This window comes from Oceanobacillus oncorhynchi (assembly GCF_000821065.1).
GTDB lineage: Bacteria > Bacillota > Bacilli > Bacillales > Amphibacillaceae > Oceanobacillus > Oceanobacillus oncorhynchi.
In genome coordinates this window covers 3,745,001-3,802,671 of the sequence record NZ_CDGG01000001.1, presented here as the reverse complement: position 1 = coordinate 3,802,671, position 57,671 = coordinate 3,745,001, and the positions used below count along the sequence as shown (strand labels likewise).

Genomic DNA, 57,671 nt, shown 5'->3' with positions numbered 1-57,671 from the left:
ACTATGTCATGTGTATTGGGTTTTTTGAATATCCTCTTTAAATAAAATGGATAAGAGCGATGAAAAAGAGAGCTTTCAACATGGTAATATGGTAATGTATTCGAATACGTCTGATCACGGACCTTGCCGGGTACAGTATCATTTGCAATATGGAAGCTCTCTTTTTTCATTAATATGCTTAAAATGATTCCTTATCGGGTAATAAACAGGTAGTAAATATTTTTTAATGGAGGAAGTTTTATGAATGCACAAGTTTATGTCATACTCGCAATTATATTTGTAATTATTATTGCCGTTTTTGCTGTAATCAATGTGGACCCTGTTGCAGTGAACTATTTATTTTGGACACAGGAGTCTCCTTTAATTCTGGTTATTCTTTTTTCTGTATTAATGGGAGGATTGATTACTGCAGCAGTAGGAGCTATCAGACTATACAGAGCACATCACGAAGTGAAAAAACTCCGCACAGAAAATGAGCGTCTTAAAAAGCGCATGGCAGCAAATGGAATGACGGATGAACTGGATAATGAAAATGGCAGAAACGATAAAAAAGATTACCAAGAATCCCGAAAAGAAATGCGTGTGGAAAGAAGAAATGCGAAAAGAACAGATAAAGAATAATCTGTTTAATCAATTTAATTCATAATCAGAGAAATCTATTTGATGCCCCTGGCTTACTTTAGTATAATAACTAGGTCAGGGGTGAATTTATGCTATCAAGTAAAGCGAATTGGAAATATATAGATAATCCTCCTGTAGAGGAGAGAGAGTCGCTCGACATTGCGATGTCACCTATTGTAAAAGATTTATTTTTACAAAGAGGAATTACGACAACAGAAGAAGCAAAACAATTTATGCAGCCCGATCTCAACCATTTGATTGATCCATTTTGTTTAAACGGTATGGAAAAAGCCGTAAAGCGAATCAAAGAAGCGGTAGATAATAACGAAAAAATAGTTGTATACGGAGATTATGATGCGGATGGAGTAAGTTCTACGGTTGTTTTGCTGCACGCATTGAATAAAATTGGTGCAGTTTATGAATATTATATCCCGAATCGGTTTACAGAAGGATATGGTCCCAATGAAGCTGCCTTCAGGCAGCTTCATCAAGCTGGATTTGGATTAATTATAACGGTCGATACCGGGATTGCTTCAATTCGTGAAGCCGAAGTAGCAAAGGAGCTCGGGTTGGATTTAATTATTACAGACCACCATGAGCCCCAAGCGGAGATACCGGATTGTTATACCATTATTCATCCGAAGCTGTCTGAAGCGTATCCGTTTAAAGAACTGGCAGGTGTTGGTGTTTCTTTAAAATTAGCACATGCTCTTCTCGGAGAACTGCCTGTGGAGGTGCTTCCTTATGCAGCGATAGGTACGATAGCTGATCTGGTCCCGCTGGTGTCTGAAAATCGAATTTTAGCTGCATTTGGTCTAAAAGAATTGCAACGCACAAATTATGTTGGCTTGAAAGCATTAAAACAAGTATGTCAGCTGGAAGAAACCATAACCGAAGAAGATGTAGGCTTTCGCATTGGACCGCGTATAAACGCTGTAGGAAGACTGGGTGATGCTGATCTGGCTGTTGATCTTCTGCTGGAAGAGGACGCGGAAATTGCTCTGGAAATGGCGAATGAATTGAATCACATAAATGAACAGCGTAAGAAAATAGTTCAGGATATTGTAGATGAAGCAATGGACATGGTTCAAACAGATAAGCGGATTATTATTGTAGCTAAAGAAGGCTGGAATGAGGGCGTATTAGGGATAGTTGCTTCAAAATTAGTTCAAAAATATGATCGGCCGGCGATTGTGCTTGCGAAAAAGCCGGAACAGGGAATTGTAAAAGGGTCAGCCAGAAGTATTCCTGCATTTGATTTATTCGAGGGCTGTATGACAGTCAGAGATTTGTTCACACACTTTGGCGGACATGCCCAAGCAGCGGGGATGACATTACCTGCTGAAAATCTAGAGCCGTTAGAAACTGCTTTAAATAAGCTGCTTTTTGAAAATTTATCAGAAGAAGATTTTAAGCAGGAATTATATATTAATGCTATATTAGATATGGAAGATATCAATGTTTCTCTTATCGAGGAGATAGGAAAGCTTTCTCCGTTTGGTATGGGCAACTCAAAGCCGTTATTTGAGATAAAGGAGATACCAAAGGAAGTCCGTCAAATCGGAAGCAGAAAGAATCACTTGAAAATGCAATTTGCTTCTTCCAATGCCCAAATAGATACAGTAGGTTTTGGATTTGGAGAGCTGAAAGAAGCTATTTCGCCATACACTAAAGTATCCGTTGCCGGCGAGCTTTCTGTTAATGAGTGGAATGGGAGAAGGAATGCGCAAATAATGCTGGAAGATTTAAAAATTACGGAACGGCAGCTCTTTGACTTTCGCGGAAAAAAAGCAGAGCAATTGCTTTCTGAAACGGTGAAAGAAGTTTTTGTTTGCGGAGAGCCTCTCCGGTTGAGAGAGCATCAGGAGACATTTACCTATAAAGAGGCGCTTTCTAAGAAACTTGATGCTTATCAGACCATTGGTTTTACTGAGTTGCCGGCTTCATTAGATGATATGAAGAAGATTATCCGGCAGGTGAATCCTGAAAATATTGTCATCGCGATACGTCAGGTGCCAAATCAATATCCATTTCAATTCCCTTCCCGGAAAGAATTTGTAGACTATTATAGCTTGATTAAACAGCATAAGAAGTTTCAGATTAAAGAGATGCAGAAAGCGATTGAACAGCACCGGGGCTGGAATGAAGCAAAAGTAATGTTTATGTCGGAAGTTTTTGCAGATTTAGGTTTTGCAGAGAAAAAGGATGGATGGCTCCGTTATGCGGAATCAGGGAATAAAAAGGATTTATCCGAATCCGAAATTTATCAATCCTGCATGAAACAAAAAGAAGCAGAAAATATACTTATCTATTCGAATTATCAAGATTTAAAAAAATGGTTTGAAGCTTGTATGGACACGCCCAACAACCTGAAGGAGGAAGCAGTATATGGATTATAAAGAATATATTGAGATTGTGGAGAACTGGCCGAAAGAAGGTGTCCGGTTTAAAGATATTACGCCTTTGATGGCTAATGGACCAGCTTACAAATCGTCTGTCGATGAAATTGTAGAATATGCAAAAGAAAAAGAAATTGATGTGGTTGTAGGTCCGGAAGCAAGAGGATTTATCGTAGGATGTCCGGTTTCCTATGCCTTAGAAATTGGGTTTGCTCCTGTTCGCAAAGAAGGCAAGCTGCCGCGGGAAGTAATTAAAGTTGATTACGGTCTGGAGTACGGAGAGAATGTATTAACTATTCATAAGGATGCAATTAAGCCTGGACAGCGTGTATTAATTACAGATGATCTTTTAGCTACAGGCGGTACCATCGAAGCAACGATTAATTTAGTTGAACAGCTTGGCGGAATTGTTGCGGGGTGCGCTTTCCTGGTGGAGTTAAGTTATCTGGACGGCAAGGATAAGCTGGAAGGCTACGATGTACTTACCATCATGACCTATTAAAAGCTATGGAAAAAAGAGTCAAAACAGATTCTGATACTGTGTTGACTCTTTTTGTATAGATTAATTTATCCGTATATATTAGGTTTTAGTTGGACAGACATATAAAAAAAGTCTTATAATAGTAATTATTATCGAATAATGTATTTAAATCGAAGAAATGTAAGAGATTTTAATTCAAAAGATGGCTTCAAGCTCTAAAATACTTGTTGCTATTTTTATTTTTATACAATTTATTGAATACTGAAGGTAAATAAAGGTGATTACATGGCAAAAGATGAAAATGTCAACATTACAGATATTGTAGAAAAAGTAAAAGAGTATTTATCTGATGACGATGTTGCTTTAATTGAACATGCATATGAATTTGCAAAAGAAGCTCATAAAGATCAATTTCGCAAATCTGGTGAGCCGTATATCATTCATCCGGTACAGGTCGCAGGGATACTGGCTGAATTATTAATGGATGCAGAAACAATTTCAGCAGGCTTTCTTCATGACGTAATCGAGGATACTGACGTCACATTTGAACAGATGGAAGAAGAATTCAATCATGAGATAGCTGCGCTTGTAGATGGGGTAACGAAGCTTGGGAAAATCCGCTATGAAACAAAAGAGGCCCAGCAAGCAGAAAACCACCGAAAAATGTTCGTGGCGATGGCGAGGGATATTCGTGTTATCATGATTAAGCTTGCCGACAGATTGCATAATATGAGAACGTTAAAGCATCTGCCGCCAGAAAAGCAAAGGCGTATTTCCAATGAAACGCTGGAAATTTTTGCTCCGCTTGCCCACCGCCTGGGAATATCAACAATAAAGTGGGAGCTGGAGGATACGGCATTACGTTATCTTAATCCACAGCAATATTATCGTATTGTTCAGTTAATGAAGCAAAAACGGGAGGAAAGAGAAACTTATATCCAGGAGGTTATTGCTGACCTCTCCCAGGAATTTGAAGCTGTAAATATTAAAGCAGAGATGTCCGGGCGTCCGAAGCATCTATACAGCATTTATCAAAAGATGGTCAATCAGAAAAAGCAATTTAACGAAATATATGATCTTCTTGCTGTCCGTATTTTAGTTGATAATATTAAAGATTGTTATGCTGTTTTAGGTATTATCCATACAAATTGGAAGCCGATGCCCGGAAGATTTAAGGATTATATCGCGATGCCGAAGCAAAATCTGTATCAATCCCTGCATACAACAGTTATTGGACCAAAGGGCGACCCGCTGGAGGTGCAGATTCGTACCAAGGAAATGCATGATATTGCCGAATACGGGATTGCTGCGCACTGGGCCTATAAGGAAGGAAAGCAAGCAAAAGGAAAAAGCTCTTTTGAGGAAAAATTGTCATGGTTCCGGGAGATTCTGGAGTGGCAAAGTGAAACACATGATGCAGAGGAATTTATGGAATCGCTGAAGATTGATTTGTTTTCAGATATGGTTTATGTTTTCACACCAAAAGGCGAGGTAATTGAGCTGCCGTCTGGATCCATCCCAATTGATTTTGCATACAAGATTCATACTGAAATCGGTAATAAAACCATTGGAGCGAAAATCAATGGGAAAATGGAACCTTTGGATTACGAGTTGCAAAATGGAGATATCGTGGATGTGATGACTTCGAAGCATTCCTATGGACCATCGCAGGATTGGCTGAAAATGGTTCAAACCTCACAGGCTAAAAGTAAGATAAAGCAGTTTTTCAAAAAACAGCAGCGTGATGAGAATATTGTCAAAGGAAAAGAAGCTGTGGAAAAAGAAATTCGCGCCTTTGATATTGAGCCTAAAGAAGTATTGACTCCAGATAATCTGCAGCGTGTATTCGATAAGTTTAATTTTACAAACGAAGAAGATATGTATGCTGCTGTCGGCTATCAAGGAATTACCGCAGCGCTGATAGCAACCCGTTTAACAGAACGAATTCGTCATTTGAGAGAAGCAGATCAGGATTTAGAGACAAAAATAGAAGAAGTAAAAACCAATAAAGCAAAACCATCCTCTAAGAAGGATTCGGGTATTGAAGTGGCAGGAGTAAATAATTTACTTGTCCGGATTGCAAAATGCTGTAATCCAGTTCCCGGTGATGATATTTTAGGGTATATTACAAAAGGCAGAGGAGTGTCTGTTCATCGTGCGGATTGTCCGAATGTACAAACCGAAGAAGCGAGGCAGCGCTATATCGATGTAAAATGGAAAACCCAATACGCGGAACGAAAGCAATATCATGTAGACCTGGAAATTACAGGATATGATCGCCGCGGTCTGCTTAATGAAGTATTGCAGGCGGTCAACGAAACAAAAACAAATATCACACATGTGAATGGCAGATCTGATCGTAATAAAATGGCAGTAATCCAATTAACTATTTTAATCCACAATACGAATCACTTGAAAAAAGTAGTTGATCGAATAAAGCAAATACAGGAAGTATATACCGTAACAAGAACAGTTCAATAAGGAGCGTTTGTTTTTTATGAAGGTAGTATTACAACGGGTGAAAGAAGCTTCTGTCACCGTCCGGGAAGAGAAAATAAGTGAAATACAAAAAGGATTTTTGCTGCTTGTTGGTATTACTCACGAAGACACAGAGGAAGACGTAAAATATCTCGTAAATAAGATTGTTCACCTGCGTGTCTTTGAAGATGAGAATGAAAAAATGAACCGTTCGATTAAAGATGTAGACGGGGGTATATTATCTGTATCGCAATTTACATTGTACGGAGACACTAAAAAAGGCAGACGACCAAGCTTTATCAAAGCAGCAAAGCCGGCCGAAGCAGAAGCATTGTATAATACATTTAATCAAGCATTACGTACAGAAGGCGTCATAACAGAAACAGGAGAATTTGGCGCAATGATGGATGTCCAGCTGGTAAATGACGGACCTGTTACATTGATTTTAGACAGCAAAGACAGATAAAAACGATTAAAGAATAAGATTCTTGTTTTGTGGAGATGCTATAAAAACTTAAAGAGGCCGAATCAAAAGGAGAAATGAAGTTATGCATCGACACACAAAACAACGCAATGCCAATAATTATTCTGAATTGATGATGACAGATTTCCATCATTTTATGAAAATGGAAAAATCATCAACCTATTTAGAAATAGCAATGGAGCTTGGAATTTCCATTCAGGAAGTAAAGCAATTGAAAAAAAGCTTAGGTCGTTCTTGACATTGTGAGCAACTAACCTTATTATTATAATCATTCCACTTCCACAAGTGTTTTCAGCGGGACGAGTAACCTCAGTCCCAGGATGTGGTGTGGCTTCTGCGTTGTCCACAGGGCGTGGGCGGTATTAGTAGAAGTTCCTTAAAATTAAATGATAAAAACCATTGAAGGAAAAAGTAATGTAAGTACAGATAGCAAGAGAGTAGTTGTCAACGGCTGGAAGCAACTATCTATACGACTTATATGAAAGACATTCTGGAGGAGTTATATCGAAATAGATGAGTAGATATAAACGTGTTGCAGGCGTTAACTGATAAAGGTGGATATCATTCAGATATCAACTAGGGTGGCAACGCGGGTAAAAACCCGTCCCTTATTTTTTATAAGGGACGGGTTTTTTGTATTGTCCAATAAAAATATGGGGCAGCCGTCAAACATTGCTTGTTATCATTTTCGCTAACCAGAAAATTACTTTCATCCGTGTTCTGTATATTCGCAAAGGAGGAAATAAAATGGCTATGAAGGCTCCAAGAGGAACAGTGGATATTTTGCCGGAAGATACGGCGAAATGGCAGTATGTTGAAAACAAAATTAAAGAAATTTGTGAAGCCTATTACTATCACGAAATACGCACGCCGATTTTCGAGCACACAGAAGTATTTCAGCGTGGGGTGGGAGATTCTACGGATATTGTACAAAAGGAAATGTATACTTTTGAAGATCGCGGAGGAAGAAGTCTGACCCTCCGTCCAGAAGGCACAGCTGCTGTAGCCCGTGCTTTTGTAGAAAATAAGTTATTTGGCAGTCCCAATTTACCGGAGAAGCTTTATTATTTCGGCTCGATGTTCCGTTATGAACGGCCGCAAAAAGGAAGAATGCGTCAACTAAATCAATTTGGCGTCGAAGCAATGGGAAGTGAAGATCCTGCAATTGACGCAGAAGTGATTGACCTGGCAATGCATATTTATCGCAGCTTAGGCTTGAAATCTTTGAAGCTGGTGATTAACTCATTAGGCGATAAAGAAAGTCGTCAAGCTCATCGTGACGCACTGGTGACTCATTTTGATCCATATCGTGAGGAACTTTGCTCCGACTGTCAATCACGATTAGATAACAATCCATTACGTGTATTGGATTGCAAGAAGGATCGTGATCATCCAGCAATGAAAACTGCGCCATCCATCTTGACCTATTTAAATGAAAAATCACAGGCTTATTTTGAGCAAGTGAAAGCTTATTTGGATGCAATGGATATTTCTTATACCGTAGACCCTAATTTGGTTCGCGGTCTAGATTACTATAATCACACTGCATTCGAAATCATGAGTGAAGCAGATGGATTTGGGGCAATCACAACACTGGCCGGCGGCGGCAGATATGATGGATTAATCAATGAATTTGGCGGACCTAACACTCCAGGTATCGGTTTTGGGATGGGATTAGAGCGCTTGTTAATGGCTCTTCAGGTAGAAAATATAGAAATCCCCGTAGATACAAAGTTAGACTGCTTTGTAGCAGGTTTTGGCTCTGAAAAGGTGCGTACAGAGGCTGTGAAAGCTGTTCATCAGCTACGTATGGCCGGTATCCAGGCAGACACAGATTACCAGCACCGCAAAATGAAAGGCCAGCTTAAAGCAGCAGACCGGTTAAAAGCTAGATTTGTGATTTTCTTAGGCGATGATGAACTTGAAAAACAAATCGTAACCATTAAAAATATGGAATCCGGGGACCAAAAGGAAGTTCCGATGAAGGATATTGTTAGCGAATTTAAAGTGTTATTGGAGGAGAGCTAAAAAATGACAGAACGTGTTTTATCTGGACACTTAACTGAAAAAGAAATTGAAAAGGAGGTCAGGCTGAAAGGCTGGGTCCAAAAACGCCGTGATCTTGGCGGACTTATATTCATTGATTTACGCGATAAATCCGGAATCATCCAAATCGTTTTTAACCCAGATTATTCCGGGGAAGCATTAGAAATAGCTGAAAGCATCCGCTCGGAATATGTAATCGATGTGGTCGGAAAACTGGTTTTACGTGACGAGGCAACCATAAATCCCGCTATTGCAACTGGTAAATTGGAAGTGCTGGCCAGTTCAATCACCGTATTGAATAAGGCAAAAAATCCGCCGTTTATGATTCAGGATGATGTAAATATTGCAGAAGATATCCGTTTGAAATACCGTTATTTAGATCTGCGCCGTCCAGGCTTGCAAGAAACGTTTAAATTACGGCATCAAACAACGCAAAGCATCCGCAACTATTTAAATAAAAATGAATTCTTAGAAATGGAAACTCCGATTTTAACGAAAAGCACGCCGGAAGGAGCCCGTGATTACTTGGTGCCAAGCCGTGTACATCCTGGTGAATTCTATGCGCTGCCGCAATCTCCACAGTTATTTAAACAATTGATTATGATGAGCGGTTTTGAACGTTATTACCAAATCGCACGCTGCTTCCGGGATGAAGATTTGAGGGCGGACCGTCAGCCGGAATTTACACAGGTTGATATTGAAACTTCCTTTTTAACAAGTGATGAAATTATGACAATGACGGAAGAAATGATGAAAGAGGTTGTTAAAGAAGTAAAGGGCGTCGATATTCAATTACCTTTACAGCGGATGCCTTATGATGAAGCAATGGATCGTTATGGCTCGGATAAGCCGGATACCCGCTTTGGGTTAGAGTTAATCCATGTATCTGATATTGTAGCTGATTCTGGGTTTAAAGTATTTAAACAGGCGGTAGAGAATGGCGGTAAAGTAGCCTTATTAAATGTGGAAGGTGCTGCTGCCGGCTACTCTAGAAAGGATATTGATAAATTAACAGAGTTTGTCAATATTTATGGTGCAAAAGGCTTAGCTTGGCTGAAAGTAGAGGAAGAAGAAGTGAAAGGCCCAATCAGCAAATTCTTGTCAGATGATGAAAAAGCAGCGATTGTGGATAAAGCCAATGCAAGCAGTGGAGATTTGCTGTTATTTGTAGCTGATAAATCAGCTGTTGTCTATGATAGTTTAGGCGCTTTACGCTTAAAGCTTGGAAAAGATTTAGGGTTAATTGATGAAGAAGCGTTTCATTTCTTATGGGTAACAGATTGGCCATTATTTGAATATGATGAGGAACTGGGCCGTTATTTTGCAGCACACCATCCATTTACATCGCCAATTGAAGCGGATAAGGAAAAATTATTGACTGATCCAATCAATGTTCGGGCAAATGCATATGACTTGGTATTAAATGGATATGAGCTTGGCGGCGGGTCCATTCGTATTCACCAAACGGAACTTCAAAACCAGATGTTTAAAGCGCTGGGATTCACAGAAGAAGAAGCAAGAGAACAGTTTGGTTTCTTGCTGGATGCACTGGAATATGGTGCGCCTCCTCATGGAGGAGTTGCGCTTGGTCTGGACCGTATCATTATGCTTCTGGCAGGACGCTCGAATCTGCGTGATACGATTCTATTCCCTAAAACAGCGTCTGCATCTGATTTGATGACAGAAGCTCCGAGTGAAGTGAGCAGAGATCAATTGCAGGAATTGTCAATTACATTGTCAAATCATGAAATGAAAGAATAGAAATAGTAGAATATGCACGGTATTTAAAATATCGTGCATATCATTTCAGGAATATTTGCTGAAAAATGTGAATTAAAAGCAACAAATCCTCAAGAATCTTGTGTTTATTTGGTTTTTCATATAAAATATAAAAACCTTCTAGTTGAGGAATCGGTTGAAATAAATAAAGGAGATGAATGATAGAGGCCATGGAAAATAAATTACAATATCAAAACAGAACAGCAAAAGAGTACGTGCAGGGAGTCTATGAGGAACTAAAGAATAGAAACAGCCACGAGACAGAATTTTTGCAAGCAGTAGAAGAAATTGTCGAATCTTTAGAAGGCGTTTTTGAGAAGCATCCTAAATATATGGAATTAGGCATTTTAGAGAGAATTGTAGAACCAGAGCGCTTGATTGCCTTCCGTGTACCCTGGGTGGATGATGAAGGCCGGGTTCAGGTAAACCGCGGATATCGTGTTCAATTCAGCAGTGCAATCGGACCTTATAAAGGCGGGCTTCGTTTTCATCCAACAGTAAACACAAGTATTATTAAATTTTTAGGCTTTGAACAAATCTTTAAAAATTCTTTGACCGGGCAGCCTATAGGCGGAGGAAAAGGTGGATCAGATTTTGATCCAAAAGGAAAATCAGACTTAGAAATTATGCGATTTTGTCAGAGTTTTATGTCAGAATTAGCTAGACATATCGGACAGGATACAGACGTGCCTGCAGGAGATATTGGTGTGGGCGCCAGAGAGATTGGCTACCTTTACGGGCAATATAAGAAAATCAAAGGCGCTGTAGAACCAGGCGTTCTAACAGGAAAAAGCTTAGGTTTTGGAGGCAGCTTGGCACGTAAGGAAGCAACTGGTTACGGTACAGTTTACTTTGTACAGGAAATGCTTAAAGATAATGGGCAGGACTTTTCTGGCAAAACAGTTATTGTATCCGGGTCAGGAAATGTATCGATTTATGCCATGGAGAAGGCAGCTGAATTTGGGGCAAAAGTTGTTGCCTGCAGTGACTCTAATGGATATGTCTATGATAAGAACGGCATCGATGTGGAACTTGTAAAGAAAATCAAAGAGGTAGACAGAGAGCGTATTAATGTATACTTAGAAACTTATCCAAATGCAGAATACGTTGCCGGCGGATCCGTTTGGGAGATTCCATGTGAGATTGCTTTACCTTGTGCGACACAAAATGAAATCGACGAAACTGCAGCAAAAACATTAATCAAAAATGGTGTTATTGCAGTAGGTGAAGGTGCTAACATGCCATCATCCTTAGATGCAATTAACCAATTCCAGGGAAATAATGTTTTATTCGCCCCAGCGAAAGCTGCAAACGCAGGCGGTGTAGCAGTATCAGCTCTGGAAATGGCGCAAAATAGCAGCCGCGTTTCCTGGAGCTTTGAAAAAGTCGATGAAAAGCTGCAAGGCATTATGCATGATATTTATCATAATAGCATCCAAGCCGCAAATGAATATGGTAAATCAGGAAATCTTGTTGCAGGGGCTAATATTGCAGGCTTCTTGAAAGTAGCAGATGCTATGGCAGAACAAGGAATTATTTAAATAAAAAATAGGCTTTCATATATTTGAACTTTGAATCAATGTATGCTAAGATTAATTCAAATAAAACGTTAATCATCCTGATGTGTACGTTAACAATTGGTATTTTGACCGAACACCTATAAGTTAGGGAGTCCGATTGGTCTTTAAAGTGCATGCATGCCTCAAGCAGGAAGCATAAAACCTTTAAAGCAGGACACCCACCTGCCAAAAGCGGGATCAAAACTTTATTGTTTGACGGCACTATCGGGATTACGCAAAAATACTGCACATTTTTTGTGCAGTATTTTTGTATATTGAAAAAAGGAATTCCGACTCCCTCCATCATTCCAATATATATGTCTGATTCAAACTAGTTAGAGCCTTGTGCAATCTGTTCAAGATTTCCGTTTTTATCCATACGGAAGGAAGGAGAATTCACAAGATTGGTATCCTCAAAAACTGTCATCTTGCGGGCACGATCCATAATCTGGATAAATGTCTGATAATCTTCTTTCATCGCTTGCAGCTGTTGTTCCGTATCTGCTAATTTCTTTTTTAATTCTTCGACTTTTGTCTGCAAGGATTGATTCTCACTCTCTAACGATTGCATCGACGATCTCGATTGATTGGAAGTATATAATTCTTTTTTTAGTGATTTTAAATACTTAATAACAGTATCTAAATTAAATGCTGCAACCGGTTCAGCACTTGTTTGTACGGCCGGCACCTCCACGGAAGTCTCCAGTGGCGGGATATTTTCTGTGCTTTCAACAGGCTCTGCTTTGGGAACAGCTTGAATGGTTTTGTTTAAAGCTCTTTTTCTTTCTTTTCTTTGTCTTTTTGCTAAATCAATTGCATTTTCGTATTTATTACGCACTTCTGCATTCCATCTGAATCCACAAGCTGCTGAAGTACGGTTTAAATGATCTCCCACTTCTTCAAAAGCGTTCAATTGGGTGCTGCCCTCACGAATATGCCGCAAGACAGTTTCTGCCAACAGCAAATCATCTTCATGAGACCAAGCGTCTTGTCTTACTTTTACCATGTTATTCACTCCTCATAATTATAAAAATACGTAGAAAATCTGTCATCCTTTATCGTTTAATGAATATACAGTTTTTCTTACACCTGCACGTTAAAAAGTGAGATTTCCTAACGTACTAGAAAGATTATAGTAATCTCTATTCTTTCCAGAGGAGTTTAAAATTATACATTGCTTTAAAATTATAGTGTGAGTTCAAAAGTTTGATAAAATGAAGCCTCCTGTTCTTTAAAGAGAGTGAAGAGTGCAAAAAAGCCCATACACATCAGGTCTAGAATGGATGTGTATGGGCGGAAAAAGGTCACTTTATCTAATTTTTGTTAATTCGTTCATATACTTGTTTTAATGCAGTCTCAAATTTTCCTGTGTCTTTGGGTGTATAGTAGTTTCGATTTTTAATGGTGTCAGGTAAATATTGCTGTTTGATCCATGCCCCTGGGTAATTATGCGGGTATTTATAATCTGCTCCTCTGCCAAGCTTAGTTGCCCCTGAATAATGTGCATCCTTTAAATGTGCTGGAATATCACCGCTGTTGCCTTTGCGAATATCCTCCAAGGCTGCGTCCAAAGCTTTATAGGCTGTATTTGATTTGGGAGAAAGGGCTAATTCCACAATAATATTAGCTAAAGGAATCCGCGCTTCCGGAAAGCCGATCCGTTCAGCTGCTTGAACAGCAGCAATGGCGCGCGGGCCAGCCTGCGGACTTGCCAGACCTACGTCTTCATATGCAATGACAATCAGCCTTCTGGCAATACTGTCTAAGTCGCCGGCTTCAATCAGACGTCCTAAATAATGAAGCGCTGCATCCACGTCGCTTCCGCGGATTGATTTTTGAAAAGCACTTAAAACATCGTAATGAGCATCTCCGTCTTTATCGTGAGAAAAGCTTTTTTTCTGCATACATTCTTCCGCAATTTCCAGTGTTATCTCGATTTGCCCCTCTGCGTCCGGCGGGGTAGAGCTGACCGCCAGTTCCAGGCCATTTAAAGCTGATCTCAAGTCCCCATTTGCTGAGATGGCAAAATGTTCTATAGCATCTTCATGGATATGAATCGCTTTATCTCCGTATCCGTTCGATGTATCCCGGACAGCGCGCTGCAGTGCCGTTTTAACATTGTCCAGCGTTAACCCGCGTAATTCAAATAAATGACAGCGGCTCCGGATTGCCGGGTTGATGGAATGGTACGGATTGCTGGTTGTACAGCCTATCAAGGTCAGTAAATTATTCTCTAAATGCGGCAATAAAAAATCCTGTTTTGCTTTATCCAGACGATGTACTTCATCTAAGATAAGAACTGTTTGACCTTGCATTTTAGCCTGCTCGACAACAATTTCCATATCCTTCTTTTTATCTGTAACGGCATTTAAGGTTTTGGAGGGAAGTCCGATTGTTTCTGCAAGGGCAAATGCCATGGATGTTTTTCCTGTTCCGGGAGGGCCGAATAAAATCATGGAAGAAAGCTGGTTAGCTTTTACCATCCGATCAATTATTTTCCCTTGACCTACCAGGTGTTCTTGTCCTATAATATCATCTATGTTTTTTGGTCGCATTCGAAATGCGAGTGGCTGTTTATACATGACATAACTTCCTTCATCTGTTTAGGTATCGTATTCTATTAGCTTAAAGCGAATATAGAAGAAATGCAAGAGGTTAGCAGTCATGCTATAATAGGTATTGATAATATAAATAATCAAATTTGTATAGGTGGAATTAAAAGTTGGTATAATGAAAGAATAGGTTTGAATAGAATCTTTCAGCTATTATTCGTCCGCTTGAAGACCTTTATACTTCAGGGATTAAAAAGGAAGTTTGAGTACGTTTCATAACTTGATGGAACTTTACTTGCTAAAGTTTTTCAGCGGGGCGGGCAGCTGCAGTCCCGTTTATTAGAAAAGGTAAAGTGAAGCCGGACTGTATGAGGTTTCCCTTTGTAACAACTTATTATAGTACATTATATAAATGACAGAAGATAGTTAAAAAAATTGAGGTGTAAATGATGAAAATTTCAACTAAAGGAAGATACGGACTGACAATAATGATAGATTTGGCAAAAAACGAAGGGAACGGGCCGATTTCCCTAAAGGTTATTGCAAAGGATAATGATCTGTCAGAACATTATTTAGAGCAGCTAGCTTCTCCATTAAGAAATGCTGGATTAATTAAAAGTATACGCGGTGCATATGGAGGATACCAGCTTGCTAAAAAACCGGAGGAAATTAAAGCCGGTGATGTGATTCGGGTGTTGGAAGGTCCGTTAACCATTGTGGAAGGCATGGAAAATGAGAAGCCGGCACAGGCATCCTTATGGCTGCAAATCAGAGATGCGGTAAAAGATGTATTAGAAAAAACGACTCTGGAAGATTTGGCAAATTATGATGAAAGTGATGAAGGACCTGCAGAGGCATATATGTTTTATATTTAAGGGCTGGAAAGGATTTTGACTCATGGAAGCAATATATTTAGACCATGCCGCTACTTCTCCTATGGCAAGAGGAGTTGCGGAGGCAATGATTCCTGTATATGAAGAAATCATTGGCAATGCATCAAGCGTTCATTCTTTTGGACGGAAGGCAAGGCAGCAGCTGGATGCTTCAAGGCAGGCTCTGGCAGCATCTATTGGTGCAAATGAAAAGGAACTTATATTTACAAGCGGCGGAACAGAGGCGGATAATATGGCGCTCACAGGCGTTGCAGAAGCAAACCGGAATAAAGGGAACCATATTATCACTTCCATTCAGGAACATCATGCTGCTTTGCATACAGCTGAAAAGTTAGAGAAACAAGGCTTCCGTGTAACCTATTTACCTGTTGATGAAAAAGGGCTGGTCTCGACGCAAGATGTTGAAGCAGCTTTAACGGATGATACGATTTTAGTTTCTATTATGTATGTAAACAATGAGACAGGTGTTATTCAGCCTATCAGTGAGATTGGAGAATTGCTAAAGGAGCATCAGGCTTATTTTCATACGGATGCTGTGCAGGCTTACGGTTTGCTGGATATTGATGTGCATGCACAAAACATTGATTTACTGACAGCAACTGCACATAAAATCGGCGGTCCTAAAGGGATTGGCTTTTTATATGCAAATGAAAAAGTAGCTATGAGTCCGATTCAATTTGGCGGGGAACAGGAGCGGAAACGCCGCCCCGGTACAGAAAACATTCCGGCGGCAGTCGGTTTTGAACTGGCATCGAATATTGTAATGGAAACGAAAGCTGCAAGAAATCAACAATATGAGAAATATAAACAAATTTTAATAGATACCTTTACAGAATCCGGCATTGATTTTGGTATCAATGGAGATCCGGAGAAGACTGTCTCCACGATAATCAATGTCCGTTTTCCAGGGGCGAATGTAGAAGCACTGCTTGCCAATTTTGATTTGAGCGGTGTTGCGGCTTCAAGTGGAAGCGCGTGTACAGCAGGAAGTGTTGAGCCTTCTCATGTATTGTCAGCCATGTTTGGTTCAGAAAGTCCGGTTACGACAAATTCAATTCGATTCAGTTTTGGACTGGCAAATACAGAAGAGAATGTAAAGGAAGCGGCAGAAAGAATTGCCGGAATCGTAAAACGATTAACAAGCTAAAGGAGGGGCGGAAATGAAAGAGAATAAAAATACACGTGTTGTTGTTGGTATGAGCGGCGGTGTCGACTCTTCCGTTGCAGCACTACTATTAAAAGAACAAGGATATGATGTTGTAGGGATCTTTATGAAAAACTGGGATGATACAGATGAATTTGGAGTCTGTACCGCGACAGAAGACTTTGATGATGTTGTCCGGGTCTGTAATCAATTAGATATACCCTATTACTCAGTCAATTTTGAAAAACAATACTGGGACAAGGTATTCACCTATTTTCTGGATGAATATAAAGCGGGAAGAACGCCAAATCCGGATGTGATGTGTAATAAAGAAATCAAGTTCAAAGCATTTCTTGACCATGCGCTTTCTTTAGGGGCAGATTATCTAGCTACCGGACATTATGCGCAGGTGGCAAGAGATGAAAATGGCAGTATTCAAATGCTGCGCGGGGCGGATGACAATAAGGATCAAACTTATTTCTTAAATCAACTCAGCTCAGATGTATTAGAAAAAGTCATGTTTCCGTTAGGGCATCTGCCAAAGCCGGAGGTCCGCAAAATTGCAGCTGATTATGGTTTGGTAACGGCAGCGAAGAAAGACTCTACCGGCATCTGCTTTATTGGAGAACGAAATTTTAAAACCTTTTTAAGTGAATATTTGCCGGCACAGCCAGGAAAAATGATGACGTTGGATGGGATTGAAAAAGGAAATCATGATGGGTTAATGTACTATACAATCGGTCAGCGTCAAGGGCTTGGCATCGGCGGTTCTGGTGACCCTTGGTTTGTTGTGGGCAAAAATTTAGAAGATAATTATTTATATGTTGCACAGGGCTATCATAATGATTATCTATATTCGGACTCGCTCGTAGCAACGGATATTAATTGGGTACAGCCGGATCAAATTGAAGAAACATTTACTTGCACAGCGAAATTCCGCTATCGTCAGAAAGATTCAGAAGTAACGGTGACAGTGAAAGACGATAAAGCCTATGTCGCATTTAAAGAAAGCCAGCGGGCAATTACGCCTGGCCAAGCCGTGGTATTTTATCAAGGCGATATTTGTCTCGGCGGCGGAACGATTGATGAAATTATTAAAGATAATAAAGCATTACAATATGTTGGTTAGTAGGATGGTTTGATAAATGGATAAAAATCAGCAGGCAATTGCATTATTAAATGAAAAAAAGTATGAAGAAGCAGCACAGCTGTTTAACGACGTTATTGAAGAGTCACCCAACGATCCGCTCGGTTATATTAATTTCGGCAACCTTTTAATGCAGCTGAATGAGACAGAAAGGGCAGAGCGCTTTTTTGAGCGTGCTGTTGAACTGGATGAAAAAGCAGCAACAGCTTATTATGGTTTAGGTAATTTATATTTTGAGAAGGAAGATTACCAGAAAGCTTCGCAAAAATTTCTAAAGGCAATTGAGCAGGGGCTGGAGGAAGCGGATGCTTACTTTATGCTCGGGATGTGCTTCCGGAATCAAGAACAGTGGAAGCTGTCTTTACCTTATTTACTGCGGGCAACCGAACTAGATTCTCAGGATGAGAGCTTTCTGTTTCAATATGGTTTGTCCTTGGCTCAGGTTGAATTGTTAGATGAAGCGCAAAAAACATTTGAAAAAGTGCTTGAATTGGATGAAGCGCATAGCGATGCTTATTATAATCTGGGTGTGATTTCTTTATTCCATGAGAAAATAGAGGAAGCTTTGCGTTATTTTGAAAAAGCACTGGAATTGCAGTCAGATCATGTCTTAGCTGCAAACGGAAAGAAAATTGCATTACAGTATATGGAGCAATTTGAGGATAAATAAGGGGTAATCATCATGGGAAACCAGATAGAAACAAAGGAAGCACTGCCTTTTGTAACAGGGAGCGTCATCAATACAATTTTTCGCAATGAGGCAGAACATTTCTCTATCGTCCGAATTAAAATAACAAAAACAAACCTTGATTATCAAGATAAAGAAATCATTGTAAAGGGGTATTTTGATCAGCTTCAGGATCAGACTGCCTATTGTTTTTATGGAGTGATGGAGAAGCATCCCCGCTATGGTTCACAATTAAAAGTACAATCCTATGAGACCATTCTGCCGACCACAAAGGATGGGCTTGTCCAATATTTATCCAGTGATTTATTTTACGGTGTCGGAAAAAAGAGTGCCTTAAAAATTGTAGAGAAGCTTGGAGAGAATGCTGTGTCTAAAATTATGGATGATCCCTCTGTTTTAGACGGCGTTTCCGGCGTATCCAAGGAAACAGGAAAAAAGCTGGCTGAGCGTCTCCGGGAAAATCAAGGATTTGAACGGGTTGCTGTTAAATTATCAGAGTACGGAATTGGTCTGAAAATGGCTCAGGTCATTTATCAGACTTATCGAGATGAAGCATTAGAGGTTCTGAAAAAAGATCCGTATCAATATGTTTTTGATATTGAAGGCTTCGGGTTCAAAATGGCAGATCAAATAGCTTCCGGACAAGGGATTTCACATACACATGAAAGCCGTATTGGTGCAGGTGTCATTTATATTCTACAGCAAAGCATTCAGGCAGGTCATGTGTATCTTCCGTTTGAAAAATGTATGCAGGAGGTTATTTATTTACTTCATCTGCCTAATCCAGACCAAGGCTCTGTTTCTGATGTAATTATGCAGTTAAATACAGAGAAAAAAGTTATTGTCATTGATGAACGTGTTTACCTGCCCTCGTTATATTATGCAGAGGATAACTTTACTGCCAGCTTGAAAAAAATTCTTACCAAACCGATAGAGGATGAAGTGCCTTTGGCGGAGCTTTTGAAGATAACGGGTGAGATTGAGGAAGAAGAGTCATTGAGCTATGGAAAAGAACAATTTGATGCCATTGTTCAGGCAATCCACTCAAAAATTATGATTTTAACAGGCGGACCGGGAACGGGGAAAACAACGGTAATCACCGGAATTATTCAAGCATTTGCCCAAATCCACGAGCTTTCTTTAAATCTATCGGATTATCAAAAGAAAGATAATTTTCCGTTTATATTAACAGCTCCTACCGGGCGGGCAGCAAAACGGATGTCTGAGTCAACTGGCTTGCCGGCTGTGACCATCCATCGATTACTTGGCTGGAACGGTATGGGCAGCTTTGAAAAAGATGAGCATGAACCATTATCCGGAAAGCTGCTGATTGTTGATGAATTTTCCATGGTTGATACCTGGTTAGCCAATCACTTATTTAAAGCTATTCCCGATACAATGCAGATTATTCTGGTTGGTGATGAAGACCAGCTTCCATCGGTGGGGCCGGGTCAGGTTTTAACTGATTTGATGAAAAGTGAGGTATTGCCGGTTATTTCATTAACGGATGTATATCGTCAAAAAGAGGGCTCTAAAATTATTCAGCTTGCCCACCAAATTAAAAACACCGATTGTGATAAAAATTCGTTGGAGAATGCGCGTGATTTCAGTTTTATTTCCTGTCATGATTATCAGATGACAGATGTGTTGACATCTATTATTGATAAAGCGCAAAAAAAAGGAATTGATTCTTCTTCTATTCAGGTGCTGTCTCCCATGTATCGTTCGCAAGCTGGCATTCATGCAATCAATGAAGCATTGCAGCAATTGATTAATCCTCCCGGCGAGAAAAAACGGGAGATTGCATTTCAGGATGTGGTTTATCGTGTCGGCGATCGTGTAATACAGTTAATCAATCAGCCTGAGGATGGCATATACAATGGGGACATTGGAGAGATTGTCGCCATGTTTAAACCGGAAGAAAATGCAGAGAATGAAGAACAGATTGTAATTGCATTTGAAGATAAAGAAGTTGTTTTCATTCGAAAAGATTATAATAACTTTACTCATGCGTTTTGTATTTCCATTCATAAATCACAGGGAAGTGAATTTCCAATTGTGATTCTTCCGGTGGTTTATTCACACCACCGCATGTTGCGAAAAAATCTTTTGTATACAGCAATTACAAGAGGAAAAGAGTCATTGATTATTTGCGGTGAAAAAGAGGCCTTTATTAAAGGTGTGCAAACGGAAGATACGAATCGCAGATATACTTCATTACAGGAAATGCTGCACATTCAATTAGCGAATCAAAAAGCGGAGAAGAAGGAATATGAAACGGTAGAGGACATCCCGGAGGAAGAACTGTCTCCCTACGATTTTATGGATTAAATGTATAAATATTTTTATTTGGGGCAATACTTGGACTGATAGAAGCAGAAAAAGGATGAAGATGTATGCTAGTATGTCCAAATTGCCGGGAAAAACAAATAGGAAAATTAAGCCCCACAAGTTATTATTGCTGGGTGTGTTCGATTGAATTAACAGTGTCTGGAAAGGAAGTACACATCCACCAGGTAGAAGCGGACGGGACACTCAGTTCATTAGACGATCTATTTTCAAAAGAAGAAAGAAGATTATTATAATATGGGTTTCTAAATCGGGCAATGGTTTTCGGCGGGGCGAGTAACCGCAGTCCTAGCCCCATCGGAAAAACCACGTCAGCTAAAAAGAAAAAGTTCGCCGATTATCATTTAGTAACTTTTTGAACATCCTATTATAAACTCCCAGTCTGTTGGTTACACTACCATGGACTGGGAGTGATTATTATGTGGAAAAAAATAAAGGCAAAGCAAGTCATCTATTTCCTTGTGATTGCTATCCTTTCTTTTATTCTTTTATATTTTTTAGCTATCACCAAACCATATTATGCGGCATTTTTTTCCTTTGTCTTTAAGCTGGTGCTTCCATTTTTGATTGCCGGAATTTTGGCTTTCTTGCTGCACCCATTGATTGAGTGGCTGCATCGATACCGGATTCATCGCGGGATCGCAATATTAGTGATATATCTGCTTTTTTTTGGAGGTGCCGGCTACGCAATATATCGCGCGTATCCATTAATTGTTGAACAGGTGAAGGAAATGAGCCGTAACTTTCCAGAATTTATCGCGCTGTACCAAGACGGGTTAAATAAGGTATATACCTCTACTGCTTTTTTACCGGAGACCGTACATGACAGGATGGATATGTTTATTCAATCCCTAGAGAATGCGATGAACAACTTTTCAGGGAAAATCATCGGCGGTTTTAATGGAATGATGGATGCGGTTATTCTCTTAACGATTATCCCGGTCCTTGTCTTTTATTTCTTAAAGGATTATCCATTTATCAAATCCTTTCTGTTTCGACTTATCCCGTATAAATATCGAAGCGACACAGGAAATGTATGCAAAGAAATAGGGAAAGGACTCGGCGGTTATATTCGTGGACAGTTTATTATCAGCGCAGCAGTCGGCGTTATTTCCACCTTGAGCTGGATGTGGTTAGATTTACCTTATGCTTTATTGCTGGGAATCATTTTGGCAATCGTCAACATCATTCCTTATTTTGGTCCGATCCTTGGTGCTATCCCGGTAGTAACCGTTGCTTATATGGTTGAACCGGAAAAAGCATTATTCGTTATCGTGATCATCTTTGTCATTCAATTGATTGAGAGTAATCTGTTATCGCCATATATAATGGGAAAAACAGTAAAGATTCATCCGATCGGCATTATTTTCGCCTTGTTATTAGGCGGACAACTGGCCGGCGTCATTGGTATGGTTATTTCAGTCCCTGTTTTTACCATGTTGAAAGTATTGATTCAGCAGTATCAGGTTTCAAAAGCCGGCTAAATTAGAAATAAGTATTTCATTATGTATTTTCTAAAGGCGAAAAATTGACATACAGCGGAAAAATCACTATAATAACGCTATAATCATACAAACAACAGGAAATGATAAAAAACTGTCATTTTTAATCATGTAGAACACGTTGAAGGTATTAAGTACATGACATGATATTTCAAGAGAGGGACTCCCCCGGCTGAAAGGAATCCTAATTATACTGTTATGGAAAGCTACACTGGAGTACGGCTAATCCCCGTCGGTATCATACCGTTATAATGATGAAAGTGATGAACATGGATTGTTCATAATAAGGGTGGTACCGCGAAATCTCGTCCCTGCAATGATGCAGAGAGGAGATTTTTTGTTTGATAAAAAAAGGAGGGAAAATGATAATGAAATTTTTAAGTTCCGCAGAAATTCGGCAAATGTTTATTGATTTTTTTAAAGAGAAAGGGCATCAGGTTGAACCAAGTGCTTCTTTAGTACCGCATGAAGACCCTACGCTTCTTTGGATTAATAGCGGGGTGGCAACATTAAAAAAATATTTTGACGGCCGGATTATCCCGGATAATCCTAGGATTGTGAATGCACAAAAAGCAATACGTACAAATGATATTGAAAACGTCGGTTTTACAGCGCGTCACCATACGTTTTTTGAGATGCTAGGAAACTTCTCCATTGGTGATTATTTTAAAGAAGAAGCGATTGAATGGGCATGGGAGTTTTTGACAGATGAGAAATGGATAGGTTTTGATCCGGAAAAATTATCTGTCACGGTTCACCCGGAAGATGATGAAGCGTATGATCTTTGGCTGCAAAAAATTGGTCTGCCAAAAGAGCGGATCATCCGATTGGAAGAAAACTTCTGGGATATTGGAGAAGGCCCAAGCGGACCGAATACCGAGATTTTTTATGATAGAGGCGAAAGCTATGGAAATGACCCGGCTGATCCAGAACTTTATCCGGGGGGAGAAAACAGCAGGTATTTAGAGGTTTGGAATCTCGTGTTTTCGCAATTTAACCATAATCCAGACGATACGTATACACCGCTGCCAAAGAAAAACATTGATACAGGAATGGGATTAGAACGGTTAACCTCCATTATTCAAGAGGTACCTACAAACTATGAAACAGATTTATTTATGCCGATTATCCAGGCAACGGAAATGATTGCAAACAGCAAATATGGGGAGGATGATGCAGCGGATACGGCATTTAAAGTAATTGCTGATCATATTCGAACAGTCAGCTTTGCCATTGGTGATGGGGCCATGCCGTCGAATGAAGGCAGAGGTTATGTCCTGCGCCGGCTGCTTCGCCGTGCTATCCGTTTTGCGAAGGACCTTAATATCCATGAAGCCTTTATGTACCGTCTTGTTCCGGTAGTAGCTGAAATTATGAAAGATTTCTATCCGGAGGTTGTAAAGGAAACAGACTACATTCAAAAAATAATTAAAGTGGAGGAGGATCGCTTCCATGAAACGTTAAATGATGGATTAGAAATCTTAACCAAACTTATGGAAGCAGAAAAAGAAAAAGGAAGCACGATATTTCCTGGGGAAGAAGTATTCCGCTTATATGATACGTACGGTTTTCCAAAGGAATTAACAGAAGAATATGTAGAAAAACTTGGTTTTACTGTGAATCAAGAAGGCTTTGAAAATGAAATGAAGCTGCAGCGTGAAAGAGCAAGAAATGCACGGCAAAAAGTGGATTCCATGCAGGTTCAAGACACTGTTTTTTCAACGATAGATGTAGAAAGTGAATTTGTAGGATATTCTTTATTAGAAAAAGAAACGGTCATTCAAGCAATCATTCAGGGCAAAGAAACAACAGAATCTGCAGAAGCAGGACAAGAAGCATATATTCTGCTGAAGGAAACGCCATTTTATGCGGAAAGCGGTGGGCAGGTTGCTGATATTGGTTTCATTCAAACAGATCATGCCTATGCGGTCGTTACGGATGTGCAAAAGTCTCCAAATGGCCAGCATATACACCGTGTAGAAGTAAAAGAGGGCGTATTACAGGTTGGGGAGCAAGCAGAAGCGGTTGTTGACCGTGCATTTCGGAATGATGTCATTAAAAACCATACGGCGACGCATTTACTTCATCAGGCATTAAAAGATGTACTGGGTTCTCATGTTAATCAGGCAGGTTCATTGAACGGGACCAATCGTCTCCGCTTTGATTTTTCTCATTTCAGCAGTGTAACGGATGAAGAACTGGATGAAATCGAAAAAATAGTAAATCAAAAAATATGGGAATCGATTCCGGTTGTGATTGAAACAAAAGGAATTGAAGAAGCAAAAGCGATGGGGGCAATGGCCTTATTCGGTGAAAAATATGGCGATGTTGTCCGGGTTGTTCAAATCAATGATTACAGTATTGAGCTGTGCGGCGGATGCCATGTGAGCAATACAGCTGAAATAGGCTTGTTTAAAATCGTATCAGAAAGCGGCATAGGTGCAGGTACAAGAAGGATTGAAGCTGTTACAAGCAAAGAAGCTTACAGCTATTTAAATAATAAAATCGAATTGTTGAAGCAGTCAGGTACATTATTAAAAGCTAAAGACGAGCAGATTCCGCAAAAAGTGACTGCTTTACAATCGGAATTAAAAGAAACACAAAAACAGGTAGATTCACTGCAGGCTAAACTATCTAATCTCGAAGCATCTTCTATTTTAGATGAAATAAAAGAGGTAAATAATGTAAAAGTTCTGGCTAAACAAGTCGATGTAAAAGATATGAATCAGTTACGTTCGATGGTAGATGAATTAAAACAAAAAATAGAATCAGGTGTAATTCTTCTCGCAGCTGTCAATAATAATAAAGTACAGCTTATTGCAGGAGTGACAAAAGACCTGATGAAACAAAATCTCCATGCCGGAAACTTGGTGAAGCAGGCAGCTGCAATTTGCGGCGGCGGTGGTGGTGGCCGTCCGGATATGGCACAGGCTGGGGGAAAAGACCCATCTAAAGTTACAGAAGCATTACAAAGTGCTTTAACTTATGTAACAGACGTGACAAATGCTTAATCCTTGGTTGTATGTTTTCTCGTTAATAAGTATAATGATAGAGATAAACATGTTAAAATAGAAGTAGAAGGTTAATGAAGGACGAGGTGTCATTATGAGTTCAATTGATAAAACAATGAAATTCAACTTTTCCGAAGAACCATTTGACCAGGATATTAAAAAGATTTTAATGACTGTTCATGAATCATTACAGGAAAAAGGATATAATCCGATCAATCAGATTGTCGGATACCTATTGTCAGGTGATCCTGCATACATTCCTAGATATAATGATGCGCGTAATTTGATACGTAAAGTTGAACGGGATGAAGTTATTGAAGAACTTGTAAAGTTTTATCTAGAACAGAATAAGGAGAATTCATGAAAGCGATAGGTTTAGACGTGGGTTCAAAAACAATAGGTGTTGCCGTAAGTGATGCCCTTGGCTGGACAGCGCAAGGGTTAACCACTATTTATTGGGATGAGAATGAATTTGAATCTGCAGATGAAGAACTAAAGGGTCTGATTGAGGAAAATGAAGCATCTCTGATTGTAATCGGACTCCCTAAAAATATGAACGGCACGATTGGTGAAAGAGGCGAGGCGTCCGAGCGCTATGCTGCGTATGTAAAGGAAAAGTATGAATTGCCTGTGGTATTATGGGACGAGCGTTTAACCACGATGGCAGCGGAACGTGTACTGCTGGAAGCGGACATGAGCCGTAAGAAAAGGAAAAAAGTAATTGATAAGATGGCAGCTACAATGATTTTGCAGGGTTATCTAGATTCAAAAGGAGGCATTATGTAATGACATTAGAAGAAAAAGAACGCATTATTATCCCCGACGAAAATGGGGACGAGCATTTGTTTGAAGTGCTATTCACCTTTGATGTGGATGAAACAGAACAATCTTATATTGCTGTCGTGCCTGCTGAACAAGCAGAGGATGAAGAGGTAGAGGTATACGCATTCCGTTACGAAGAACAGGAGAATGAAGATTTTACCCTGTACCCGATTGATTCCGATGAAGAGTGGAGCATGGTAGAGGAAATGTTAAACACATTAGCTGAAGAAGAAGAGTAAAGAGATAAAAGAAAGCTGACATTCACATTTTGTGACATCAGCTTTCTTTTCCCGTGTAATTGCTGCTTTCTATCCCTTTTCATACCTGCTAAAATATATATTTTTTTCAAAATTCCTGTTGAAAATGAATCTTTTTGTTTAAGATGTAGAAGGATGAAATAAAATAACAGGAATATTGGATAATTTTATATGAATTTAGTATAATGAAGCGGATGAAAGGGGGACACAGAGTGTCAAAAGATGACAAGCATAACGGATTCCAAAAGAATCTTATACAAAGAGCAAAAGATGCTTCTAAAGTAAGAAAGATTGTCGCAATTATTATTGTTTGTTTTACGCTCATCTTAATAATCGGCGGAATTTCAGGTTATTTATATATTCATTCTGCACTACAGCCTATTGATGAAGAAAATTCAACTCCTGTAGAAGTGGAAATCCCGATTGGGTCTTCCAGCTCAACGATAGCCGGGATACTTGAAGAAAACGGAATTATCAAGGATGCCCGTGTATTTCGTTTTTATACAAAATTTAATAATGTGAACGAATTTCAAGCTGGAAATTATACATTCAATACAGCCATGAGCATGGATGAAATTATTGAATCGCTGCAGCATGGAAGAATTATTGTCGATGCGGTCCATACTATTACAATCCCTGAAGGATTGACTGTAGACCAAATTGCTGAAATATATAGTGAGCAGCTTTCTTTTTCGGAGGAAGATTTCCTGGAGGTTGCCAATGATCCAGATTTTATTGAGGAATTAATGGAGGAATATCCTTCCTTACTGACGGAGGATATTCTGGATGAAGATATTCGTACCCCTTTAGAAGGTTATATGTTTGCTTCCACTTATGAGTTTTATGAAGAAGAACCATCCATTGAATCGATAATAGATCGTATGGTAGAACAAACAAATTCTATCTTCCAGCAATATGAAGGAGAGATTGCAGATCGAGGTTTTACTCCACACGAAGCGATAACCTTTGCATCCGTAGTGGAAAAAGAAACTGCTCATGAAGAGGAGCGCGCACAAATTGCCGGCGTATTCCAGAATCGTTTGGATGAGGATATCCAGCTGCAGACAGATCCAACGGTATTGTATGCAAAAGGAGAACATCAAGCAGTGGTCACCTTTGATGATTTAGAAACCGAGTCACCTTACAATACCTATTTGGTGGATGGACTGCCGGTAGGCCCGATATCGAATTTTGCGGAAAACTCCTTGAAAGCAGTAATCTCACCGGAAGATTCCGATTATCTGTATTTCTTACATGATGAAGATGGTAATATTCATTTTGCTGAAACATTTGATGAACATGTAGAAAACCGGGAAAAATATATCAATTAAAGTGTGTTCCAAAAGTGCTCACTCTTAAACGGACTAATGGAGAGCTTCTCCATTTTCCGTTTTCTTTTTTAGCCGTCAGGAAAGGGTCGTGTTTTTCTAAGAATTGGTTGCGATTGCTCAACCCGTCATGCCCTCACAGCGGTTGTTAATATTAAAAATAAAGCTGCATTGTCACCCATCGATTTTGGTGAAGAACCAATTATAATGGTTGAATGTAAAAGGAAATGATGAAATGGAAAAAGATATCGAGAGCTACTTGGAAAATCTGCTTCCTGCTTCTTCAGGAGCTGCAGACGTTCTTGAAAAATATGCCGAAATCAATCATGTGCCGATTATCAACCGGAGCAGCATGCATATGATTAATCTTATTTTAAAGATGAAGCAGCCGGAAAAGATTTTAGAAGTAGGCACAGCGATTGGTTATTCCGCATTGCGTATGCTGGAAGGAGCGTCAAAAGCAAATATCGTTACCATTGAAAAAGATGCCAATCGTTATCAGGAAGCAATCACAAATATCAAGGAACAGAAACGTGATAATCAAATCGAAGTTATTTTTGGAGACGCCGCAGAAGTCATGCAGGAATTAGCTGAAAAAAAATTACAGTATGATGTTATTTTTATTGATGCAGCAAAAGGGCAATATCAAGTTTATTTTGATTTAGCAGATAAAATGCTGATGCCCGGAGGTGTATTGATTACCGATAATGTATTATTTCGGGGCATGGTCTTCTCGAATGAAGAGGTGCCTAAAAAATATAAAACACTGGTACGGAAATTAAGATCGTACAATGAGATGCTAGTGAATCATCCGGATTATCATACATCGATTATACCGATGGATGATGGTGTCTCCATTAGCTATAAAAAGTAAGGTGTGTAAGGAGTTAGCAGCATGGAAAAAAATAAACCCGTTGTAATCGGTGTTGCCGGGGGAAGCGGCAGTGGAAAAACCTCCGTTACAAGAGCTATCTATGAGCGTTTTAAGGAAACGTCCATCCTGGTAATTGAGCAGGATGCATATTATAAGGATCAGTCGCATCTTCCTTTTGAGGAAAGATTAAAAACAAATTATGACCATCCCTTGGCATTTGATAACGATTTATTAGTAGAGCATCTTCAACAATTACTTGAATATAAATCAATTGAAAAGCCTATATATGATTATAAGGTGCATAACCGTTCAACAGAAACAATCCATGTTGAGCCCAAAGAAGTCATTATCGTTGAAGGAATTCTGATTTTAGAGGATGCTAACCTCGTTGATTTAATGGATATAAAAGTATTTGTCGATACCGATGCAGATTTGAGAATTATCCGCCGGCTATTAAGAGACATTAAAGATCGCGGGAGAACATTGGATTCAGTCATTGACCAGTACATTCAAGTGGTCCGGCCGGCACATATGCAATTTATTGAACCGTCAAAACGATATGCAGATTTGATTATTCCAGAGGGCGGAGAAAATCATGTTGCAGTGGATATTATGGCATCTAAAATTGAAAATATCTTAGTAAAGAATTCAAATTTATAATTATTTTTCTTGATATTTTAGGTAATATCTGCCATAGTATTGATTAGTATATTTTGAAGAGTTAGCACATAAGCTATATAGCCAATTTTATTAATTAAATTATATATACTAGGAATAGGCAGCTGTGTTCTTTTGGATAAACCAGGTTTGAGAATAAGCTGCGATTATTACCAGATAGAAAAGAAATTAGAAGGAGTGTTTAGAAGATGGCTGCAGAAAAAAGCTTTTACATGACACAAGAAGGGAAAGACAAGTTAGAGGAAGAATTGCATTATTTAAAAACGGACCGTCGCCAAGAGGTCGTTGAAAGAATAAAAGTAGCTCGTGATTTCGGAGATTTGTCCGAGAACTCGGAGTACGATGCGGCAAAAGATGAGCAGGCGTTTGTGGAACAGCGTATTACCCAAGTAGAAAACATGATTCGCAATGCCGTAATTATTGAGAATGATAATGAAGATCCTAATGTAGTCGGAATGGGAAAATCAGTTACATTTGTGGAATTACCTGATGGGGATGAAGAAACATATACTATCGTCGGCAGTGCAGAAGCTGATCCCTTTGAAGGGAAAATTTCCAATGATTCTCCAATGGCAAAAAGCCTGTTAGGACAAGAAATTGGACAGGAAGTTTCCGTAGCTACACCAGCTGGAGACATTGAAGTCCGCATAACCAATGTTGAATAAAAATTGGAAAGCGTTTGCGTAAACTTTTATCTCATTGAAGCTGCTGAGAAAAAGGTATTATCTTTGACCAGTAGAAAGGTTATCCAAACGTATATTTTTGAAGTACGAAAACTTACAGTTAAACACAACTGTAAGTTTTCGTACTTCTATATATTTCTATATTGTTTGAAAATATAAACCTGTTTGCTGTATTAATGCGGCGATGTTGTAAAACAGGAACCGCAATAGTTTTCTAATTAAAACGTTAAAAACCAAACAATATGTACGAATAGTATTACATACCCGAATTTTTAAGGATTTAAATAAGGTGTCTATCTTCATCACATTCTCTTAATCCTTTAAGTTTAAACAAGAAATAAACAGTAATTTTGTGCTAAAATAGAATAGACAAAAATCGCTGGATTCGATAGGATAGTATAAAGTAAATAGTGTAGCGAGGGGGAATCTCTGGTGAGTCAGACAAGATCAAACAAATTTGAAAAAAGAAGAAAAAATACAAACGCAATTACCATTCTATCTATTGCTGCAGGAATCGTCTTAGTTATTTTTCTTGCGATATGGGTGTTTGGCGGCGGAGATGATACAACGGAGGAAGGTACTGAATCGGATGCATCCGAAAATACGTCAGAGGAAGATAATGGGGAGGCCGGCGGAGAAGATGATAATGGCTTCTTAATAACCGATCCGGAATCTAATGAAGATGAAGAAAATAACAATGAATCTGACAATGAGGACGCAAATCGAGAAGAAGACAATGCAGATGAAGACGAGGATGCTGATGAAGATGCAGCCAATGAAGAAGATGAGAATGAGGAAGAAAATGAAGAAGATAATTCCTACGAAGACAGAGAGTCTGCAGAACCTTCCGGTGATGACGTTGCGGAGGCCTATACCGGTGACTGGGATCCGATCGGTACAGAACAGGAAGGCGACCATAATACAGATTTTAGTGATGGATCTTCAGACCGTGTTGAAATTAAGAGAGCAGTCTCTAAAGTTACTGGTTTAAGTGAAGATGGTATGATAGAGCACTGGGTTGGAAATAATGGACCTGACAAAGTAATTGCTACCGTTTCCGATTCAAGCAATTCAGAGAATTATCGTGTATTCCTAGACTGGGTTGACGGTGAAGGCTGGCAGCCGACTCAGGTAGAAGAATTGAATTAAATTGACGCGGGACAATAATGGAGGATTAGAATGACTATCGGAATTATTGGAGCAATGGATGAAGAAATTGAATTACTGAAACAAAGCATGACTGATGTACGAGAAATTGAAATAGCAAAGACTCATTTTTATCAAGGTTACCTGGAAGGGAAAAAAGTTGTCCTCATGCTATCCGGTATCGGGAAAGTAAATGCAGCCATGTCTGCAACCATCTTACATGAACGGTTTAATCCGGATAAAATTATTAATACTGGGTCTGCAGGAGGTTTTGCTGAAAACCTGGAGGTTGGAGATGTTGTTATTTCCACCGAGGTATTGCATCATGATGTGGATGCGACAGCATTTAATTATGTCTATGGACAAGTTCCGGGGATGCCTGCAGTCTATACAGCTTCGCCTGATTTGATAGATTTGGCAGGTAAGGTAGTATTAGAATCAGGTATTCAGGCAGAAACAGGTATTATTGCAACTGGTGATTCATTTATGCAGCGTGAGGATCAGACAGCTGTTGTCCGTGGACGTTTTCCTGAAATGCTTGCTTTAGAAATGGAAGCTGCTGCAATTGCGCAGGTATGCTATCAATATCAAACGCCATTTGTCATTATTCGAGCATTATCAGATATTGCCGGAAAGAAATCATCGGTTTCATTTGATGCATTTTTAGAAAAAGCAGCAAAAAATGCAGCGGATGTGATTATAAAAATGGTTCGTGAATTATAAGTTGTTTAGTTAGAAAAACTCGTATTTGCTAATGAGCGAATACGAGTTTTTTAATGCATTGGTATTTCTTTGTGAAATATCATCCTTGAAGACCTGGACGGGTATCCTTTTACTCCCCAACATCAAAATAATCCTGAATAAAATTATAAAAAACTCGTTCAGATGGAGCCAGGTTACGGTTTTTCGGAATGATAATACCGACTGCCCGCTTGAGAGGCGGATTATCAATAGCTACCTTGGCGCTATAAGCGGTATTTAAATCATTAAAGGCACTTTCAGGAAGTAACGTAATCCCCATCCCGGCCGCAACTAATCCTTTAATGGCATCTAAGTCCTCTCCTTGGGATTGAATATTCGGTGTAAACCCGGAACGGATACAAGCATCAATAACTAGCTGATGAAGCACATACCCCTCAGGAAACAATACAAAATTCTCCGCTTCTAACTCTGCGACAGAAATTTTTTCTTCGTTTGATTTAGCGTGAGAACTGGGAATAAGAGCATAAAAATTTTCCATAAATAGAACCTTGCCAATGATGTCCGGCTGATTATCGGGAACAGGGCCAAGGAATGCTAAATCAATTTCTCTATTCCGGACAGATTCAATTAGAAAATTATAAGATCCCTGTCTTAATTGAAAACGGATATTAGGATAGCTTTTCTTAAATGCGGATAAAACGGTCGGCAAGAGATTACTGGCTAAGCTTGTCGGAAAGCCTATTTTTATTGAACCGCCTTCCGGGTCTAAGTATTCATCGACCTGTTTCTTAGCATAATCCACTCCCCTTAAAGCGGATTTTATATGAGTTAAAAATATTTTTCCAATAGGTGTTAAATGTACATTTCTCCCAGCTCTTTCAAAAAGCTGAACCCCTAATTCACTTTCTAAATTTGAAATTTGCCGGCTGACTGCAGATTGGGCAACATGCAGTTCGAAGGCAGCCTCTGATACATGTTCTCTTTCTGCTACAGCAACAAAATATCTTAATTGGCGCAGTTCCATATTTCCACCTCATATCAAAATTAGATTATTCCTATGTTTATTATATATTGTTTCGATAAATAAAAAAACATAAAATATATTTTACCCACTTTTATTGCAGTGTGAGATGAAAAGAGCATCCCGCTGAATGAAACAGATATTAATGGATACGGAATGGAGGAACAAAGATGATATTTCAAGATTTGCCAAAAGCACAAGGTCTATATCAACCGGATTTTGAGCATGATGCTTGCGGCATTGGCTTATATGCACATATTAAAGGGAAGCAGACGCATGACACAGTTACAAAAGGGCTGGATATGCTTTGTAAGCTGGAGCACCGCGGCGGACAGGGAAGTGATCCGATGACGGGCGACGGTTCTGGTTTAATGGTGCAGATTCCCGATCAATATTTCAGAAGAGTCTGCCCGGAATTTCAACTGCCGTCTGCAGGAGAATATGCTGTTGGTATGATCTTTCTTTCTCAAGATAAACAAGAGCAAACAGCAGTCATAAACCAAGTCAATCAGCTGATTGCGGGGGAGAGACAGCAGTTGATTGGATGGAGAGATGTGCCTGTAGACACTGCTTGTATCGGTAAAGGTGCAGTAGAAACGCTCCCGGAAGTTAAGCAGGTATTTATTCGGTCGACTATGGCGGCAGACGAAATGGCTTTTGAAAGAAAGCTGTATGTGATTCGTAAGCAAGCAGAGCATTGGGCTGAGGAAAAGAATATTCGCTTCTATGTTCCGAGTCTTTCTGCCAGAACCATTGTATATAAAGGCTTGCTGACTCCAGAGCAGGTAAATGGATTTTATTTAGATTTACAGGAAACGGATTTTGTTTCAGCTTTTTCACTCGTTCATTCCCGATTCAGCACAAACACATTTCCATCCTGGGAACGGGCGCATCCGAACCGCTATTTAATCCATAATGGCGAAATTAATACATTACGTGGAAATGTCAATTGGATGCGGGCGAGAGAAAAACAATTTGTTTCTGATGCATTTGGCGATGATTTAGAAAAGCTGCTTCCCATTATCCGCAGTGACGGAAGTGATTCAGCAACATTAGATAATGCACTGGAATTTTTAACACTTGCAGGAAGAGAGCCTGCTCATGCGGCGATGATGCTGATACCAGAACCATGGGATAAGAATAGCCATATGAATCAGGAAAGACGTGCTTTTTATCAATATCACAGTCTGATGATGGAGCCTTGGGATGGGCCGACATCAATTACCTTTACGAATGGAAAGCAAATCGGAGCAATATTAGATCGAAATGGGCTGCGTCCGGCAAGGTATTATGTGACGAAGGATGATTACATTATCTATTCCTCTGAAGTAGGTGTCGTTGACGTAGAGGAAAGCAATGTTTTATTAAAGGAACGATTAAGTCCTGGGAAAATGCTGTTAATAGATATCGAGAAAGGAAGAATTATTTCCGATGAAGAGATAAAATCTGCTATTACAACAGAATACCCCTATCAAGATTGGGTAAAGGAGCAAACCGACGTCTTAGCTCCAGAAGTTGATGAAAGCACGGAAATGGATCCGCAATTGTATCATAAACAGAAAGCATTCGGTTATACGATGGAGGATATTGAAAAGTATTTGATTCCGCTTGTACAGGATGGAAAGGACCCGATCGGTGCAATGGGGAATGATGCTCCGTTAGCTGTTCTATCCGAACGTCCGCAAAGCCTGTTCAATTATTTTAAACAGCTCTTTGCTCAAGTGACAAATCCGCCGATTGATGCTTATCGGGAGCAGTTAGTGACATCCATGCTGACCTGGCTTGGAAGCGAGGGGGATATGCTTCACCCGGAAACTGAAAAGAAAAGACGAATCCGTCTGGATTCACCAATTTTATCGAATGTGCAGATGGAAAAAATTGAAAATAATGAAATAGACGGTTTAAAAGCGGAAGTCATTGAAGCATTATTTACAGATGATTTGGAAGCTGCGCTGAAACAAGTGTTTGAGCAGGCGAAAGCAGCAATCTATAAAGGGAAAAATATATTGGTGTTGCGGGATACAGAAATGAATCAAATGCAGAAAGCAATCCCGGCACTGCTTGCAGTCAGCGGGCTGCATCAATTTTTAATTCGTGAGGGTATCCGTACAAAAGCGAGTATTCTTATCCAGTCAGGGGAAGCGCGTGAGGTGCATCATTTTGCAGCCATGCTTGGTTATGGAGTCGATGCGATTTACCCATATCTCGTGTATCAAACCTACCATCAGGCATTTGATACGGGTAAATTAGCATTAAATCCAAAAGAAGCACAGGCAAAATATATTGCCGTGGCGACAGAAGGCATTATCAAAGTAATGTCTAAAATCGGAATTTCAACTGTACAGAGCTATCGCGGTGCTCAGATTTTTGAGGCGGTCGGCATCAGCAAGCAGGTCATTGAAGATTATTTTACCGGAACGGCTTCGCAAATAGACGGAATTGATTTGGGTGTGATTCAGCTTGAAACAGAAAAACGTCATCAGGAAGGGTACCAGGAAGCATTTGATCAGCTTCTGGATTCAGGAAGTGAGTTTCAATGGCGAAAAACAGGTGAACATCACGCATTTAATCCGTCAACGATTTATAAGCTGCAATGGTCCTGCCGGCGTGGGGACTATAAGCTGTTCAAGCAATTTTCTAAAGAATCAAATGAAGCGCGTATCGGCTTTTTACGAAATCTATTTGACTTTAAAAAGACAAACTCGATTTCTATCGATGAGGTAGAATCTGTGGACACGATTGTAAAACGATTTAAAACAGGAGCGATGTCGTTCGGATCTATTAGTAAAGAGGCACATGAGACATTGGCGATTGCCATGAATCGCCTCGGCGGTAAAAGCAACAGCGGAGAAGGCGGCGAGGATACAGCACGCTTCACCCCGGATGCGAATGGGGATTTACGATCCAGCGCAATTAAGCAGGTAGCATCCGGCCGCTTTGGAGTGACCAGTAATTATTTGATAAATGCGAAAGAACTGCAAATTAAAGTAGCGCAGGGAGCGAAGCCTGGAGAAGGCGGTCAGCTGCCGGCGGAAAAAGTATATCCATGGGTTGCTGATGTGCGCAGGTCCACACCTGGAGTCGATTTAATTTCTCCGCCTCCGCATCACGATATCTACTCCATTGAAGATTTGGCGCAGTTGATTCATGATTTAAAAAATGCGAATCGCAACGCAAGAGTGAGTGTTAAGCTTGTTGCTAAATCAGGTGTCGGAACGATTGCTGCCGGTGTGGCTAAAGGGAATGCGGACGTTATCTCTGTCGTCGGTTATGATGGAGGAACAGGGGCTTCGCCAAAAACAAGTATTAAGCATACAGGTCTGCCGTGGGAATTGGGTCTGGCGGAAGCGCATCAGACATTAATGCTAAACGGACTGAGAGACCGTGTTATTTTAGAAACGGACGGCAAGCTGTTAACTGGAAAAGACGTGGTAACAGCAGCCTTGCTGGGAGCAGAGGAATATGGGTTTGCTACAGCACCGCTCATTGTTGTCGGCTGCGTGATGATGCGTGTCTGTCACAAGGATACCTGTCCAGTCGGTGTCGCTACCCAAAATCCAGAGCTTCGTAAAAAGTTTGCCGGAGACCCGGACCATGTTGTGAACTATATGCGGTTTATTGCGGAAGAGGTCAGGGAATTTATGGCAGATCTTGGCTTCCGGACAATGGATGAGATGATTGGGCGGACAGAATATTTGGAAAGGTCAGCGCGTGCTGACGCACATTGGAAAGCGAAGCATCTCGATTTATCAACACTTGTTTATCAGGTGGAAGGAACCAAAAGAAACACCACGCAGCAGGATCATAAATTAGATCGATCCTTAGACATAAAAGAAATCCTGCCTGCTGTTCAAGAATCATTAAAAACAGGCGAAGCAATGGAAGCAAGCTTCTCTATAAAAAATACAGATCGTGTGGCAGGCACGATTGTCGGCAGTGAAATAACGGCTAAATATGGAGAAGAAGGCCTGCCGGAGGATACAATCAATTTACATTTTACCGGTTCAGCCGGGCAAAGCTTTGGTGCTTTTATCCCTTCAGGTATGACCATGACAGTAAGTGGGGATGCCAATGACTATGTAGGCAAAGGGCTTTCAGGAGGGAAAGTGATTGTGCGTGCGCCAGAAGTTACAACCATTGACGCCAGCCATAATGTCATCGCTGGAAATGTTTCCTTCTATGGTGCGACAAGCGGAGAAGCATATATTCATGGCTATGCAGGCGAGCGTTTTGCAGTCAGAAACAGCGGTGCAAAAATTGTTGTAGAAGGCGTCGGAGATCATGGCTGCGAGTATATGACAGGCGGCAGAGTTGTTATCCTTGGCAATGTCGGTAAAAACTTTGCAGCCGGAATGTCTGGCGGAATTGCTTATGTAAGACCGGATGATGTTCCTGCCTTCCGTGCTTTAACGAATGCGGCGCTGATTCAATTTGAAGAAATAACAGATTTGGAAGAGCAGGAAGAAGTAAAAGATTTGATTATCAACCATTTAGATTATACCAACAGTGAGAAAGCAGCATTTATCTTAAAGCACTGGAAGGAAGAAGTGAAGAAATTTGTCAAAGTAATCCCGACAGACTATAAATTAATGCTTCAGCAGATTGAATGGTTTAAAGAACAGGGCTTAGGTACAGAAGATGCGCGTTATGAAGCGTTTATGGCAAAGAAAAATAACGAAATGACCGTAAAGTTAGATGAGGAATCCTTGATGAAGGAAGAGAAAGGGGCCAGAGTAAATGGGTAAAGCAACTGGATTTATGGAAATCAAAAGAAAAAAAGCAACGGAGCGTGACCCGCTTGAAAGAATAAAAGACTGGAAAGAGTACGCTGGCACCTTCTCTGATGATGCAGCAAGCCAGCAGGGTGCGCGCTGCATGGATTGCAGTATTCCGTTTTGTCATATCGGCATGGAAATCGAGGGGGCAGCCTCAGGCTGCCCTGTCTATAATCTGATTCCGGAGTGGAATGACCTTGTTTATAAAGGCAGATGGAGAGAAGCGCTAGACAGGTTAATGAAAACTAATAATTTTCCTGAATTCACTGGAAGAGTTTGTCCTGCCCCATGTGAAGGTTCTTGTACCGTAGCAATTAATGACCCGGCTGTATCGATCAAGAATATTGAGCAGAAAATTATTGATAAAGGCTTTGAAGAAGGCTGGATTGAACCGCGAATTCCAGAAGTGCGTACTGGCAAAAAAATCGCTGTGATTGGTTCGGGGCCGGCTGGATTAGCGGCAGCAGATCAATTAAACCAGGCGGGGCATGAAGTAACTATTTACGAACGTGCAGACCGTGCCGGCGGATTATTGATCTATGGTATTCCAAACATGAAGCTGGATAAGGGAGTCGTTGAACGGCGTATTCAATTGCTACGGCAGGAAGGGATTCATTTTGTATTGAACACCGAGGTAGGAAAGGATATTTCAGCCGAGGATATGAAAGCAAGCTTTGATTCGGTGATTATTTGTACTGGTGCCCAGAAGCATCGTGATCTGCCTTTAGAAGGAAGAGATGGAAAGGGAGTCCGTTTTGCGATGGATTACTTGACGCGTTCAACGAAAAAGCTGCTTGATGCAGACATCGAGTTGGAAGAGGAGTTAAATGCAGAAGGAAAAGATGTGATTGTTATCGGCGGCGGAGATACTGGCGCGGATTGCATCGCCACAGCACTTCGTCAGGGAGCTAAAAGCATTGTCCAATTCGGAAAGCATCCGCAGCTGCCGGTAAGGCGCGCTGACTCCAATCAATGGCCGGCTTATCCGCAGGTATTCAGTCTGGAATACGCGCACAAGGAAGCAAAAGAAAAATTCAGGAAGGATATTCGTGAATATTCTATCCAGACACAAAAATTTGTAACAGATGCGCAGGGGAATTTAAAAGAGCTGCATACGATTCAAATGGAGAAAAAACAGGATGAAAATGGTGTCTTCTTTTTTGAGGAAATACCGGGAACTGAAAAAGTGTGGCCGGCACAGCTTGTGTTAATTGCTATCGGTTTTGAAGGTGCTGAGGAAACAGCTGTTAAAGCATTTGGGGTGAAAACGATGCGAAACCGCGTGCTTGCAGCTTATGGAAAGTTTTTAACGACAGAAGAAAATGTATTTACAGCAGGAGATGCCCGCCGCGGTCAGAGCTTAATTGTCTGGGCAATTAATGAAGGGAGAGAAGCGGCTTACCAGGTTGATGAATATTTAATGGGAACCACTTCCTTGCCGACTGTTGCGAATATGTAATAGCAACGTGATAAATAAGCGAGTTGCCTGTCTAAGCATAGATGGGTAACTCGCTTATTGTATGAATATACTTTTTTTAATGGAGGTAAAAGCATTATGCTTTGATAAGCCTATGGCGAATCTTTATAGGCATCTGTCACCTCTTTTTAGGTATTTGCGTATATTGTTAGGGAATAAGGGGTGATGGAGAATTGGCACAGGCAGAAGGGTATAAAAATGGCCGTATTAATATTATATTAAGTGAGAATACACCGCAATCCAGCGCGAATCTCCGTGTAAAAAAACAAAAGCATTCGCCGCTTGAAATCGTCGATAAAGAATTTGCATCGTTTGTCGGATTAAATGACTTAAAAACGTCCATTAAAGAGATTTATGCGAGTATTCTTATCAATGAAAAGAGAAAGGAAGAAGGGTTAAAAAGTTCGAAACAGGTTCTTCATATGCTGTTTAAGGGGAATCCGGGAACGGGAAAGACGACGGTAGCCCGAAAATTAGCAAAGCTTTATCATGATATGAATATCCTTTCAAAAGGGCATTTTATAGAGGCGGAGCGTGCCGATTTAGTCGGAGAATATATCGGCCAGACAGCGCAAAAAACAAGAGCGGTTATCCAGAAGGCGATGGGAGGTATTCTGTTTATTGATGAAGCTTATTCTTTATCTCGGGGCGGAGAAAAAGATTTTGGTAAAGAAGCGATTGATCTGCTTGTAAAGCATATGGAAGACGGACGGGAAGATATGGTTCTCATCCTTGCTGGTTATCCGCGCGAAATGGATCGTTTTCTTTCGATGAATCCCGGCCTCGAATCTCGATTTCCGTTTATTTTAGATTTTGATGATTACTCTGTGGATGAATTATTAAATATAGGAAACCGTATGCTGAGTGAAAGACAGTATCAATTATCAAAACAGGCGGAATGGAAGTTTCGCAATCATTTGGCCAAAAAATTGCGGGAAGATAACTATAATTTTTCGAATGCGAGATATGTGCGGAATGTAATTGAAAAAGCAATCCGGCTGCAGGCGGTCCGGCTGCTTAACTCTGACAAAATGGTATCCAGAGATTTAATTGTTTTAACAGACCAGGATTTGTTGCTAGAATAGAAATAATGGGTATGATAGTATAAGAACTATTTTAAGAAAGAGGTAGGCTATGACAGTAGAAAATGTATTAGTAATTGCGGTTAACCAATCTGAAAGATCTGAACCTCAATTCGATTCTTCTTTAGATGAGCTTGTTTCTCTGTGTAAAACTGCAGGAGGGCAGGTTCAGGACGTTATCACACAAAATCGGGAACGTATCCATCCGGCTACCTATATCGGAGAAGGAAAGCTTCAGGAAGTAGCTCAAATCATTCGCGCAGAGGGAATTGATTTGGTAGTAGCTAATAATGAGTTATCGGCTGGTCAGGTTCGCAATTTAGCCGATACACTGGATGTTCGTGTCCTTGATCGAAGTCAATTGATATTGGATATTTTTGCGATGCGCGCGCAAACGAAGGAAGGGAAGCTCCAGGTCGAGCTGGCTCAGTTGGAGTATTTGCTTCCCCGTTTGCATGGACAAGGGGCTAATTTGTCCAGACTTGGCGGTGGAATCGGGACAAGAGGGCCAGGGGAAACAAAATTGGAAACAGACCGCCGGCATATCGAAAGAAGAATCTATGATATCAAACGCCGCTTACAGCTGGTTGTGAAGCAGCGGGATCAATATCGGAAGCGCAGACGATCAAACGATGTTTTCCAAATAGCGATTGTCGGGTATACGAATGCGGGGAAGTCAACGATATTTAACAGATTGACAAATAGTCATTCATTAGAAGAGGACCAACTATTTGCAACGCTGGATCCGCTCACGCGCCGTATTCAATTCCCCAGCGGTTTGAAAAGCTTAATAACAGATACAGTCGGGTTTATTCAGGATCTCCCGACAGCCCTGATTGCTGCATTTAAATCAACACTGGAGGAAGTGACAGAAGCAGATTTTCTTCTGCATGTGGTCGATATCTCAGATCCTGATTTATTACAGCAGCAGGAAACCGTTCGCAAGCTTTTGCAGGAATTAGACGCCGGCCATATCCCGGTATTGACCGTGTATAATAAAAAGGATCAGCTGGAGGCCGATTTCTTTTTGGCAAACCAATTCCCTAATATTCAAATTAGTGCATTAGAGGAAGAAGACTTACATGCATTATTAATCAAAATGGAAGAAGTATTAAAAGAAGAATGGGATTTATTTGACATTGTGTTAGATTCAAGTGAAGGAGATTTGTTGTACCAGCTTCAGTCAGCAGCGTTAGTTGTCAAAAAAGAACTGCTGGAGGAAACGAACCAATTTCATGTGCAGGGCTATGTCAGAAAAAATCATCCATTTCACCGATTTGTAGAGGAGAAGTAAACGATGCAAGCAGAATCACTTATAATAGAAGCAGAAAAAGATTGTTTAGAAGGTCACCAGTATATACAAGAAATTGTAGAGAAAAATCAAAGACGTGTTCTGGAGGCCTTCCGAAATCATCGGATTAGTGACGCACACCTGCAAGGGACAACAGGCTATGGGTACGATGATTTAGGCCGGGAAGGCTTAGAAGCGGTATATGCGCAGGTTTTCGGCGGAGAGGATGCCGTTGTGCGGCCGCAGATTGTTTCGGGTACACATGCTATTACAACAGCTTTATTCGGCATGCTCCGCCCGCAGGATGAGCTTGTTTATATTACAGGGCATCCATATGATACGTTGGAAGAAGTAATCGGGAAGCCCGGCAAAGAAGAAGGATCGCTTGCTGATTTTCAAATTGGGTATCGTGAGGTTGCCTTAAAAGAAACAGGGGAAATTGACTTTGAAGCGATAAAAAGCAGCTGGACAAAGCAGACGAAAGTTATTGCTATCCAGCGTTCAAAAGGTTATGATGCCAGACCTTCCTTCACGATTAGTGAAATAAAAGAAATGGTGGATTTTGTGAAAGCTATTGATCCATCTGTTATCGTATTTGTTGATAATTGCTATGGGGAATTTACAGAAACAAAAGAACCGCTGCATGTCGGTGCCGACTTGATTGCCGGTTCACTCATTAAAAACCCTGGCGGCGGATTAGTCCGGGCAGGAGGATATATTGCAGGCCGTCAAGACCTGATCCATTTATGTGCAAACCGTCTGACAGCTCCTGGTCTGGGCAAGGAAACAGGAGCTTCTCTCGGTATGCTTCAGGAAATGTATCAGGGTTTCTTTATGGCGCCGCATACCGTAGGGGAAGCCTTAAAGGGCGCCTTGTTCACAGCACGTTTTCTGGAGCTGGCCGGGTTCCGGACAGCGCCGTCCTATCACGAAAAAAGAACAGACCTGATACAAACAGTTACTTTTCATACAGCGGAGGAAATGATTGCTTTTTGTCAGGCGATCCAAGAGAACTCCCCTATTAATTCTTATGTAACACCTTATCCGAGTGGAATGCCGGGATATGAAGATGAAGTGATTATGGCTGCAGGAACGTTTATACAAGGGGCGAGTATTGAGTTGTCTGCGGACGGGCCTATTCGTGCTCCGTATACAGCTTATGTTCAGGGCGGTTTAACCTATACGCATGTAAAAATTGCCATTATCGAAGCAGTAAAAACATTAAAAAATCAAGGTTTTATTTCTTAGTGTGAGGGTAAAAATAAGTATCGAATAATTTATATGTCAAATAACCTAACATTTCATTGACATTAAAACTGACATCCATTATACTGAATGTATCATATAAAGAAGGGGGTCATCTTTTGAATGATCAAGATCGTCGTTCAATGCCCTTATTCTCAATAGGAATAGTTATGAAATTAACCGAACTGACTGCGAGACAAATTCGTTACTATGAAGCAAATGATTTAATTGCTCCCGAGCGGACAAAAGGAAATCAGCGTCTATTTTCATTTAACGATGTAGACAGGCTGCTTCAAATCAAGGATCTCTTAGACAAAGGATTAAATATGGCTGGCATCAAGCTTCTGCTGGATGAAGAAAACAAAGAAACTCCGGAAGAAGCTCCGAAGAAAGAGAAAAAAACACCGGCTAATTTAACGGATAAAGAGCTTAGAGGAATCTTGAAAAATGAATTAAACGAAGCGGGAAGATACGGAAAAGCCAGTATGAGGCAAGGAGAACTGGCACGCTTTTTTATAAAGCATTAACATCAGGTTAAAAGAGTTTTCGCTGCAAAGACAGTGTAGTGGAGGTTTTCTTTTCATACTTAAATGAATTTTTAGGAGGAGAACAAATGGCTAAGAAATTAACCAGAGAAGAAATTATTACACAGATTAAAGAGGAGAATGTACGTTTTATCCGCCTGCAGTTTACAGATATGCTCGGAACCATTAAAAACGTTGAAATCCCTTTAAGCCAGCTTGACAAAGCATTAGATAATAAAATGGCTTTTGACGGGTCCAGCATCGAAGGGTTTGTCCGTATTGAAGAATCAGATATGCTCTTGCATCCTGATTTGGATACATTCATTGTATTCCCTTGGACTTCTGAAAAAGGAAAAGTGGCGCGTTTTATCTGTGATATCTATAATCCGGATGGTACTCCTTTTGCAGGCTGCCCGCGTTATAACCTGAAACGCAACCTGAAAAAAATGGAGGAATTAGGATTTGATGCATTTAATATTGGTGCGGAGCCGGAGTTCTTCTTATTCAAATTGGATGAAAACAGAGAACCTACACTGGAATTGAATGACCACGGCGGTTATTTTGACTTAGCGCCGACAGACCTGGGTGAAAACTGCCGACGTGATATTGTATTAGAGCTGGAAGAAATGGGCTTTGAAATTGAAGCATCTCACCATGAGGTTGCCCCTGGACAGCATGAAATTGATTTTAAATATTCGGATGCAGTGAAGCATGCAGATGATATTCAAACCTTCAAGCTGGTAGTAAAAACCATTGCCAGAAAGCATAATTTACACGCTACATTTATGCCGAAACCATTATTTGGAGTGAATGGATCAGGAATGCATGTAAATATGTCCCTTTTCTCAGGAAAAGAAAATAAATTTTACGATACAAAAGGTGAGTTAGAACTAAGTCAGACAGCTTATCAGTTTATCGCCGGCATTATTGATCATGCGACAAACTTTACAGCGATAACAAATCCTACAGTCAACTCTTATAAGCGTCTTGTACCCGGATACGAAGCGCCTTGTTACGTGGCATGGTCTGCATCTAACCGCAGCCCGCTTGTTCGTATCCCGAGCTCACGCGGTTTAAGTACTCGTGTAGAAGTACGAAGTGTTGACCCGGCTGCTAACCCGTATATGGCATTATCCGTACTATTAGCTTCTGGCTTAGACGGCATTAAGAGAAAGTTAGACGTGCCAGAATCTGTCGACCGCAACATTTATGTTATGAATAAAGCAGAGCGCGAAGAGAATGGTGTGAAAGATTTACCGTCTACTTTAAAAGAAGCAATGGATTTGCTTGAGCAGGATGAAGTGCTTGTTGAATCTTTAGGAGAGCATTTATTCGAACACTTTATTGAAGCAAAAGATATTGAGTGGGATATGTTCCGTACAACTGTGCACCCATGGGAGCGCGAGCAGTATCTGACGAACTATTAATTCAGACGTAAAGAATTACTATCTCTTAAACATTAATAAATAACAGCTGTTTAGGTACTGTGCATAGACTTTTTGTTTTAGCACAGTACCTTTTTTTGTGAAAGGGACAGATTTTGGATGCGTGGAATAATTCGAAAAAATATGATGGAATGGTTTTTTATTGCTCTTGTAAATAAAGACACGCAAGCAGTTCGTGCTTCAACCTGCTTGCGTGTCTTTATTTGTTTACTTTTGATTCCTGCGATATAAGATAAATCCAGATCCGGTTAAAATAGGCGTAGCTATAGAGAGAGCAAAAATAAAACGATGCGCCGTCTGGTCAGAGAAGTGAGAGGAAATGTAAATGGATTCTACATCTCCGCCCTGACATTGTATGCGGTCAAAATGAGAGTACTCGCCATCATTGGTAAAAAGGTGAGTTACCTCTGTATCTGAAAAGGTGACTTCTGTATTTTTAGAATCCAAAGAAACTTCTTCACTATTCTTTTCTGTAATGCACCGCACTTCATTTGCATTAGTTGTTGCCGGGTAGGCCCAAATTTCTGTGGTTTTACGATTGTCTGCCGGCGAGAAGGATTCATTTATTTCTATTCCACTTGCTGATAATTCTCCTGGGAATGCTGCTTTTTGATATACCATCCAAATACCTAACGGACCGACTATAATACAAAGCATGCAAGATATTGCAAGTAAGGAGGTGATTTTTTTAGCATTTTTCATAACTAAAACACCTTTCTGTCAGTAGATAGCTGTTATACTATACGTTTGCAAAACGGGATTTGTTTCAAAAAACATCGCATGAGAGCGAAATTTTGCTCTCATGCGATGTTTTATGCTTTCGTATTATTGATGGCCTCTTGCGACTGCAGAAGGGAAAGTTAAATTGGATTCATCCTCTGTGAAAAATTCTTTGTACAGCGACTGAATTGCTTTTTCCAAATCAACTGCGTGAACACCGAACATCATGGATACTTCTGAAGAGCCTTGGTTAATCATATCAATATTGATACCCGCTTTAGCAAACGATGCGGTAGCTTTAGCGGCAACACCAATTGTGTTTACCAATCCTTCTCCGACCACCATAACAACAGCCAGGTCACGATGAATACTTACGGTATCCACATGCAATTCATTGCGGATACGGTCAATAACAATCTGTTCCTTTTCAGGTGTGAAAAGATGATCTCTGAAAATAACAGACATATCATCAATTCCAGAAGGTGCATGCTCGAAGGAGATTCCTTCATCTTCAAAAATATTTAACAGCTTTCGGCCAAACCCGACTTCCCGGTTCATCAGGAATTTACTGACGTATAAGCTGCAGAAGCCGACGTCGCTTGCTATGCCTACTACACATTGATCTGTGGAATCTCTTTCTGCAACAACCATTGTGCCGGGCGCTTCCGGGTTGTTGGTGTTTTTGATACAGACCGGGATTTCTTCTTTAAAAGCCGGGATAAGCGCTTCGTCGTGAAATACAGAAAAGCCGGCATAAGATAATTCCCGCATTTCCTTATATGTTAGAACAGTAATATCTTTAGGATTTTCTACAAAGTTTGGATTTACCGCAAACACTGAATCAACGTCTGTGAAATTTTCGTACAAGCTTGCTTTGGTACCTGCAGCTAAGATAGCTCCAGTAATATCGGAACCGCCCCGGGAGAAGGTAACTAAATCATTATTTTCGGTATAACCAAAGAATCCGGGGACGACAGATACACCTTCGCGTTCTCTGAGTTTATAAATTCTAGAAAAGCTTTCCGGCAATAATTGAGCATTTCCAGGTTCATTACTGACAAAAATTCCAGCCTCTTTTGGATTGACATAGCTTGCATTTAAGCCTAAATGCTTTAAATAAGCACTTACGATTTTAGCAGAACTGTCTTCACCGATGGATTTTAAAGCATCAAGCTGTGCCATAGGTGATATATCAAACTGAAGATACTTTTCAATGGTTTGCTGAATATCTTCTAAAATAGACTGGTCAAGGCTCAAATCCTCTATTATTTCTTGAAATCTAACCATGATGTTTTGTAACTGCAAATCATGATCTTGATTTTGCTGTTTTGCATAACAAAGCTCGATTAATAAGTCTGTCATTTTTACGTCATCTGAGAAGCGTTTCCCTGGTGCAGATACAACAATCACTTTTCGGGAGGAATCAGACTTAATGATATTCGCTACCTTTTTAATCTGTTTTGCATTTGCTACAGAACTTCCTCCAAATTTTGCTACTTTCATTTACATGATACCCCATTTCAAAATTCCCACTATAAACTAGCTATTTTAGTTACGAAGATTTTTAGTGCGTGGTATTTTTTATTTTTACTAATATAACATATTTTCTGTTAAATTAAAGAGGAAAATGAAAAAAAGAAAGAAAAATAACGAAAATACCATTTTTATTCTCTTTGCTGGACAAATGTTTACCATTTTAGGCCATTTAGAAGGAAAAACAAGTGTTTAGCAGGGATGAATCAAATTCCATTTTTAGTATCACTGCAAGCATGAACAGTGTAGCGGAAATGTAGTTTAAATGAAAAAATCCCGTTTCAATGAAACAGGATAGATCAGCTTGCTGATTCCTTTTCTTGACTGCGCTTCTTCCTGTCTCTGTAGACAATAAAGCCGCCAAGGAATAACAAACCGCCGAGAAAAAGAATTAAACCAACAATAAATTGAATGCTTCCAAAAATAAAAAATGGATAAAATGTATCAAAAAGCGTATCCCGCATCAATTTAATACCAAAAGCTGCAATCACCCCTGGAATAAATAGGATGATTAAAGCGAGGTTTCTTTGCATAAAAACTCCTGCTCCTTTATAGATATACTTGCAATCATTCATCAATCTTCTGTCCGTTCAGATGCCTCTTTATTTTTAATCAAATAATTTCTTAAAACTTCATTATAAGTATATCAAAATACGTCGAAAAATAGAAATAGAATTCATTTGCTAAATTATGCATGGTATCGTATGATGAAACTGTGCAAATAAATTCAAGGTGGATGAAAAGTATGAAGCAAATTCTGATAGTCGGCGCTGGTAAAGGTGGTACAGCATTATTCCGCCTGTTTAAAGAAACAAAAAGCATGCAGATTTGTGCAATCGTTGACAAGGACGCAGACGCTCCTGCTATGAAGCTTGCGGAAGAAATGGATGTTCATACAAGTACAGAGTGGAAAGATTGGATTCACCATGACATTGATATTGTAATTAACGTAACAGGCGAAGAGGAATTATTTGAAAAGATGATTGAGCTGTTTCCAAGAAAGACAATTATCATCCCTGGTTCTGTAGCCAATATTATTTATGAATTAATTCATGAAAAAACTGTTTTAACAGATGAAGTAAAAGTACAGGCGAGCCGTTTGGAATTAATTTTAAACCATATGAATGACGGCATGATTGTTGTCAATAAAATGGAACAGGTTCAGCTGTTGAATCGCCGGGCGGAACAAATTCTCGGCAAAAAAGAAAAAGACTACAAAGGGAAGCATATCAAAGATTTACTCAAAACAAATCGTTTATCTCACGTGTTAAGGAGTCAAAGAAAAGAGTTAAACCAAAAGACAATTTTAGATAATGGCAAGAAAGTGATTGCTTCACGTATCCCCATTATTAATAAAACAGGAGATTTAGTGGGAGCCTTTGCTGTTTTTAAAGACATTACGGAAGTAGTGCAATTAGCAGAAGAAAATACCGATTTAAATGAAATCAAAACCATGCTGGAAGCCATTATTAAATCTTCGGATGAGGCAATCAGTGTGGTGGATGAGCATGGAAAAGGCTTAATTATTAATCCCGCCTATACGAGAATCACTGGTCTGACCGAAGAGGAAGTAATAGGGAAGCCGGCAACAGTAGATATATCTGAAGGGGACAGTGTGCACATGAAGGTCTTAAAAAACCGGCGTGCTGTTCGCGGTGTACATATGAAGGTCGGACCGTCAAAAAAAGATGTTATCGTTAACGGGGCGCCAGTGATTGTACAAGGAAAGATAAAAGGCAGTGTCGGCGTGCTCCATGACGTCAGTGAATTACAATCTGTGACAAGGGAGTTAAAGCGTGCCAGACAAATCATCCGTAATTTGGAAGCAAGGTATACATTCGATGATATTATTGGTAACTCATCCGAAATGAAGCTTGCTTTAGAACAGGCAAAAGTAGCTGCCAAAGCACCGGCTATTGTTCTTTTGAGAGGGGAAACCGGCACCGGCAAAGAATTATTCGCCCATGCAATACACCATGAAAGTGATCGGAAATTTAATAAATTTATTCGTGTGAACTGTGCTGCATTGTCAGAACCAATGCTGGAAAAAGAGCTGTTTGGTTCGGCAGAGGAGCAGGCAGAACATTTGAAAAAAAAGGAAGGTCTGTTTGAACAGGCGAACAATGGAAGCATCTTTCTTGATGAAATTGGTGAATTATCTTTATCAATCCAGGAAAAATTAATCCATGTACTCAAGGAGAACAGAGTCACTCCAGTCGGCGCATCCAATTCGGTGCCGGTTGATGTCCGCGTGATTGCCGGAACGAATACAAATCTGGAGAAGGCTGTGATGAATGAGAAATTTCGTGAAGATCTTTATTATCTCATTAATAAACTTCCAATATCCATCCCATCGCTAAAGGAACGGGAGGAGGATATCCCTGAGTTGGTGGAGCATATCATCCATCAGCTGAACGAAGAATATGGAAAAAATGTGCAAAAGATATCGGATGAAGCGTTAAAAAAACTAATGGCATATCATTGGCCGGGGAATGTCAGGGAAATGGCTAATGTTATCAGTCATTCCATGATATTTATCGGCAACATGGAGGAGCAGATTGAAGTATCTCATTTGCCTAAATTGCAAACGAAAGAAATGACAGCAGGACCGGATATGGTACAGACAGATAAACCATTAAAATTACAGGAAGCGTTAGATCGTTTTGAAAAAAAATACTTGCAGGAAGTGTATCTGCAATGTAATAAAAACAAGACAAAGACAGCAAAAGCGTTACAAATATCTGTCCGCAATTTGTATTATAAGCTTGAAAAATATCAGCTTGAATAAGGTGTCTGCAACATTTTGCAGGGAGGGCAGGTATATCATGCTGTGGAAAATTTACGGAGGGTTCTCCGTGGTAAATAGGGAATACTGACAAATGTATTACAATAGCATACCATTCAGGAGTTGGATTCATTTGTCATTTTAAATAAGTATGTATGATTAGTGAATCACGATGTATTACAGGAGGGGTTAAGATGGAAATCTTCAGTTACTTAGAAAAATACGATTATGAACAGGTACTTTTCTGTCAGGATAAACAATCAGGGCTAAAGGCTATTATTGCCATTCATGACACGACATTAGGACCAGCATTAGGCGGGACCAGAATGTGGACGTATCGTTCAGAAGCAGAAGCTATCGAAGACGCACTGCGTTTAGCTCGCGGAATGACATATAAAAATGCGGCAGCCGGCTTAGATCTCGGCGGCGGAAAAACAGTAATTATCGGAGATTCCAAAAAGGATAAGAATCCGGAAATGTTCCGTGCATTCGGTCGTTATATCCAAAGCTTGAATGGAAGATACATCACTGCTGAGGATGTAGGAACGAATGAATCAGATATGGATCAAATTGCGCTTGAAACAGAATATGTAACGGGATTGTCCTCCTACAGCGGAACTGCCGGCAATCCTTCCCCTGTTACTGCATGGGGAATTTATCAGGGGATGAAAGCAACTGCAAAAGAAGCATTCGGATCAGAATCTTTAGAGGGCAAAGTTGTTGCAGTTCAAGGAGTCGGAAACGTGGCTTACAGCCTATGCGAATTATTGCATGAAGAGGGCGCAGAATTAGTTGTTACAGATATTAATAAGGAAGCTGTGAAGCGTGCGGAAAATGATTTTAATGCCAAAGCAGTCGATCCAGATGATATTTATGATGTGGAATGCGATATCTATGCTCCTTGCGCACTTGGAGCAACCATTAATGATCATACGATACCGAGGCTGAAAGCTAAAGTAATTGCAGGTTCGGCTAATAATCAGCTGCAGAGTCATGAACATGGAGATATTCTGCATCAAAAAGGAATTTTATATGCTCCTGATTATGTGATCAATGCAGGCGGGGTAATCAATGTTGCAGATGAACTGGTTGGTTACAATCGCGATCGCGCTTTACATAATGTACAGCGCATCTATAAAAATCTGGAGCAGGTCTTTGCCATTTCTAATCGTGATCAGGTACCGACTTATATTGCGGCTGATCGTCTGGCTGAGGAAAGAATTCAAGCAAAACAACAATCACGCAGTCAATTTCTTACAAATGAGCGAAATATTTTAGATCGCCGACAATAGAAATTTACTGTTGTACTTATCATTTACAGCTTTGGAAGAACGGCATATTGGAGGGTATTTTGTGAATCAACGTGGTAGTATTTTAGTTATCTACCCCGACTTGTATTTCACCACGATCGGTGTATTTGAAGGAAATCATCTTTTATATCAGCAAAAAATTTCACATAACGAAGATGAACTGCATCGTTTTGAACAGCTGATGGAGCAAGTGCCGTACAGAAAGCAGGCTATATTTGAACAGCTTGATTTGGATGGAATGAATACATCACGTTTTATTAGTGTATGCGGGCGGGGAGGACTATTGCGTCCAATCAGCGGCGGAACGTATAAAGTGAATAACGCGATGCTATATGATTTAAAAACAAATGCTTACGGGGAACATGTATCCAATTTGGGAGCTGTTCTAGCCCATGAAATTGCTGAGAATTTAAATATACAAGCATATATTGTTGACCCGCCGGTAGTAGATGAACTGCAAACCATTGCAAAATATACAGGTATACCGGAAATAGAGAGAGCCAGTATCTTTCATTCGCTAAATCATCGTCATGCCGGCCGGATTGCGGCAAAACAAATTGGTTCAGCCTATCATTCGTTAAAGCTCATTTCCATTCATATTGCAAGAGGGATTACCATTGCATCCCATCATAGCGGCAAAATTATTGATGTAACGAATGGCGTAGACGGAGAGGGTCCGTTTACTATCGATCGATCCGGCAGTATACCGTTAAAAGGATTTCTGACTTATCTATCTGAACAATACACTACAGATGAAGATTTTTTGTGGAATCATGTCCAGCAGGATGGGGGAATCAAAGCATATCTGCATACAGAGGACCCTTCCATCATCCGTTCCCGGCTGACGAAAGGTGATCAGTATACGAAAGAAGTAATTGAGGCACAGGCATACCAGATTGCTAAAGAAATTGGAGCAATGAGCACGGTATTGCATGGAGAAGTAGATGGCATTGTTTTTACTGGAAAAATCAATGAAAATGATTTTGTTATTGATGCGGTTATTCCAAGAGTCAATTGGATTGCCGATGTGATGGTGTTTCCTGGTAAAAATGATTTAGAAGCGATGAATGAGGGCGTATTAGAGGTTTTAAACAATACCCAGAAAGAAAAGATATATGTTGCAGAGGAGGCAAATTAGATGGCAACTGAGTACGATTTAGTCATTTTAGGGGGCGGAACAGGAGGCTATGTTTCTGCTATTCGTGCCACTCAATTAGGCATGAAAGTGGCAATAGTAGAGAAATCTGAGCTGGGAGGGACCTGCTTACACAGAGGCTGCATACCCTCTAAAGCATTACTTCGCAGTGCAGAGGTTTTTCAGCAGACAAAAAAAGCAGATGCATTCGGAGTAGAGGTAAACGAACCAGTCTTAAACTTTTCAAAAGTCCAGCAGAGAAAAAATGAGATTATTGAACAGCTGCATAAAGGTGTCCAGGGTTTAATGAAAAAGGGAAAGATTGATGTCTATCAAGGGTTCGGCCGCATTCTTGGACCAAGTATCTTTTCTCCAATGCCTGGAACTATCTCTGTTGAATATGAAAATGGAAATGAAAATGATATGCTGCTTCCTAAAAATGTTTTAATTGCGACCGGATCGCAGCCGAATACATTACCTGGTCTGGACTTTGACGGTGAGTACCTCATCAGCTCAAATGAAGCTTTAGAAATGAAGGACCTGCCTAAATCAATGCTTATTGTAGGCGGCGGAGTTATTGGCATCGAATGGGCCTCCATGCTAAACGATTTTGGAGTTGATGTAACCGTCTTGGAATTTCAAAAGCAAATCTTGCCGACAGAGGATAAAGATATCGCAAAAGAGATGGAAAAACAGTTGAAAAAAAGAGGCGTCAATATTATAACCGGAGCCAATGTTCAGACGGATACAATAGAAAAAAATAACGGCATCGTGATAGAAGCAGTAATCGGTGATAAAAAAGAAAGATTTGAAGCTGACAGACTGCTTGTATCTGTCGGCAGAAAAGCGAATATCCAAAATATTGGTTTAGAGAATACGGAAATTCAAATTTCTAATCATACGATTGACACAAACGCGTTTTATCAAACAAAAGAATCACATATTTACGCTATTGGCGATGTTATTGGAGGCATGCAGCTGGCTCATGTGGCTTCCCATGAGGGAATTGCTGCTGTGGAGCATATGGCAGGGGAATATACACAAGAGATAGACTACCAGACGGTATCAAGCTGTATCTATGCCAGTCCGGAAGCTGCAAGTGTCGGCTTGACGGAAACACAGGCCAAAGAAGAAGGATATGACCTTGTCATCGGCAAGTTCCCATTTAAAGCAGTAGGAAAGGCATTGGTTTATGGTGAATCAGATGGTTTTGTCAAAATAATCACAGATAAAAAGACACAGGATTTAATTGGGGTTCATATGATTGGTCCCCATGTGACAGATATGATAACAGAAGCTGGATTAGCAAAAGTGCTCGACGCAACAGCATGGGAAATCAGCCAGACTATTCACCCGCATCCGTCCTTATCAGAAATTATCGGTGAAGCAGCACTGGCAGTCGACGGGTTACAAATTCATGGTTAAACTATCTGGGCAGTCTGCATGATGTCATCATGTGAAATGGCTGAAGGAGGGAAAAATAATGACAGAAACATCTTGGGAAAATGTAAGTGATGAGATGGCTTTAGAAATGTTTGAAATGATGTTATTAGCAAGAAAAATTGACGAAAGAATGTGGTTGTTAAACCGCTCGGGGAAAATACCATTCGTCGTTTCCTGTCAGGGACAGGAAGCAGCACAGGTCGGAGCGGCCTTTGGTCTGGATCGAACGGTCGATTATACCGCTCCGTACTATCGGGATCTGGGTCTTGTATTAGGCTTTGGAATGACAGCAAAAGAATTAATGTTATCTGCCTTTGCCAAAGCTGAGGATCCAAATTCAGGCGGACGTCAAATGCCTGGTCATTTCGGACAGAAGAAAAATCGTATTTTAACCGGTTCTTCTCCAGTAACAACACAGGTTCCTCATGCAGTAGGCGTTGCATTAGCAGCGAAAATGGATAAAAAGGATATTGCGACCTTTGTGACATTAGGAGAGGGCTCTTCTAATCAGGGTGATTTTCATGAAGGATTAAACTTTGCCGGTGTTCATCAGCTGCCGGTGATCACCATGGTGGAAAATAATAAGTATGCTATTTCTGTTCCGTATGATAAGCAGGTAGCCAGCAAAACGGTTTCAGAGAGGGCATCATCTTATGGCATGCCGGGAGTTACTGTGGACGGGAATGATCCAATAGCTGTGTATCAAACTGTAAAAGAAGCGAGAGAACGAGCGGTAAAAGGAGAGGGGCCGACATTGATTGAAGCGGTAACCTATCGTTTTACTGCCCATTCCAGTGATGATGATGACAGTGCTTATCGTGAAATGGATGAAGTAAAAGAAGCTAAAAAGAAGGATTCCATTGTTACGTTTGCTGAAAAGCTAAAAGAAAAGAAAATAATGGATGAAGCCAAAGAAAAAGAAATTCATGATAAAGTCAATACACTTGTGAACGAAGCAACAGAATATGCAGAAGAAGCCCCATATGCAGCTCCAGAGGATACGTTGAAGTATGTTTATGAGGAATTGGATAAGGGAGGGGAATAATCATGCCTGTGATGTCTTATATACAAGCAATTACAAAAGCTTTAAAGGAAGAAATGCAAAGAGATGAGAATGTCTTTATTCTTGGGGAAGATGTAGGGAAAAAGGGCGGCGTATTTAAAGCAACAGACGGGCTGTACGATATGTTTGGTGAAGAACGTGTATTAGATACCCCATTAGCGGAATCAGCAATTGCCGGTGTTGCTATCGGTGCAGCTATGTATGGGAAACGGCCGATTGCTGAGATGCAGTTTGCAGATTTTATTATGCCTGCGGTCAACCAGATTGTTTCCGAAGCAGCCAAAATACGCTATCGCTCCAATAATGATTGGGATTGTCCGATAACCATCCGTGCTCCATACGGCGGCGGGATACATGGTGCTTTATATCATTCCCAATCAGTAGAAGCATTGTTTGCGAATCAGCCGGGATTAAAAATTGTTATGCCGTCGAATCCATATGATGCGAAAGGATTATTAAAGGCATCAATCCGAGATAATGACCCTGTTCTATTTTTTGAACATAAACGTGCGTATCGTCTGTTAAAGGAAGAGGTTCCGGAAGAGGATTATGTTCTGCCAATCGGTAAAGCAGATGTAAAAAGAGAAGGGGATGATATTACTGTCATCACTTATGGACTTTGTGTTCACTTTGCATTGCAGGCTGCGGAAAGATTAGCAGCAGATGGCATTCATGCGCATATTCTTGATTTACGTACGGTATATCCGTTAGATCAAGAAGCTATAATTGAGGCAGCCAGTAAGACTGGAAAAGTTTTGCTTGTTACAGAGGATAATAAAGAAGGCAGTGTAATGAGTGAAGTGGCTGCAATTATTTCGGAAAACTGCTTATTTGACCTGGATTCACCTATTGAACGCCTGGCAGGTCCGGATGTTCCGGCAATGCCTTATGCACCGTCCATGGAAAAATACTTTATGTTAAATCCGGATAAAGTGGAAAAAGCAATGCGTGACCTTGCAGAATATTAATTGGAGGTAGAAATATGAGTGTGGAAAAAATGACAATGCCTCAGCTTGGTGAGAGTGTAACAGAGGGAACGATTAGTACCTGGCTGGTTTCCGTCGGGGATCAAGTGAATAAATACGACCCGATTGCTGAAGTGATGACGGATAAAGTAAACGCCGAAATCCCATCTTCTTATACAGGTAAAATAACAGAGCTTGCAGCAGAAGAAGGGGAAACGGTAGAAGTTGGTTCCCTAATCTGTTATATAGAGACAGAGCAAGCCGCTTCAGAGGATGCGGAAGCAGCTCCTGAAAAAGAAACAAATACAGTGGAAAAGGACACAGCTGAGCATGCTGAAAATACAGAAAGCTCTATGAAAAAAAGATATTCACCGGCAGTACTACGTTTATCTCAAGAGCACAGCATTGATTTGAACCAAATCGAAGGAACGGGCAGAGGAGGCAGAATTACCAGAAAAGATGTGGAAAAACACATTGGAAGCAGTGCTTCTGCGCAAGAAGAACCAGCCCCTTCACAAGAAAAGAAATCAGATACTGCTGCTGGAAAAGAAACACCTGCTGCGCAAAAAGAAAGTATCCAAAGCGCAGCAGGAGATATTGAAATCCCTGTAAAAGGTGTCCGGAAAGTAATTGCAGAGAATATGGTCCGGTCCACACAGGAAATCCCGCATGCATGGATGCAGGTGGAAGTAGATGTTACAGATTTAGTAAAATACCGGAACAGTGTAAAGGAATCATTTAAGCAGCAGGAAGGCTTTTCGTTAACTCCTTTTGCTTTCTTTGTAAAAGCTGTGGCTCAAGGTTTAAAAGAATTTCCTGAATTAAACAGCATGTGGGCCGGAGATAAAATTATTCAGAAAAAAGATATACATTTATCCATTGCTGTGGCGAAAGACAAAGAATTATTTGTTCCAGTTATTAAGCATGCAGATGAAAAAACGATTAAAGCCATTGCCCGTGATATTACTACCTTAGCATCCAAAGCACGTCAGGGTAAGCTGTCACCGGAGGATATGCAGGGCGGTACCTTTACTGTCAACAATACAGGCTCCTTTGGTTCGGTTTCGTCAATGGGAGTAATCAATTCGCCGCAAGCAGCGATTTTACAAGTCGAATCTATCGTAAAACGGCCTGTCATTATCAATGATATGTTTGCTGCCCGCGATATGGTGAATTTATCTCTTTCTTTAGACCATCGTATTTTAGACGGTCTTGTATGCGGAAGATTTTTATCTAGTGTGAAAGAAATCCTTGAAGGGATGAACGACTCAACTATAACCCTTTATTAAGCCAACACGAATAGATTGAATTTTTAACTGCTAGCTGATAAGCTATAATTATATTTTAAGTAAAAAGGGTGAAGTACAATGGATTTCGATTTATTTATGCAGGATGTTGTTAACGTTGCAAGAACAGATATAACAGAATCAGGTTATGAGGAAGCACGTACAGCAGAGGAAGTAGATGCCGCGCTGACTCGTGAAGGAACTACACTTGTCATGGTGAATTCAACATGCGGCTGTGCCGGCGGTGTAGCCCGTCCAGCAGCAGGGAATGCGATTCATTATGATAAGCGTCCAGATCACTTAGTCACGGTGTTTGCCGGACAGGATAAAGAAGCGACAGAGCAGGCAAGAACTTATTTTGAAGGATATCCGCCATCCTCTCCTTGTTTCGCATTGCTTAAGGACGGAAAAATCCTTGATATGGTAGAGCGGAATGAGATTGAAGGACATAGCGCCATGGAAGTATCTGCGAAGCTTCAAGGCCTGTTTGATCAATATTGCGAAGAAGTATAAGAGATATTAAAAGGCTGTCATCAGGCAGCCTTCTTTGTGTATTCTTATATCAGGAGGTTTATAAAGGGTGAAAATTGGATATCGTACCCTAAAAACTGCTATCGGAACTCCCATTGCAATTTCGTTGGCACAATGGGTTGGTCTTTCAAATTTTATTTCCGCTGGAATATTAACGATTCTCTGTATCCAGCCGTCGAGAAAATCTTCTTTTTTAAGTGCGTGGCAGCGGTTTATTGCATGTACAGCAGCCGTTGTTTTTTCATGTGTTATTTTTGAATTAATAGGCTATCATACAATTTCTATATTTTTACTGCTTCTTTTATTTATTCCAGCAACGGTTAGATTAAAAGCAACTCCAGGAATTGCATCCAGTTCCGTTGTCATGCTGAATTTATATGGCTCTGGAGGTGTAACACTTTCTCTGGTCGGCGAGCA

The 57,671-nt window shown here is 40.3% G+C and carries 48 protein-coding genes, 1 other RNA gene and 2 other annotated features (1 of these 51 cut by a window edge); of the genes, 43 read left to right on the top strand and 6 right to left on the bottom strand.

All coding sequences use genetic code 11. From position 1 onward, the window contains the following. Positions 1-240: 240 nt before the first annotated feature. The 10 genes from BN997_RS18190 (at position 241) to ssrS (ending at position 12,083) form a co-directional block, all read left to right on the top strand. On the top strand, positions 241-621 hold the full coding sequence (locus BN997_RS18190) for a LapA family protein (RefSeq protein WP_042534349.1): 381 nt from the start codon (positions 241-243) through the stop codon (positions 619-621). A gap of 89 nt (positions 622-710) precedes the next feature. Continuing rightward, positions 711-3,020 carry a single-stranded-DNA-specific exonuclease RecJ gene (recJ, locus tag BN997_RS18185; protein WP_042534347.1) on the top strand — a complete coding sequence of 770 codons (2,310 nt, stop codon included), beginning with the start codon at positions 711-713 and terminating at the stop codon, positions 3,018-3,020. Next, a complete protein-coding gene (locus BN997_RS18180) occupies positions 3,010-3,522 on the top strand; it encodes an adenine phosphoribosyltransferase (RefSeq protein WP_042534345.1) in 513 nt (170 codons plus the stop codon). Before recJ ends, BN997_RS18180 begins: the two co-directional genes overlap by 11 nt. A 264-nt stretch (positions 3,523-3,786) precedes the next feature. Then, positions 3,787-5,982: a RelA/SpoT family protein gene (locus tag BN997_RS18175; protein WP_042534343.1), complete on the top strand. Its 2,196-nt coding sequence runs from the start codon at positions 3,787-3,789 to the stop codon at positions 5,980-5,982. A gap of 16 nt (positions 5,983-5,998) precedes the next feature. Then, positions 5,999-6,445 (top strand): D-aminoacyl-tRNA deacylase, encoded by a 447-nt coding sequence (gene dtd / locus BN997_RS18170; protein WP_042534341.1) that lies wholly within the window; start codon positions 5,999-6,001, stop codon positions 6,443-6,445. Positions 6,446-6,527: 82 nt separating this feature from the next. Next, on the top strand, positions 6,528-6,701 hold the full coding sequence (locus tag BN997_RS23305) for a hypothetical protein (RefSeq protein WP_175297065.1): 174 nt from the start codon (positions 6,528-6,530) through the stop codon (positions 6,699-6,701). Between the two features lie 152 nt (positions 6,702-6,853). Then, positions 6,854-7,075 (top strand) — a binding site (T-box leader). 135 nt (positions 7,076-7,210) lie between these two features. Continuing rightward, positions 7,211-8,491, top strand: a complete 1,281-nt coding sequence (gene hisS, locus BN997_RS18165; protein ID WP_042534339.1) for a histidine--tRNA ligase — start codon at positions 7,211-7,213, stop codon at positions 8,489-8,491. Between the two features lie 3 nt (positions 8,492-8,494). Then, positions 8,495-10,270: an aspartate--tRNA ligase gene (gene aspS, locus BN997_RS18160; protein ID WP_042534337.1), complete on the top strand. Its 1,776-nt coding sequence runs from the start codon at positions 8,495-8,497 to the stop codon at positions 10,268-10,270. Positions 10,271-10,458: 188 nt separating this feature from the next. Beyond that, positions 10,459-11,829 carry an NADP-specific glutamate dehydrogenase gene (gene gdhA, locus BN997_RS18155; RefSeq protein ID WP_042536285.1) on the top strand — a complete coding sequence of 457 codons (1,371 nt, stop codon included), beginning with the start codon at positions 10,459-10,461 and terminating at the stop codon, positions 11,827-11,829. A gap of 71 nt (positions 11,830-11,900) precedes the next feature. Then, positions 11,901-12,083, top strand: a non-coding RNA gene (ssrS, locus tag BN997_RS22755) — 6S RNA. Positions 12,084-12,178: 95 nt separating this feature from the next. Here ssrS and BN997_RS18150 read toward each other — a convergent pair. Both BN997_RS18150 and BN997_RS18145 read right to left on the bottom strand, forming a co-directional pair. Further along, entirely contained in the window at positions 12,179-12,853 is a 675-nt protein-coding gene (locus tag BN997_RS18150; protein ID WP_042534335.1) for an RsfA family transcriptional regulator, read from the bottom strand. Between the two features lie 307 nt (positions 12,854-13,160). Beyond that, positions 13,161-14,429 carry a replication-associated recombination protein A gene (locus BN997_RS18145; RefSeq protein WP_042534333.1) on the bottom strand — a complete coding sequence of 423 codons (1,269 nt, stop codon included), beginning with the start codon at positions 14,427-14,429 and terminating at the stop codon, positions 13,161-13,163. A 419-nt stretch (positions 14,430-14,848) separates the two neighbouring features. On the opposite strand from BN997_RS18145, the gene cymR reads away from it, so the two are divergent. The 17 genes from cymR to mtnN all read left to right on the top strand — a co-directional run bounded on the left by cymR (position 14,849) and on the right by mtnN (position 31,644). Beyond that, a complete protein-coding gene (gene cymR, locus BN997_RS18140; RefSeq protein WP_042534331.1) occupies positions 14,849-15,274 on the top strand; it encodes a cysteine metabolism transcriptional regulator CymR in 426 nt (141 codons plus the stop codon). 22 nt (positions 15,275-15,296) lie between these two features. Further along, positions 15,297-16,439, top strand: a complete 1,143-nt coding sequence (locus tag BN997_RS18135) for a cysteine desulfurase family protein (protein WP_042534329.1) — start codon at positions 15,297-15,299, stop codon at positions 16,437-16,439. 13 nt (positions 16,440-16,452) lie between these two features. Beyond that, on the top strand, positions 16,453-17,565 hold the full coding sequence (gene mnmA / locus BN997_RS18130) for a tRNA 2-thiouridine(34) synthase MnmA (RefSeq protein WP_042534327.1): 1,113 nt from the start codon (positions 16,453-16,455) through the stop codon (positions 17,563-17,565). A gap of 16 nt (positions 17,566-17,581) precedes the next feature. Then, positions 17,582-18,253, top strand: coding sequence for a tetratricopeptide repeat protein (locus tag BN997_RS18125; protein ID WP_042534326.1), 672 nt, complete (start codon positions 17,582-17,584; stop codon positions 18,251-18,253). Positions 18,254-18,265: 12 nt separating this feature from the next. Next, positions 18,266-20,602 carry an SF1B family DNA helicase RecD2 gene (gene recD2, locus BN997_RS18120; protein ID WP_042534325.1) on the top strand — a complete coding sequence of 779 codons (2,337 nt, stop codon included), beginning with the start codon at positions 18,266-18,268 and terminating at the stop codon, positions 20,600-20,602. Positions 20,603-20,667: 65 nt separating this feature from the next. Further along, positions 20,668-20,856 (top strand): hypothetical protein, encoded by a 189-nt coding sequence (locus BN997_RS22750; RefSeq protein ID WP_084612979.1) that lies wholly within the window; start codon positions 20,668-20,670, stop codon positions 20,854-20,856. 183 nt (positions 20,857-21,039) lie between these two features. Then, positions 21,040-22,104 carry an AI-2E family transporter gene (locus BN997_RS18115; RefSeq protein WP_052485078.1) on the top strand — a complete coding sequence of 355 codons (1,065 nt, stop codon included), beginning with the start codon at positions 21,040-21,042 and terminating at the stop codon, positions 22,102-22,104. A gap of 130 nt (positions 22,105-22,234) precedes the next feature. Next, positions 22,235-22,438, top strand: a binding site (T-box leader). 52 nt (positions 22,439-22,490) lie between these two features. Further along, positions 22,491-25,133, top strand: a complete 2,643-nt coding sequence (gene alaS, locus BN997_RS18110) for an alanine--tRNA ligase (RefSeq protein WP_042534323.1) — start codon at positions 22,491-22,493, stop codon at positions 25,131-25,133. A 94-nt stretch (positions 25,134-25,227) separates the two neighbouring features. Continuing rightward, the gene (locus BN997_RS18105; protein ID WP_042534321.1) at positions 25,228-25,497 is read left to right on the top strand and encodes an IreB family regulatory phosphoprotein; all 270 of its coding nucleotides are present in this window, start codon (positions 25,228-25,230) and stop codon (positions 25,495-25,497) included. Beyond that, positions 25,494-25,919, top strand: coding sequence for a Holliday junction resolvase RuvX (gene ruvX / locus BN997_RS18100; protein ID WP_042534319.1), 426 nt, complete (start codon positions 25,494-25,496; stop codon positions 25,917-25,919). Before BN997_RS18105 ends, ruvX begins: the two co-directional genes overlap by 4 nt. After that, complete coding sequence (locus tag BN997_RS18095) at positions 25,919-26,194, top strand: DUF1292 domain-containing protein (protein WP_042534317.1); 276 nt, start codon at positions 25,919-25,921, stop codon at positions 26,192-26,194. Before ruvX ends, BN997_RS18095 begins: the two co-directional genes overlap by 1 nt. A 230-nt stretch (positions 26,195-26,424) precedes the next feature. Next, entirely contained in the window at positions 26,425-27,543 is a 1,119-nt protein-coding gene (mltG, locus tag BN997_RS18090) for an endolytic transglycosylase MltG (RefSeq protein ID WP_042534316.1), read from the top strand. 232 nt (positions 27,544-27,775) lie between these two features. After that, on the top strand, positions 27,776-28,414 hold the full coding sequence (locus BN997_RS18085; RefSeq protein ID WP_052485077.1) for an O-methyltransferase: 639 nt from the start codon (positions 27,776-27,778) through the stop codon (positions 28,412-28,414). Between the two features lie 21 nt (positions 28,415-28,435). After that, the gene (gene udk / locus BN997_RS18080) at positions 28,436-29,074 is read left to right on the top strand and encodes a uridine kinase (protein ID WP_042534315.1); all 639 of its coding nucleotides are present in this window, start codon (positions 28,436-28,438) and stop codon (positions 29,072-29,074) included. Between the two features lie 206 nt (positions 29,075-29,280). Further along, entirely contained in the window at positions 29,281-29,757 is a 477-nt protein-coding gene (gene greA, locus BN997_RS18075) for a transcription elongation factor GreA (protein WP_042534313.1), read from the top strand. Between the two features lie 450 nt (positions 29,758-30,207). Then, positions 30,208-30,924, top strand: a complete 717-nt coding sequence (locus tag BN997_RS18070; RefSeq protein ID WP_244882404.1) for a YrrS family protein — start codon at positions 30,208-30,210, stop codon at positions 30,922-30,924. Between the two features lie 30 nt (positions 30,925-30,954). Next, complete coding sequence (gene mtnN, locus BN997_RS18065) at positions 30,955-31,644, top strand: 5'-methylthioadenosine/S-adenosylhomocysteine nucleosidase (protein WP_042534310.1); 690 nt, start codon at positions 30,955-30,957, stop codon at positions 31,642-31,644. Between the two features lie 109 nt (positions 31,645-31,753). Here the strand turns inward: mtnN and BN997_RS18060 are convergent, their stop codons facing one another. Continuing rightward, on the bottom strand, positions 31,754-32,647 hold the full coding sequence (locus BN997_RS18060) for a glutamate biosynthesis transcriptional regulator GltC (RefSeq protein WP_042534308.1): 894 nt from the start codon (positions 32,645-32,647) through the stop codon (positions 31,754-31,756). A 167-nt stretch (positions 32,648-32,814) separates the two neighbouring features. Here BN997_RS18060 and gltB point away from each other — a divergent pair, with 167 nt between their 5' ends. The 7 genes from gltB (at position 32,815) to glnA (ending at position 44,465) form a co-directional block, all read left to right on the top strand. Next, positions 32,815-37,389 (top strand): glutamate synthase large subunit, encoded by a 4,575-nt coding sequence (gltB, locus tag BN997_RS18055; protein WP_042534306.1) that lies wholly within the window; start codon positions 32,815-32,817, stop codon positions 37,387-37,389. Further along, positions 37,382-38,878, top strand: coding sequence for a glutamate synthase subunit beta (locus BN997_RS18050; protein WP_042534304.1), 1,497 nt, complete (start codon positions 37,382-37,384; stop codon positions 38,876-38,878). The genes gltB and BN997_RS18050 overlap by 8 nt, the downstream gene beginning before the upstream one ends. A gap of 191 nt (positions 38,879-39,069) precedes the next feature. Further along, the gene (gene spoVK / locus BN997_RS18045) at positions 39,070-39,981 is read left to right on the top strand and encodes a stage V sporulation protein K (protein WP_042534302.1); all 912 of its coding nucleotides are present in this window, start codon (positions 39,070-39,072) and stop codon (positions 39,979-39,981) included. A 49-nt stretch (positions 39,982-40,030) separates the two neighbouring features. Further along, a complete protein-coding gene (gene hflX / locus BN997_RS18040; RefSeq protein WP_042534301.1) occupies positions 40,031-41,272 on the top strand; it encodes a GTPase HflX in 1,242 nt (413 codons plus the stop codon). A 3-nt stretch (positions 41,273-41,275) separates the two neighbouring features. Further along, a complete protein-coding gene (locus BN997_RS18035) occupies positions 41,276-42,517 on the top strand; it encodes a methionine gamma-lyase family protein (protein WP_042534299.1) in 1,242 nt (413 codons plus the stop codon). Between the two features lie 116 nt (positions 42,518-42,633). Further along, positions 42,634-43,041, top strand: a complete 408-nt coding sequence (locus BN997_RS18030; RefSeq protein WP_042534297.1) for a MerR family transcriptional regulator — start codon at positions 42,634-42,636, stop codon at positions 43,039-43,041. 86 nt (positions 43,042-43,127) lie between these two features. After that, the gene (glnA, locus tag BN997_RS18025) at positions 43,128-44,465 is read left to right on the top strand and encodes a type I glutamate--ammonia ligase (protein WP_042534295.1); all 1,338 of its coding nucleotides are present in this window, start codon (positions 43,128-43,130) and stop codon (positions 44,463-44,465) included. Positions 44,466-44,690: 225 nt separating this feature from the next. Here the strand turns inward: glnA and BN997_RS18020 are convergent, their stop codons facing one another. The 3 genes from BN997_RS18020 to BN997_RS18010 form a co-directional block, all read right to left on the bottom strand. After that, a complete protein-coding gene (locus BN997_RS18020; protein WP_042534293.1) occupies positions 44,691-45,185 on the bottom strand; it encodes a hypothetical protein in 495 nt (164 codons plus the stop codon). 123 nt (positions 45,186-45,308) lie between these two features. Next, entirely contained in the window at positions 45,309-46,706 is a 1,398-nt protein-coding gene (locus BN997_RS18015; protein WP_042534291.1) for an aspartate kinase, read from the bottom strand. Between the two features lie 329 nt (positions 46,707-47,035). Then, positions 47,036-47,269, bottom strand: a complete 234-nt coding sequence (locus BN997_RS18010; RefSeq protein WP_042534289.1) for a DUF2627 family protein — start codon at positions 47,267-47,269, stop codon at positions 47,036-47,038. Between the two features lie 212 nt (positions 47,270-47,481). On the opposite strand from BN997_RS18010, the gene BN997_RS18005 reads away from it, so the two are divergent. The 9 genes from BN997_RS18005 to BN997_RS17965 form a co-directional block, all read left to right on the top strand. Further along, complete coding sequence (locus tag BN997_RS18005; protein ID WP_042534287.1) at positions 47,482-49,524, top strand: sigma-54-dependent Fis family transcriptional regulator; 2,043 nt, start codon at positions 47,482-47,484, stop codon at positions 49,522-49,524. A gap of 191 nt (positions 49,525-49,715) precedes the next feature. Beyond that, positions 49,716-50,813, top strand: coding sequence for a Glu/Leu/Phe/Val family dehydrogenase (locus BN997_RS18000; protein ID WP_042534285.1), 1,098 nt, complete (start codon positions 49,716-49,718; stop codon positions 50,811-50,813). 61 nt (positions 50,814-50,874) lie between these two features. Then, entirely contained in the window at positions 50,875-51,969 is a 1,095-nt protein-coding gene (gene buk, locus BN997_RS17995) for a butyrate kinase (RefSeq protein ID WP_042534283.1), read from the top strand. Then, on the top strand, positions 51,970-53,391 hold the full coding sequence (gene lpdA / locus BN997_RS17990; protein ID WP_042534281.1) for a dihydrolipoyl dehydrogenase: 1,422 nt from the start codon (positions 51,970-51,972) through the stop codon (positions 53,389-53,391). A 58-nt stretch (positions 53,392-53,449) separates the two neighbouring features. Further along, positions 53,450-54,454, top strand: coding sequence for a thiamine pyrophosphate-dependent dehydrogenase E1 component subunit alpha (locus BN997_RS17985; protein WP_042534279.1), 1,005 nt, complete (start codon positions 53,450-53,452; stop codon positions 54,452-54,454). Between the two features lie 2 nt (positions 54,455-54,456). Then, on the top strand, positions 54,457-55,440 hold the full coding sequence (locus BN997_RS17980; protein WP_042534277.1) for an alpha-ketoacid dehydrogenase subunit beta: 984 nt from the start codon (positions 54,457-54,459) through the stop codon (positions 55,438-55,440). A gap of 14 nt (positions 55,441-55,454) precedes the next feature. Further along, positions 55,455-56,726: a dihydrolipoamide acetyltransferase family protein gene (locus BN997_RS17975; protein ID WP_042534275.1), complete on the top strand. Its 1,272-nt coding sequence runs from the start codon at positions 55,455-55,457 to the stop codon at positions 56,724-56,726. A 78-nt stretch (positions 56,727-56,804) separates the two neighbouring features. Continuing rightward, positions 56,805-57,236: a BrxA/BrxB family bacilliredoxin gene (locus BN997_RS17970; RefSeq protein ID WP_042534274.1), complete on the top strand. Its 432-nt coding sequence runs from the start codon at positions 56,805-56,807 to the stop codon at positions 57,234-57,236. A 67-nt stretch (positions 57,237-57,303) separates the two neighbouring features. Continuing rightward, positions 57,304-57,671 carry the beginning of an aromatic acid exporter family protein gene (locus tag BN997_RS17965; protein WP_042534272.1) on the top strand. 613 nt of this gene lie beyond the right edge of the window, so only the first 368 of its 981 coding nucleotides appear in the window; its start codon is at positions 57,304-57,306; the stop codon falls past the right edge of the window.

Excerpts from the sequence above, each read along its gene's own strand:
- BN997_RS18190 (WP_042534349.1), top strand. The coding sequence starts at position 241 with ATGAATGCACAAGTTTATGTCATACTCGCAATTATATTTGTAATTATT.
- recJ (WP_042534347.1), top strand. The coding sequence starts at position 711 with ATGCTATCAAGTAAAGCGAATTGGAAATATATAGATAATCCTCCTGTA.
- BN997_RS18180 (WP_042534345.1), top strand. The coding sequence starts at position 3,010 with ATGGATTATAAAGAATATATTGAGATTGTGGAGAACTGGCCGAAAGAA.
- BN997_RS18175 (WP_042534343.1), top strand. The coding sequence starts at position 3,787 with ATGGCAAAAGATGAAAATGTCAACATTACAGATATTGTAGAAAAAGTA.
- dtd (WP_042534341.1), top strand. The coding sequence starts at position 5,999 with ATGAAGGTAGTATTACAACGGGTGAAAGAAGCTTCTGTCACCGTCCGG.
- BN997_RS23305 (WP_175297065.1), top strand. The coding sequence starts at position 6,528 with ATGCATCGACACACAAAACAACGCAATGCCAATAATTATTCTGAATTG.
- hisS (WP_042534339.1), top strand. The coding sequence starts at position 7,211 with ATGGCTATGAAGGCTCCAAGAGGAACAGTGGATATTTTGCCGGAAGAT.
- aspS (WP_042534337.1), top strand. The coding sequence starts at position 8,495 with ATGACAGAACGTGTTTTATCTGGACACTTAACTGAAAAAGAAATTGAA.
- gdhA (WP_042536285.1), top strand. The coding sequence starts at position 10,459 with ATGGAAAATAAATTACAATATCAAAACAGAACAGCAAAAGAGTACGTG.
- BN997_RS18150 (WP_042534335.1), bottom strand. The coding sequence starts at position 12,853 with ATGGTAAAAGTAAGACAAGACGCTTGGTCTCATGAAGATGATTTGCTG.
- BN997_RS18145 (WP_042534333.1), bottom strand. The coding sequence starts at position 14,429 with ATGTATAAACAGCCACTCGCATTTCGAATGCGACCAAAAAACATAGAT.
- cymR (WP_042534331.1), top strand. The coding sequence starts at position 14,849 with ATGAAAATTTCAACTAAAGGAAGATACGGACTGACAATAATGATAGAT.
- BN997_RS18135 (WP_042534329.1), top strand. The coding sequence starts at position 15,297 with ATGGAAGCAATATATTTAGACCATGCCGCTACTTCTCCTATGGCAAGA.
- mnmA (WP_042534327.1), top strand. The coding sequence starts at position 16,453 with ATGAAAGAGAATAAAAATACACGTGTTGTTGTTGGTATGAGCGGCGGT.
- BN997_RS18125 (WP_042534326.1), top strand. The coding sequence starts at position 17,582 with ATGGATAAAAATCAGCAGGCAATTGCATTATTAAATGAAAAAAAGTAT.
- recD2 (WP_042534325.1), top strand. The coding sequence starts at position 18,266 with ATGGGAAACCAGATAGAAACAAAGGAAGCACTGCCTTTTGTAACAGGG.
- BN997_RS22750 (WP_084612979.1), top strand. The coding sequence starts at position 20,668 with ATGCTAGTATGTCCAAATTGCCGGGAAAAACAAATAGGAAAATTAAGC.
- BN997_RS18115 (WP_052485078.1), top strand. The coding sequence starts at position 21,040 with ATGTGGAAAAAAATAAAGGCAAAGCAAGTCATCTATTTCCTTGTGATT.
- alaS (WP_042534323.1), top strand. The coding sequence starts at position 22,491 with ATGAAATTTTTAAGTTCCGCAGAAATTCGGCAAATGTTTATTGATTTT.
- BN997_RS18105 (WP_042534321.1), top strand. The coding sequence starts at position 25,228 with ATGAGTTCAATTGATAAAACAATGAAATTCAACTTTTCCGAAGAACCA.
- ruvX (WP_042534319.1), top strand. The coding sequence starts at position 25,494 with ATGAAAGCGATAGGTTTAGACGTGGGTTCAAAAACAATAGGTGTTGCC.
- BN997_RS18095 (WP_042534317.1), top strand. The coding sequence starts at position 25,919 with ATGACATTAGAAGAAAAAGAACGCATTATTATCCCCGACGAAAATGGG.
- BN997_RS18085 (WP_052485077.1), top strand. The coding sequence starts at position 27,776 with ATGGAAAAAGATATCGAGAGCTACTTGGAAAATCTGCTTCCTGCTTCT.
- udk (WP_042534315.1), top strand. The coding sequence starts at position 28,436 with ATGGAAAAAAATAAACCCGTTGTAATCGGTGTTGCCGGGGGAAGCGGC.
- greA (WP_042534313.1), top strand. The coding sequence starts at position 29,281 with ATGGCTGCAGAAAAAAGCTTTTACATGACACAAGAAGGGAAAGACAAG.
- mtnN (WP_042534310.1), top strand. The coding sequence starts at position 30,955 with ATGACTATCGGAATTATTGGAGCAATGGATGAAGAAATTGAATTACTG.
- BN997_RS18060 (WP_042534308.1), bottom strand. The coding sequence starts at position 32,647 with ATGGAACTGCGCCAATTAAGATATTTTGTTGCTGTAGCAGAAAGAGAA.
- gltB (WP_042534306.1), top strand. The coding sequence starts at position 32,815 with ATGATATTTCAAGATTTGCCAAAAGCACAAGGTCTATATCAACCGGAT.
- BN997_RS18050 (WP_042534304.1), top strand. The coding sequence starts at position 37,382 with ATGGGTAAAGCAACTGGATTTATGGAAATCAAAAGAAAAAAAGCAACG.
- hflX (WP_042534301.1), top strand. The coding sequence starts at position 40,031 with ATGACAGTAGAAAATGTATTAGTAATTGCGGTTAACCAATCTGAAAGA.
- BN997_RS18035 (WP_042534299.1), top strand. The coding sequence starts at position 41,276 with ATGCAAGCAGAATCACTTATAATAGAAGCAGAAAAAGATTGTTTAGAA.
- glnA (WP_042534295.1), top strand. The coding sequence starts at position 43,128 with ATGGCTAAGAAATTAACCAGAGAAGAAATTATTACACAGATTAAAGAG.
- BN997_RS18020 (WP_042534293.1), bottom strand. The coding sequence starts at position 45,185 with ATGAAAAATGCTAAAAAAATCACCTCCTTACTTGCAATATCTTGCATG.
- BN997_RS18015 (WP_042534291.1), bottom strand. The coding sequence starts at position 46,706 with ATGAAAGTAGCAAAATTTGGAGGAAGTTCTGTAGCAAATGCAAAACAG.
- BN997_RS18010 (WP_042534289.1), bottom strand. The coding sequence starts at position 47,269 with ATGCAAAGAAACCTCGCTTTAATCATCCTATTTATTCCAGGGGTGATT.
- BN997_RS18005 (WP_042534287.1), top strand. The coding sequence starts at position 47,482 with ATGAAGCAAATTCTGATAGTCGGCGCTGGTAAAGGTGGTACAGCATTA.
- BN997_RS18000 (WP_042534285.1), top strand. The coding sequence starts at position 49,716 with ATGGAAATCTTCAGTTACTTAGAAAAATACGATTATGAACAGGTACTT.
- lpdA (WP_042534281.1), top strand. The coding sequence starts at position 51,970 with ATGGCAACTGAGTACGATTTAGTCATTTTAGGGGGCGGAACAGGAGGC.
- BN997_RS17985 (WP_042534279.1), top strand. The coding sequence starts at position 53,450 with ATGACAGAAACATCTTGGGAAAATGTAAGTGATGAGATGGCTTTAGAA.
- BN997_RS17980 (WP_042534277.1), top strand. The coding sequence starts at position 54,457 with ATGCCTGTGATGTCTTATATACAAGCAATTACAAAAGCTTTAAAGGAA.
- BN997_RS17975 (WP_042534275.1), top strand. The coding sequence starts at position 55,455 with ATGAGTGTGGAAAAAATGACAATGCCTCAGCTTGGTGAGAGTGTAACA.
- BN997_RS17970 (WP_042534274.1), top strand. The coding sequence starts at position 56,805 with ATGGATTTCGATTTATTTATGCAGGATGTTGTTAACGTTGCAAGAACA.